Below are 57,671 nucleotides of genomic sequence, written 5' to 3' on the forward strand. Positions count from 1 at the left end.
CAGCGCGACCTGTTGATATCAGCATCAGAGGCTAGTGGGCCCGGGCTGCTGATCCATCCCACAATTGGCATTATCCGTGCCGCCTGCATGTCTTTTGAGTGGAGAGAGAGGGATGGCGTTACGGGAGTAGTTGATATCCAGCTTGAGTTGCTGGAGCAGCGCAACCTGCTTACGTCTCTGGTCAAGACTTCGCTGGATGCGGCGGTGGCTATTGCTTCCGTTGCCATGCAGACGGCTGCCTCTTCTGATTTTTCCAGTAAAGGGGTGCCTGCGTGGTCTGTAGGAGAGCCTGCTATCAATGCGGGTAAAACTGCTGCGGGTAATTGGGCCGCAACTGCGGCTTCTGTAATCCGCTCCCCTTCTGTAATGGGTGCCAGTGTCGCAACACTTCCCGGCAATAATGGGCGCTACGCAGCCCGCAACACTGGCACGATAGACCCGACAGCCACGGTTGATTCTGTCTGGTGCGCTCTCAGCGAGGCAGTATCGTCGCTGGATACCCACATCAGTAACCTCCAAACCACTACCACGGCTGCGGATCTGGCTACAGTCATCCTCACCATACCACAGAGCTTGCGGGAGGCTGTGGCTGATCCGGGCACACAGTTGTCCGTCCTGCTCCCACTTACATCCTACAATCCGATTAGCGGCCAGACGACAGCACCAATCGGGGCTGCCATAGCCATTCTGATTGATGCTGTTGCGGCTCTTTGCCGCCGTGCTGCTTTGGCGGCTATTGCTCAGGCATGTGCAGATTGGCAGCCCACATCTTCTCATGAGGCTGAGACATTGCGCCTCCGTGTTGCCAAACTGCTGGACGCCGAAGCACTAGTAGCAGCAGATGACGGGGACGATGCCTCATGGCAGGCCCTGCGCGCCTTACGCGTCCAGGTGACGCAGGATCTTTCAGAACGGGCCAGCCGCCTGCCGGATCAGATCACTATAACACGCAATGCTTGCCTTCCAGCCCTCGTGCTAAGCCAGCAGGTCTATGCAGACGCAACACGGGCACCAGATCTTATCCGGCGCGCTGATCCTATCCACCCGGCATTTATGCCAGCAAGTTTTGAGGCTCTGTCTGAATGAGTGCCTTGTCAGATGCCTCAGACTTTGTGGGTTGGAGTAGTGACGACCAAGACGAGGTTTCAATCCACGTCTCAGGAATGACCATAAGTGGATGGCAAGATGTATCCATTCGCCTTGGCCTAGAGGTCATGCCCGCAACTGCTCGTATCGCATTTACAGAATACCAGCCTGATGGAGGATACACCCTCAGCATAGATCCTGGGATGCGTTGTCAGGTGCTCATCGGTAAAGACCTGGTCATCACAGGTTATGTCAGTGTGGTGGAAACTGACACCGACAGGAGTGGTAATCTGATGTCGATGGAGATTGATTCCCTCTCAATCGATCTGATCGAATGTTCAGCTGAGTTCGCCACTTATCAGATGTCTAGTACCAATGCTTTGGCTATTTGCCAGCAGGTAAGTCGCCCACGCGGTGTTACGGTTACCAGCATCCAGGCAGCAGGAGCTACCGATATTCAGCAGTTTTCTGTTATCCTTTCAGAAACAGCTTATGAGGTTATGGAACGTGTCTGTCGCCTTGCAGGCTGCATATTTTATGATCAGCCAAACGGGACTGTCCTGCTCTCGCCCGTAGGCGCAACGCAGGCCTCTAGCGGGTTAATCGAAGGCGAAAACATAGAGCATATTTCGACTCGTCGTTCTCTGCGTGGTAGGTTTTCTGAAATACGTGCGATTATTCAGAACCCGGTTGTGCTGTTTACCCCTCCCGATGGTGAAGATTATGTCTCGCAAATGGATGCCGTCTCTGCCCCTGTCAATGCCGTAGCAACGGATCCTGGCGTCACTAGGGCGCGCCCACTCCTTATCCCGGTGGAACTTGGTGACGCAGATTATGCTGTTGCCAAACGGCGTGTGCAGTGGGAGGTAGCCCGTCGCTATGGCCGCTCTCAAGTGATCGACCTCATATGCGATAGCTGGCGGGACAAGAGTGGGAAACTCTGGGCCCCCAATACTTTGGTTCAAGTCAAACGGAAATCATGGCCTACCGCACAGATATGGTTGATTGCCGAAGTTGAGTTTGCGCGGGGAGAGGATGGAAGCCGTGCTCATATCACCCTTATGCCACCAGAAGCCTTTGCACCAGAACCTCTGCTGCTCCCCATGCAGTCCAATGAAGCTGTGGCAGCAGCAAATAGCAGTGTAGGAGACACTGGGGCAGATAGAACATCCGTAAAGCAGACGGATATCTGATGGTCAATCTGGTACAGCGCACAGCGCGCCGGGTAGCCATGGCTCTGGGGATCGGCAGACAAACAGCAGATACGAACGAGACAACATCTACCCCTACAGTGCAGGTTGCTCTAGCGGCCGGTGAAATGCGGAGCGATGTGCCGTTTATCCAGGAATATGGTTTTGCCAGCCGGCCATTGCCCGGTTCGGATATCGTCGTCCTGTTTCAGGCGGGCGACCGGGCACGTGGTGTTGGTATTGCCAGCGGAGATCAGCGGAATCGTCCTAAGGATCTAAAGCCCGGCGAGGTGTGCATATTCCATCCCCCAACCGGTTCGAGGATTACAATGCTGCAGGATGGCACGATCCTGATCAAACCCTCTGCTGGGAAAGGCACATGGGAGGGAGATATGAATGTATCTGGCAACATTACAGCGACCGAGACTATCTCTGGAAAAGAATGCAAAGCCGGAGATATTGCTCTGACCTCGCATGAGCATACCTTGGTTCAGCCAGGTAATGGCAAGAGTGGGCCGCCTGCTTCCTGATTATGCAAAATAGAAGAAATAGATGGACGTTGCAATTAATTGGAATGGTGCGCAGGCGCGTGGGGATTGGTCTGTCCAGAACAGTGATCTTGCACTGGGAAACCCCTTGCAATCAGCTATTATGGTCAGTCTGTTTAGTGATCGCGTTGCCCCTGATACCCTGAGTAATCTGGATAAGGCTGTTAATATTTCCGCCGCACCAGACGCGGCTGGGTCAAATCATAATGACCGGCGTGGCTGGTGGGGCGATACTTTTGCCCAAGAGCCTATTGGCTCCCGTCTTTGGCAGCTACAGCGGGTTATCAAAGCCGGACAGACCAGCGTGTTACGCGAGGCAGAGGCCATATGTCAGGAAGCGCTGCAGTGGCTGATAGATGATGGTGTGGTCGCATCGGTCAGTATTGATGCATCGTGGGCTAAAAATACAACGCCAACACTGCAATTTTCTGTCACGGTCACAGAGCCTGGAACAAACTCTACGCAACAGTTTTACTTTTCGTGGGCTTGGGAGGATCTGACTTAATGCCTTACGCGCGTCCAACACTTACACAGTTGCGGCAGCAGGCTTTGCAGGATGTGCTGGATGGTGGCATTCCCGGCGTTTCCGCTGTGCTACGTTTTTCTGTTTTATACGTGCTTTCAATGACCCTCGCCGGGCTTGCATGGTTGCATTATGGCTATCTAGACTGGATTGCCAAGCAGGCAGTACCGTGGACAGCGACAGATGAATGGTTGGCAGCCTGGGGGGCACTCAAGGGTATAATCCGCAAGGCGCCCAGTGCGGCATCATCCCCAGCAGTCGTATTTGGAGCAACTGGGTCCTCCATCATCCCATCAGGCACAAGCATCATTCTGACGGGTGGCCTGATCGCCACCACAACAGCAGATAGCATCACCTTAAATGGCCAGACTGTAGCGCCAGCTATCTGTACCACGACAGGGGCCTCAGGTAACGTTCCAACAGGAACCTCAGTTACACTCTCTAGCCCAGTTGCGGGAATCCAAACCATTGGTTCTGTTTCTAAGCCATTTACTGGCGGGGCTGACATTGAAACAGAGGATGATTACCGATCCCGCGTGCTGGATGCCTACCAGGATAGCGAGCGTATTGGAACGGAAGCCGATTACAAGCAGTGGGCTCTGGCTGTATCTGGTGTAACTCGTGCATGGGTAGTCAGGAATGGGTTCGGTACCGGAAGCGTTGTGGTCTATATCATGTTGGATTCCGCCAATGCGGCGCAGGGTGGGCTGCCTCAAGGTGCTAACGGATGCGCTGACAATGAGACACGCTACACAACAGCATCTGGAGACCAGCTGCGTGTCGCCAATACACTCTGGAATGAGCAGCCAGTAACCCCCTTGGTGCTCATCATGTCACCAGTTTTGCAGCCAATAAATTTCGTCATATCAAATTTGGGCGAAAACAATACATCAGGAAATCAGAAACTGATTACTGCTGCCCTGCAAGACATGTTTGAGCGCGTATCGGGTCCTGGCGCTACAATCTCTCCTAACCAGTGGCAGGAGGCTATCGCGGCAATCGGCTTGAGTACATACAATATTGTCTCTCCATCTACGCCCATTATGGCGGAAAATATCTCCTCCATGCCATCGCTTGGAACCCTGACACTGGAGACATAATATGCCTGCTCCAAATTTCTCTTTTTCAGATTTTGGTCAGGCTTTACTTAGGCTTTTGCCTCATGGTCCTATCTGGTCGCGTGCTCCAGGCGGACTGCCTAGCTATCTGGCCAATATCTGGGGAAAAACATTCGCTAGGAACAGTGATAGATCTGCCAATCTCCTCAAGGATGCGTTCCCTGCAACAACATCAGAACTCCTACCAGAATGGCAAAAAACGCTTGGGCTGCCAGATCCAGTAGTATCATCAGAGCAGTCTCTTGAGCAGCAACAGGCTCAGGTTGTCGCCCGGCTCACTGGGACAGGCGGATGCTCAATCCCATACTTGGAAGAGTATGCGAAAACCCTTGGATACACCGTAAAAATAACGCCTTACAGCGCATTTTATTTCGGTATGCCTTTCGGATCTGAGTTTGGCGGTGAGGGATGGAATTTTGACTATCTTGTCACAGTCGATGCCCCAATTACGGGCGATCACACAGTTCTTGAATATGAACTCAGGCGGCTGTCTCAGGCCGGGACAAGCGTGTTTTTTGCTTATACGGGATGAAAAATGGACCTCCTGATTGCTCCGAATACTGTTCCATTAGCAGATGCTGACACGGCCCCTGCAACAGGAACCCCAGGTTACGCCACAGATGGTGATCCATCCACAGGAACGGCGAGAACACCATTCCCAGCTTATGCATGGAACGCTGTACAGATAGAATTGACTACAGTCATGACTAAGGCTGGTTTAATTCTGGATAAAGGTGATAATACTCAACTCTATCAAGCAATTAAGATAATTTCAGAAGATGGTGCAAATAATAATTGTATTGGCAAAGCATCAGGCAATCAGGATTACTCACCTCTTCAGGGCGGCGTTAATATCTCGTCCGGCCAAATGTGGTTCTCGTACAAGGATTCAAACGGAAACCTGAAATACGTGTTTTCGCAAGTGGCGGGTGATTACGCGACAAATACGGCGCTCAATGCAGAAGTAACTCGCGCCACAACTATTGAGAATAACCTGCAAAGCGGCAAGGTAAATCGCAACGGTGACGACGGGATTAGTGGTTCTTTTAATGTTGGTGACACCTTTTCCGTTGGGACATCATTTTCGGCAGTTGCAGCTACAGGTTATGGATTTGCCTATCGGCGTACAACCACTCTGACAGGTGCCTATGACTGGTATTCGGACTATTCCGGTATTAAGGTTAATATCCTCAATCTCAGATCAGACGGCACTCTAAACGTTACCGGATCGGGCTGGTTACAGGTCCGGGGCGTTAATGTGGCTCTATCAACAGACGTTGCTAATCTGCAAAGTCAGGTCAACGGCAAGCAGGCGGCAGGCGATTACGCGACCAATACGGCGCTTAATAACGGGCTGGCGGGTAAGCTGGATATCTCGACGTATCAGGCTGATTTCAACAGCGGCGATAGTCGTGTCCATGACAGCCCATATGGCAAGCGCACCCAGCATTTCCGGGCTACGGCAAATGCCGGGGATTACATAACCTTCCCCGCCAAAATGGGCTCAGTTGATGCCTGCACGGTCAAGGAGGAGGCCAATACGGACTATAACTGTAAAGGCTACAATACCGACAACAACGGCACTTATCTGCACATTAATGGTGGGGGTACCAACGTGCAGGTGGCTGTCATCGTCTCAGGAACAAAACCATGACGGACACAACTCTCACCGGTGCGGGGCTGATCGCGTCCGCGTATCCGGCGCGGTATTATGCGCAATATGACCGCACCGCCGCCGGGATCACACCGGTGACGGCGCTGATTGATACGCTGGCAGATGCCACGGTTGTCAATGCACTGCCCGCAGCAGCCGATATGGTGGCGCTGACGACTGATCAGTGGGCCTTGGCACAGACGGCTCTCTCCCTGCACGTCCAGGATGGAGCGCTGCTGTATCCGGACCGGTATTATGCGGAGTATGATGCGTCCGCTTCCCAGCCGACCAAGGTCATATCTTGGACGGATATGTGGGAGTGGTCTGACCTAGCCGGAGCGCCCGATATCAGTAACCTGCTGGCTGTATCTGCCACGGATTGGGCGGACCAGTCTTACCGGCGTAATGGACGCGGTGTGCAGGACGGCAAGATCATTGATTATGTGCCGCCTGTGCCCATCGCCCTGCAGGCGCAGATGGTGTTGTCAGGCGTGCCTGGGCAGACATGGGCCAAATTTGGCAGCGTTGGCGCAGCGGTGCCTGAGGCGTGGGTGGCGTATCAGCAGGCGCTCAAGGCGATTGCTGATGGCAAGGATACCACCTCCACCACGCTGCCGGCTGCTCCATCTTGATGTCCCCAATACTATCTCTCGGATGGGAGCCCGCAGCAGAGCGCTTACTTTCGATCCCGGCCCCAGGGCGCGTACGGGGTATGGGGCCAATTCCATGCCCTCAGTTAACTCTGCGCCCAAAATACAGCCCAGATAATTTGGATTATATTTTGTGCCCCAAACAATGGCTCTTGGGCACAACAGACTATCTAACGAGAATTTCAGCCGATGTCCTTACTGCTACCGGATCTACCACAGACTTGAGGGTTTCGTGGTGCTCGATAGTTAGCGGGCAGGCCGTGCTGTTTATTGGTGGAGGGCAACCGGGAACCCTGCAAACACTCCAGGTCAGTGTCGAAACGCTATATGGGAGATCTTGGAGCGCTCCCATATACTTGGCTATTAGTAGCACGCTGTCTGCAGCTTCTGCGCAGCCCGTCCCGACCCTACCAGATGGCACCCCCGTGCCTCCCAACGCCATTCAATTGCCGGATGGCTCAATCCTGACCGACGATAACGGTCAGCCCTACCTCATCGCATAAATCGGAGCCCCCATGTCTGGGACAAACTCAACGGCGGTCACAGCTAGTGGCATGCCGCTATCTGCGTTGCCTACAGCCAGCGCAGTAACTCCAAACGATAAAGTTTGGGGGATTGTTGGCGGCAACGCCAAGCTGGTGCAGCCAAAAGACCTCGTCGCCGCAGGGCTACCAGACGACGTTGTCAAAACTGATGATCTGGATGCTGCCCTGTCTAGCTCTGCCCTCAGCCAATATACGGATCAGGCCGTACAGCATGCCGCAGACGCCAAGACCGGGGCAGCGCAGTCACAGACTGGAGCCGCTGCCGCAGCCGTAAGCGCCGGGCAGGCCGCGCAGACTGGCGTGCAGGTTGCCACGATTGCCGAGAGCGCCAAGACAAATAACGATGCAGCCCAGCAGGCCGTAGCAGGTGTGACGGCGGATGCCAATGCAGCCAAGGTCCTGCTGACAGCGGCTATGCAGGGTGATGCGCCTCTCAACTATCGTGGTTATTGGGATGCGGGCACTAATACGCCTGCTCTTGCGAGCGGCAATGGGGCTGAGGGAGACCTGTATATCGTCTCTGTTGCGGGCACTACTGCGCTGGACGGTAACACCGCGTGGTCTGTGGGCGATGGCGCATGGTTTACTGGCGGAAAATGGGTCTATTTTGCACGCGCCGGTTGGGCCGCTGTGGCACAGAGCCTCTATGCGCTTGGCACCCTGACTGTCGCTGGCGTGACGACGGGCGGGGCGGCATCAAATGTCTGGTTGACGGCGTGGCTCAATGCGTATGCTGAGGTGTTGGCAGGGATTGAGGCAGACGGCTCTCCAATTTTTCCGGGCGCGCGCGGGCGTGTGGGGCCGCATCAATATGACCCGTCCGCGTTGCCGGGGGCAGGCCTGATCCTGCTGGACGAGCTGGGCAGCGTTATTGACAATCGGTCCTCGCGCGCGTGGCCTGGTGCTACTCCCGTTGATGCGGTACCTGCTCCGATAGTGCGCCGTCTGTTAGGGCGTGGCCCTGGCGCTCAAGATTGCGGTGTGCGTGGATTTTCGCGGGGCTCTCTGTGGCTCTACGGCAATGCTCTCTATCAGAGCCTGTATGACACGGCAGACGCCGCATGTTGGGATGTGCTTGCCTCCAACGATGGAGCGCCTCTGGCCAGCGGATTTGGCGCATCTGTGGCGGCAGTTTACGGTCTGGATGCCATGGTCAGCGGCTATACGGGGCCTGCGATTGATATTTCAACGATCGTCGCCGGGGTGACGACATCAACCACAATTGCTGTACTGTCGTCTGGCTCCTTAGATACTGAGGCTCTCTCTGCCACGTTATCCAACGCTGATTCAGGCACGGTTGCAACGGTTACACAATGGTACGACCAGAGCGGTGGCGGCCATCATCTTACGGTCCCTTCCGGGGCGAGTGCGCCGCGTATTGGACAGACACAGGTTAATGGCCGTCCGTGCATCAGTTTTGACACGTCCGGAGCATCTGCGGCACAGCGCCTGAGCAATACCGCTCTCACGTTTGCTGGCGGCACATTTTCCGTGTTCGGGGTGGGCCGAGCGGCGGGCACAAACTGCTCTGGTGACGACCGTATCTCTGCTCTGTCCGTTGGGTCGGGGACTGCGCGGATTGCAACAGTGTCTGGCATCAATGAGGACGGCTATCTGGGGGTGTGGGACGGAGCTGTGCTCCAACCGGGCCATAAAATGCAGACGTGCAACCCCGGCGTTTTTGGCATCTCGGCTTCTGGTGGCGATACTGTGTCTGTTTGGCACGGATCAACGCCAGACCCCATAACTGTTACTGCGGCGGCGCTGGCAGGGGTTATGACTGGCCTGAGCATTGGCAGCGGAGACGATCTGTCCAACGCCTCCAATTTTGAATTTACCGGGCTCGTAGCGCTTAGGATGTCTGCCACACAGGCGCAGGTTGACCTGATCGCGCGCCGGGCATCTCTACGTTATGGCTTTGCCCCTCAAACGGCACTCAGGATCATCTGCATCGGAGACAGCCGCACAGCCGGTTACATTAATCAGGACGGTGCCAACTGGCCCACAATGTTGCCAGATTATCTGATTGAGCCAGCAGATATCTACAATGTTGCGGTATCCGGATCGACCACGCGCGATGCCGTCAATTACACGCTGGCGTCAATACAGGCCGCCATCTCTGGATCTGCGGTCCCAACAATCTGCACTCTCTGGCTGGGGGTTAACGATTTTGCCCGCATTGGTGGGTCAGACTACTCTGTCCTGGCGCGCATCAAGACGTTGATTGATGGCGTTACATCCTCAGGCGCTTTGCATGTTTTCCTCATTTCCGAAGCGTATATCTACAACCAGCTAACGTGGCAGGGTGCGACAGCCAGCGGATATTTTGGGGCCAATGTCACGCTGATTAATCCGTTTCAGGCGGGCATCCCATTTACGGACCACAGCAACGCAGAGTTGTGGCACCCGGACAACATCCACCCAACGCGCGCCGGTGACAGGTTTCTGGCGTCGCTCGTATCCGCAAAAATCAACACATATATTGAGGCAAACTCATGAGCCTTGTGCAGACACACACTATTGTCGGGCAGACTGCCTCCGGCGTCCTGGGCGGCATCCTGCTGCCAATTTCAGCGCAGCCTGCCTACTATAATCGGTACGCCTCGGATGTGCTGGCAAACATGGCTGAGAGCGGCAGGCGCGCCTCTGTTGCTGTAGGGCAGCCGGGCATTACGGCAGGCCCTCCTGCCTATTTTGCGGCGCAAGGTGGAGCGGCAGGCATTACGTCTCCCGTGTCTGCGGATGGTGATTTAACAGTCCTTGTGGCTGCACGATACCCGTCTCAGATGACAGCAAATTATAAGATCGCTCCGTTGGTGAGTAATTATTTTACTGATGCCGACGGAAAATGGCAGGGGTTCCTTTTTGGTTTGAATTTTTACTCCGACACGCAAATCCTGCCGATTTTATGGGCTGTTGAGAGCGAAACCGGAAGTACAAACCAGCAAGCTGGCGATCTGATCACCACCGCTCAGGGGCAGGCATGGGGGCTGTATTCTATCCGCATCTCCAGCATCGGGAGCAAGGGATGGACGGCAACAATCAAAAATCACACCCTTGGCACCACAAAAACAATCACGAGTAGCAACACAATTCCTGTGCTCTCTGCTGCCCCAAATTTGGCAGTGGGGACATCGTATTTGCCGGAAAATTTTACCGACCGCTCAGATATCCTCTCTGTCGGGATCTGGCATGCCGCTCTCTCCGACACAGACCTTGACACAGCCGTTGATTTCGAGCGCCGCTGGCAGGCCGGTATCAATGGTGTGACCCTCTGAAATCTGGAAAACACAAGACAGAGACACAGAGCGGGGCTGAGGCAACGCTTGGTTGCTGTTTCTGCCGCCCTGTGAGGCGGTTTTTTTATGTCTGCCGAAAGGGCTCAGATGCCTGATACCAATTATCCGACCGGTGATCTGATCGGCCGGGGTGAGTTTGCCATGATGGATGGCCGCATGCGGAACCTTGAGAGCGACATGGCTCTGGTCAAGGCAAAACAAGATGAAGCAAAAACAGACGTTGCGAGCATCAAGAGTGGCATAGCTACCATCCAGGCAGAATTAAAAACCATGCGCGGCTGGCGGCAGTTTTTGATCACCGGCGGCATTGGTGTCGGCTGGGGGCTTGTCCAGGGCATCATGCATCTGCTCGGCTGGGGCAGTGCGCCATAACTTGCGAGTTTGCGCACGGTCGCAAATTGCCCTGATGACAACCAGCAATGGCCCATCTGTAAACCAGCCCCCCAAAACTCGCCCAGATACTATGCAATATAAAATGGCAGTTTTCTGCGGGTATTTTGCATTGTCGGACTAATCCTAGCCTTACCGCCTGTAAACTCGTCCACCCCAGCCGCCACTGAGCGGCCTTTTTTATACCCGGAAATCCCAATGGATGACTCTATCGCTCTCGCGGCTGCACTGGCGCGCGAATACGAGGGCCTGTCCCTGCGTCCGTACATCTGTCCGGCTGGTTACTGGACCATCGGCTACGGCAACCGCTGCCTGGCCGACGGGTCCGCCGTCACGGCGCGCACGCGGCCGATCACCAAACAGCATGCGGAGGATCTGCTGCTGTTTACCCTCGCAGGCCTGCGGACAAAATTACGCGCCCTGATCCATGTGCGGATCACGCCCAATCAGGAGGCAGCGCTCCTGGACTGGCAATACAATCTGGGCACCTCTGCCATTACTGGATCCACGCTGCTGCGGCTGCTCAACTCCGGGCAGACCATCGCAGCCGGAGAGCAGTTGCTACTGTGGGATCACATGCACCGCAACGGCCATCTGATCCGCGTGCCTGGTCTGACCAGGCGCAGGCTGGCTGAGTGGCATCTCTATGTCGGGGCAACTGGTGCCGGATCCTCAGCACCGTCCAGCCCTACTCCCTCCAATCCCACTGATGATCTCAACGCGGCCGAGCTTGGCCGCCTGAAAGCGAACACATGAAACTCTCAAAAATCGGCGCTTATCTGCGCCAGCCTACCACCCTCATTGCCATGGCTCTTGTCATTGGCACGGGTATCGCTGACTGGTTTGGCGAGCTGCCAGAGGGCACATCCATTGCCTTGCTGGGCGCTGCCCTGCCACTGCTGGCTATCTCTGACACCAGTGGCATCCTGGCTAAACTCTCAGCCGATCGGGACGGTCTGGCTGCCATTGTGCATGCCCTGACCACCCATAAGGATATCGGCCCGGCCGCCATCAAGGTAGCATCCGATACCGTGCCAGGTGGTGCGCTCCTTGCTGCGGCCGCTGCCGCCGTGGTCCAGCAGCAGGCGCCCACCAGTGCACCAACCAAAAAAGCCAGCGGAATCGGCGGTGGTGCGGCTGGTCTGCTCCTGCTTGTTGGTCTGTCCGGCAGCCTGGTGGCATGCAGCGGTGATCAGCTCGTCCAGCGTAAGCAGGCCGTTTACAGTCTGAGCCTGTCTTACTCAGCCGCAGCCCAGATGGCGGCCGACTATGAGCACAACGTGGCGGCTGATCCTGCCGTGGTCGCCAAGATCAAGCCTGCCTTTCAGCGGGCGCATGACCTGATCGCCCCGCTGGATGATGCGGCCGCCAAAGGTGATCCGCTGCCGCAGGCTGCCGTTGAGGCGGCTCAGGCCGCGCTCGATGCGGCCCGCAAGCTGCTGCCGTCCACCACTAACTGACCATTTTCCCGGCGTCGGGAAAATGCTTGCCAAGGGTCGTGATAATAGCACGGCCCTTTTCACAAGCCGCGAAAACCGGCAGAAAACCAAGGAAAACAGAAAATGAACTATACTCAGATCGCCATCTCGGCCGTGGAAGCTCTGGTCCAAAACGGCCCCACGATTGTAGAGGATATCTCCGCTCTACTTCGCCCCTTAAAAGATGGCCGTGAACCAACGGCTGATGAATGGGCGTTTGCCCGGCAGCAGTTGGATGAGGCCAATGCAGCCGTGCAGGCTGGGTAAATCTACCGCAGGGAGTTATTAGCTCCCTGCCCAATCATGCATGAGGGCGCTGCGTAAGCGCCTGACAGATGATGGGGCGATCCCCAAGGCGGATGCGATCTCAACACTAGGTCTGCCGCTAAGGAGGGTATCGGCTGCATCTTTTTCGCGCCACCATCCAGGTGGCCTGTTGGCGTGTCCAAAATAGCGGATCATCGCCAGGCAGGCGGTTGCTACATTTATCTCATGCTTGCGGGCAAAATCAGTGGCGCTCATTGTTGCCATCTCAGGTAGGCGCTCCTCCCACCATTTGGCTCTATCCTCATACCACATCATCCCTACTGATGAACGCAGGCGCTTGATGGTTGTGCTGCCCAGAGGCAGGTCAAGATCAATCGGGCGCATACGGTATTCGTCAAGCGTTTTGAGGAGGTCTGCCGTGAGGATTGCTTGCGGTCCACCCCGCCAGCCTTTGGGTCTGGGGTAAGGGCGGCCAAGAAAAACGGAGTATCCGTACGCTGTTGGCCGCTCCTCAGCTACAGCCCATTGGTTGCCCCATACGTCAGTAATCGTCTCGGGCGCACTCATTATCAGTCCGCCTTGCTAGGCTGGATATCCTCTGCCAAGTGGCCAAGCACCTCAATGCGATCCTCAATTATCCCTGACAGATCAGACATTACTCCGGCGGGTGGTGGCGTTGTCCCGGCGGCATAGCGCTGGATGGTACGGAGATTGATATTAAGATCCCGCGCCATATCAGATTGCCACTCAGTGCCGTACAGGGCGCGACCAACTCGGTGTATGAGAGGATCATCCTCCCGCCTGTTGGTCCAGCGGTCGTCCTCGATTAGACGCCGCGCTACCCAGTCCCCATCCTCTCCAGTGATGATGATCTCATGCTCCAGGTATCCATCGCCAAACCGCTCTGTAGCTGTCCTCTTGGCCTGACGGAGTGTGCCCTCAATTTTTATAACTGGCGCTTGGCCGATGGAGTGATGCTTGATCGTTGCGTAGTATATTGTCATTTTAATCACCAAACATCCCGGCCAGTGGAAATATCGTAAAAATCACAATCATTACGGTTTACCGCAAGAAAATCATCAATATTTCCCGCGTTCAGAAGGCAGATTGTGTCGTTGTCTGTGCCATCTTGCTCAATAATTACGGGCTCAACGCCCGCCTCTTTGGCGGCAGCGAAAGAGTGGTGTCCGTCCAGCATGAGGCGGTATTCCTCACCATCAATTTCGAAGGACGGGGAGACGAACACAGTGAAGTCTTCAGCGGCAATCTTTTCCGCCACGATTTCTTCGTCAAGAAATTTCTGAGAAGAGATTGTAATCACGTTTGTCATGCTTCCGGTCCTTACCGTTTCGGAGCGGCCCGTGCCGTCTCCATGTCGTATATTTACGACACAATATGATTGACCGCAAGAGGAAAAATGCGCCAAGAGAGCAATTAAATCATCTCGGAGAGAATGCTTGCCGCAATAGCCTGCTCCATACTGGCCATCTCCTTGAGGCTCTGCATGTCAAGCAGATTGGCTGCTGGCATCAGGAGGGTGACGAGTCCTGGCGCATCAGGCAGGCTGGGGATTGCTGCGGTATGGCCCATAATCCGAAAGAGATGGCCTATCATGCCGCTGATAGATCTATCGTAGGCCTGCCGGTCAGCGTGCGGCCCGTACACCCAGTTGAGAGATGCTGGGATATCAGATTTTCCTTTGTCCTGAGAGAGTTGAAAAAAGCACATATTGGGATCACCCTGAAAAACCCATAAATATAAATCAAAATCAAGTGGTAGTTTCCCACAATCTCTATTGATTACATCTTTATGATTTATGATTGTTTTTAATTTCTTTTCATCAAATTTAATTAGATGCTTTGTATTTATAGTTAAATGGTTGATCATTTTTGCCCTGCAATGTCATATCGTCTTAACATAATGATATGGACATTGTCAGGGTCTAGTCCAGTGACGGGCTCCCACCGTCTGCGGAGGCTCCACGACGGCCTACCTTTGCCGGGGGCGACCCGGTCTATGCGGCCAGCTATCAAGGATTACTTGACGGCTAGATTCTGTAAGCGGCAGGGGGAACTCCCACCCCCTCGTAACGACACGCTCGCCTCTCAACCAGTATCCTTGTCAGTCAACCAGTCTTGCGCTCTTTCGCTCGTCTTTTCTGCGGGCCGGGCTTGATACCGGCTTTCTCTTCGAAGGGAGAGCTTTCCTTGACTGTCTCATGCAAGACTGAGCCGGTAAGTTCCCGCGTGTCCATCCACGCCGCCGCAGCCCCGTGAGTATAGTACGGGTTGGGGCAGGGTACAAGGGGAGCGCTAGTCCTGCTGGACAGGATTGAACTGTCGACCTCTCCCCTACCAAAAGATGGCCCTTGTATAGAGAGCCCATATTTGGTCATAGAGTTGGTATTCCATGCGCAAGCATATGTGTGGTTTGCGATTCGCATTGTGGGGAGTTTTGTGGGTGTGTGTTCTGGATTTAAACGTTTTTTCAGCATTTCCTGCGCATATTAACACTGAGAAATCAAAGTGTTAGTATGTTATGGGGGAAGCCCCAACGGTTTGCTAAACCGTTATACGGGTTAAACTGTATCGAGGGTTCGAATCCCTTCCCCTCCGCCAATCCTCCTTTTCAAGCATAAGAAACGTAAGACTGTATTTGCGGCTCTCTGGGCGGGTGGCGTGCCCCTTTTTTCAGCACGTTAGAGTGTTGTTTCGCCTCTTGGGCAGGCTGTCCTCATGGCGTGCGGACGGCATCCGCTCCCTCTCACTTTCTCTTGGTGGCTGATGCGTAACCCTCTCAGGGGTTTATTGCTCTTAGCTGGGGAGGAAGAGTTTTCCGTAGAGATTTTGCTTTTGCTGGCAACCAGATGTTTTTTTGACATGCCGTTTGGTCAGTCTCACTTTTGCATGAGGAGGTCGTGGCAATAAGCAGTCGGCTTCAAGCCGGTTGGGTGTGCACATTCCCCCTGCTTTGGAATGGGCTGTGGAGTATCAGATTGGTTCTTGTGGTGCGCCCTTAGTGGGGAAACGGTGCCGGTGGTGGGGCTGCCATGGGGGAGCAGGCGTTTTGCCAAGCTTTTGTCACATGTGCAGATTGAAAGAGAAACAGTCTCGCCTTTTATCGTCTGATTTCTAACAGGTCGTGACTAAGTGTCTTCAGGCTTGGAAAAGATGATAGTGAAGGCAGCATCTTTCATGCCATGCCACAGTGTGAATGTGAGGAGGAGCGCTGTTTCCCCGATTCTCTTTCTCTTCCATCAGAAAAACGGCATCTGAAGAGAGTGGAAAGTTAAGAAAGTGGTCCAGTGAGAGGCTCTTTTTCCAAGAAAAGCCGTTTTTACAAGATGTTATGCGGTTTGCGGCTTTAGTTTTTCTATAATCTGAGCCAAAATGAATATTGAATTTACCCGATCCTGTTGCAGCCTGTGAGATAACGTCTTTTTGCGTTTCCGTTGTGCCGCACTGCGGGTTCCAAGACTGAAGGGATGCATCAAGGTGAAGATCCGGTATATCGTCAGCGTTGTCGCGCTTGTGGTAAGCCCGGCGCAAGCGGAAACGGTTTATCGGTTAACGGCCCCTACAGTTGCCTGTGCTGCTCCTGCTGCCACGCGTGATGCCAATGAGGCGATGCAGCATGGCCGTGATCTCACAAAATTTGAGAAACTCTATGATTGCCACGTTATAAATGATGCCGGACAGTGGGATGAAATAGCTGAAAATGGGGACATGCTGCTTCTGCGCAAAACACCCCCAACACCCGGCTTGCCTCCGTTGTATTTTGTCCGGCGTGCTGTCACGCTTGGTGGTGATATATCATCTTCCGAGAAGGATCTTATTCAGACTGTTGAGTCCTTCCGGGTAGACCACCATGACAGTAATCAGAAATTATCTGCGTCCCGTGCAGCTCATAAGGAACAGAGTGATGCGTCTGTTCCCAGCTTAGTGAGTGCTTTGCCAGAAAAAGATATTTTTAAAAATACCGTTCAGGCTTTTCGGGAAAAAATGCACACTCTGTCTGAACGGATGGGATGGCAGAATGGGCTTGTAAAATTTGTTGAATGGGGTGTGGGGCTATATGTTCTTCTTAAAATTGGCGGAGCATATCGTCGGCGGAGAGCGTTCCGAAAGGCGCTGCAAACTGGCAAGCGGCTGATTGATAGTTTGGCTGATCGTCTTCAAATCCGGCGGAAGCAATTAGTCTTTCAGAATGCCTATGGCACCACTATTTATGATAAATGGAACAAGGAAAAATCCGACTTCGTGAAGCGGGAGGTGTATGCCTGCTTCGCAAAGGCTGGGTATGAAAAATATTTTGAAAAAGCCACGCCTCTATTGCTGACATATCTGGATCAGGTTGCTTTTACAGAACCCCGCGCTGTTCCGGTTAAAAGCAGTAATCCTGATATTTATTCCCCTGACATGGATCCGTTTGATTATGAACGGTACTGTGCAAAGCTTCTTAGAAAATCAGGGTGGGAGGCAATTGTTACCTCAGAATGTGGGGATCAGGGGGCGGATATTGTCGCATCAAAAAAAGGCCTGCGCCTGGTCTTGCAGTGCAAACTTTATTCCAAAGCCGTGGGGAATGATGCTGTGCAACAGGTGGCGGCAGCCAAGCATCATTATGCAGGCCGTTTTGCAGCCGTTGTTTCAAATGCGCCTTACACCATTCCCGCGCAGCAACTGGCGAAAACAAACAAGATATTTCTGCTGCACCATGATGAATTACAGAGCTTTGTCCGGCGTTTGGAGAATTTTGCGTCAGCCCGTGTGAGGGGGTAGCTCCCGCGCGTCTTTCCTTTTCATGCAGTGCGGTTTTTGTGGGAAGGCGCACTCTCTGATCCAGCCGCACATTAGCCTATGGCGCTTTATGTGCTCCTGTTCATTATTGCAGGAGGCTTTTCGCTGGAGTTGTATGACCCGATTTCTTTCTCAAGCCTCGTGTGTGTCAGATGGGCACAATGACGAAGGCGTGTTCTGAAGGGGGTAGGGAAATCCTCCGAGGGCAAGGGTGGAGAGACGCTTTACCGCGCAAGAGTGGATGGCGGTGATATATCCATTCCGGTCTTGGGTGGCTTTGAGGATTAAAAGAAAAATTATCTTCCCTTCTTTCCGCTCCCTTTGCTGTGTGGGTAAAGCACGAGGGATGCGGAAATTCCTCTTTTAATACAGTGAATTATAAAGATAACACGCAAAAAAAACCGCAAAACGGAGTGGCGCGGCGAAGCTCAATGATACAACATGCACACTAGGTAAAAATCAACGAAATTTAGGGATAGGATGGTATTGGTTGGAAATATCAATTTATAATGATAAAAAGCAAGAAAATGTATATTTTTTAATCCGAAAGGGAGGGCAAGAATGGAAAAAATAATATCTCTTTTTGCGGATTTTGGTGTTTTTGTTCTCTTTCCGTGGGTTTTATGGCGTGTAACACGCAGAGTATTACCAATAGTTGTTCTGCCAATACTTTTGGGTATTCTGATGGCGGTCTGGCATGTGCCGGTAGAAAGCTGGGGCATTCCCTCTGTCTATGGGGATGATATCGGCTGGGTTGCCGTGCTTGTGCTCGCATTTACTGCCGGGTTGGAAATGTGGCTGAACCCCAATCATGGAGAGGGAGAGGATGCTATTCCCGCTCCTTCGCTTGGCCGGCTGCTGGGTGGCGCCGCTGTGGCGCTCGGTGGACCGTTTCTGATTGGATCTGTGGTGATCTATCAGTTTTTTCTGCCTCTTCACGGTTGGGCAGCTCCGCAAGTTTCGCCGCTGCTGGGCGCTATTTCCCTCGGGTTGTGTATTGCCGTCAGCGCGTTGCCGGTGCTGATTGGTATTGTGCGTGAGCTTGAACCCACGCATCGTGCCGTAGGCCAACTGGCCCTGAAACTGGCTGTGGTTGATGACGCCGCATTGTGGATCGGGCTGGCTATTCTCCAGTTTGTAGCCAAAGGGCCATCCGCGTTGCATAGCTGGTCGTGGCTGGAATTTCTGGCGGTACTCATGCTGGTTGCCTTGGCATCAGCAGGAGGGTGGGCTGCGCGCCACTTCCGGCATCCGCCCCTTATTGTGATCTGGGCGGCTGTGCCCATCTACTTGGCTGCCGGATCATGGGCCAGCATGCAGCTTGGTTTGCATGAACTGATCGGGGCTTACTTTGCCGGAGCTATCATGCCGCCAAGCTGGGTACGTCGCCTGCCGGTGGAAGAAGTGGGAACCTTTGCACTGATCTGGCTTGCTCCCATGTTCTTTGGCCATAGTGGCCTGAAAATTGATGGCGATGCCCTGACATGGCCCTCTCTGGTTGCGTCTTTGGCGCTGGTCGCAGTTTCCATTGTGACCAAGATGGGCGCGGTCTATCTTTTCCCTCCGGCGGCGGGGCTGACATCGCGCCAGAGGCTGAGTGTAGGGGCGTTGTTGCAATGTAAAGGGCTAATGGAAATTGTGGCGGCGACCATTCTCCATGCTCAGGGCATGATTTCGGAATTCGCCTTTGCAGCCCTGATGGTGCTGGCTGTTATTTCCACGTCTCTCACAGGTCCGTTGTTCCGGCTGTTTTCTGGCAAGTCAGCAGAGCAGGCGTAAAAGCAGAAGGGGCGATGTAGCCTCTTCATCAGACAAGGCAGAAAGATCGGGCAGGAAGGTTTCTACCCTCTTATAATGGGGCTGCCCTCGTTATCGCTGGTTTGATTGCTGGCTTGCGGACCGTCCTGCTTGAGCGGATCTGTCTGACGCAGAGAGTTCAAAAGCAAAAAAGAGAGCCCCACGGGAGGCTCTCTTTTTTTGTCTCAAAGGAGAATGTGTCGGTCAGGCCAGTTCAACCAGAACCTGTTCAATCACATCCAGCCCTTCGTCCACCAGCGCATCGGAAGCGGTGAGCGGGGTGAGAATACGAATGGTTGCGCCCTTTACACCACAGGAGAGCAGGATCAGCCCTTTTTCACAGGCTTTGGCACAGACTTTGCTGGCAAAGCCTGTGCGCTGTTCTTCTCCAGCATGGTTTTCAAGAATATCAAACGCAATCATGGCACCTAGCCCGCGTGCGGTGCTGACGGGGAGAATATCCTTGCGTTTGTGCCAGCCATTGATCCGTGCCTTCAGGCGTTCGCCCATGGTGTTTGCACGGTCAATCAGCTTTTCTTCTTCAATAACATCCAGCACGGCCAGCGCTGCGGCACAGGCCAGCGGTGCCCCGGCATAGGTGCCGCCCAGGCCCCCCGGCGGCACGGAATCCATCAGGTCTGCCCGTCCAATCACACCGGAAATGGGAAAGCCGCCGCCCAGAGACTTGGCGACAGATACCAGATCAGGCTCAACGCCGGAGTGCTCAATGCCAAACATTTTGCCGGTGCGGGCAAAACCGGTCTGCACTTCATCCGCAATCAGCTTGATGCCGTGTTCATCGCAGAGGCTGCGGAGATGCTTCAGCAGGGCGGGTGGCGCGATGCGGAAGCCACCTTCACCCTGCACGGGTTCAATAATAATGGCGGCAACCTGCTCCGGCCCAATGTCTGACGCAAACAGGAAGTGCAGCATTTTCAGGCTGTCTTCTACTGTTACGTCTCCATCAGGGAAGGGGAGGTGATAAACCTGTCCCGGCAAGGTGCCAAACGGTGCTTTGTAGGGAAGAACCTTGCCTGTCATGGCAGAGGCCAGCAGCGTGCGGCCATGGAACCCGCCACAGAAAGCAATCACCCCGTTGCGGCCGGTGGCGGCGCGGGCAATTTTAACGGCATTTTCCGTCGCTTCCCCGCCGGTGGAGAAGAAAATGGTCTTGGCCGGGCCAGAAAAAGGCGCAAGGGCGTTCAGTTTTTCGGCCAGTTCGATGTAGGATTCGTAGGCAGAAACCTGAAACGCTGTGTGAGTAAAACGGTCAAGCTGGTCTTTGACAGCCGCCAGCACCTTGGGGTGACGATGGCCCACATTCAGCACCGCAATTCCGCCTGCGAAATCAATGTAGCGGCGGCCTTCCACATCCCACAGTTCAGCGTTTGCAGCGCGATCTGCAAACACAGGTGTAGCTGTGGCAACACCACGCGGCACGGCATTGGCGCGGCGGGTGAGAAGGTCCTTGTTGGTGGTGCTCATGCCGTAAAGGCTCCTTATGGTGTAAAAAACAAAGGCCAGCATGCGGGGCCAATGTGGTCATGCTTGGTTCGTAATGGATTCATAGATGCAAGAGGAGGCGATTTTTTCTTGCCTTTCTGGTGATAAAAAAACACCAGTACGTGCCGTGCCGTGCCGGAGTGCGTGATGGCGTTAAAGGGGAAGCGTGTTTGAATAAGCTGCGTCAAGCAGGTGCATTGACTGTCTGTATTGCCACCTGTTCCAGTAACCATGCGCGGAAAATAGAAAGGGATTGTTTCTCCCATGCGCGTTCCGTGGCGCGCAGGACATAAGATCCCAAAGGCGTTTCCCGGAGCGGTTCCCTAGTAGGGAGGATGCGCACCAAACGGCCTGTTTCCAGATCGTCCCCCAGCAGAAAGGCATTACCCAAGGCTATACCTTCCCCTGCCCGGGCGGCAGCGAGCGTGATATGAGCCTGCCATAACCGGCCAGCACTGGGAACATGAGAGATGTCCACGTTCTGCGCGTTGAACCATAACCGCCATTCCGCATCATCTTCTTCCTGCAAGAGGGGGGCCTGCAGCAGGTCTATCAGTCTGGTGGGCTGACCGCCCATAGCGGCTACGCATGCCGGAGACGCCACGGGAAAAACCGGAGGGCGGGCAATAGCGACACTTCTCAAGGTGCGGAGTGCTGCGGGCGGGGCATCATCGCGTGCATAGAAAATATCCGCATGGCTATCTGTTTCTATACCGGTGCCGTGAAACGCCGTGTTGGCATCAACCGGGCGCAGCAACAGGTCAATATGCGGGTGGTTTCGCCGGAAGGCCGCAAGCCGGGGCACCAGCCAGTGATAGGCGAACCCATGCACGCACGTTACGGTCAGATGAGGTGTCTGTTGACGGATATCGGCTGTGGCACGGGCCAACCCCTCCAGGAGGGGGGCGATCTGGTTGTAATAGGTGTGCCCTGCCAGAGTCAGTTTTCCTGTCGCGCGATCGCGTAAGGTAATGCCCAGTGTCTGTTCCAGATCGCGCAGATGGCGGCTGACAGCCGCGTGATCCACCCGCAGTTCTGCCGCTGCACGGCGTATCCCTCCTGTGCGGGCAAAGGCGGCAAAGGCATTCAGGGCTGCCAAAGGGGGAATGCGGTATCGCTGATCCATTACGCACTTACATGACATAGAAGAGCATGGTTCTTGGGATGAAATGTGGTGGGAAGCAAGCGGTGGGGGAGCCGTGGGTCTGGGGCCATCCGCAGGGGCTTGTCAGACTCGAATCGGGAGGTTTCTCGGAAAAAGCAGTGTGAGTGGTCTGCCTGAACCTGGCAGAATGGGTGGGCTGAAGGTTCAAAAAGAGCAAAAAACCTGATTTTTTCATCAAACAAATGTGATGATCCCTAAATAAGCAAATGCTCAAAAAATAATCAAAAAAGATGACTGAGGGTAGACTCTTTCTACTCCTTGCATCTTTTTTAAACTACGGGTTTTTATGGTGTATAGGATATTGATACGCAATAAATGCCATCTGATTACTTTAAAAACAGCAAAAAAATTAAGTATTCATCATGCGTTTTTTCGATGGCAGGCAGCGTCTACTTTTCTGTTGTCGAGCCCGGTGGAAGTGTGGTTGTAGCCCTTCACCGAGTAAATCTAAGGAAATAGAATAATGTCTATGCAAATTGTAAATGAAATAGTTGCCGCCGTTGTGAACTTTGCCGCGGTTGCTCCTATGCTTGCTTTCCTGCCGGTTGTTGCCACGCTGATGGTTGCCACCGCTGTGTCAGACCGCGTTGCCTGAGCAGGTGGGGTTTCCTATCTGACCAGATGCACTGTCCCGGCTGCCCTATGGCAGTGCAGGGAGTGCCCGGACCGTCATTCCTGTGAGAATGACGCCAGTCCGGCATCGGTTTTGCCGCCCGTGAGGCGGTTTTTTTATGCCTGCTTGCCTACACCCAGCCTTTAAGTGGCTTTTATCAGTCTGCATTCCGGGTAAAACGGGGGCCAGCGCGCTGTGACGCTGTGTGATGACCAACCGGAAAAGCTATGACGGACCTTTTTGACGCCCATCATGTGGGGGAATCCCGCCCACTCACCTTGTCTGATGATGTTGTCAGCACTGCTACGTATGGTGGCTCGGAGCGCTGTTACCGTTATCAGCTCAAACGGGTGTGGGATGCCAGTCGTCCCTCCGTCATGTGGCTCATGATGAATCCGTCCGTTGCAACAGAGTATGGGGATGATCGTACTGTGGCCAAGTGTCAGCGTTATGCGCGGGCATGGGGGTATGGCAGTATTCTGGTGGGCAATACCTTTGCCTATCGTTGCACGGATCAGAAACGCCTGCTCGAAACGCCTGATCCGGTCGGGCCGGAGAATGATGCTGCTCTGCTGGCCATGGCGCGAGAGGCGGATATGGTGATTGCTGCGTATGGCTCGCCTCATCTCAAGGCGTTATGGGAGCGGGGGCCGGAGGTGGTGCGCATGCTTCAGCAGCACGGTATTCCGGTTTATGCCATGCGGGTGGGAGCCAATGGGCGTCCGTGTCACCCTCTTTATTTGCCTGCTGCCCTTAAGCCGGTGCTGTTGCCCGAAGCCTGAAGAGGGCTTCCTAAAGCTCGTGAAAGGTTTTTACACGCCTTTCTCCTCCGTCTTTGCGAAAGGGGGGCAAGGACTATCCGTTTTGGGTGCGGATCACGGCTCGGAAGGCAGACGTGTGCTCTCCGGGAGTTGACGGATGACCTGCTTCAGTATCCGATCAGGGAAGAAAGGTGGCTCCCTTCACCCCTGCGGTGTGGGTGCCATAATAGGTAAAGGGAGGAGTTCCTCCCGCAGCAGGAAGGATCGGCATGTCAGACGCTGCACATAAGCAGAAAACAGGAAGCGCTGAGGTCTACGCCCCCGGCAGTGCACAACTGGAGACTATGCTGGACCGTCTGGGGGAAGTCGCTGTGCGCACAGGCCTGAATGTCGCGCCAGGTCAGCAGGTGATTATCACCGCCCCCCTTGACGCTGTTCCTTTGGTCCGCCGGGTAACAGAGCACGCCTACAAAGCGGGAGCCTCGCTGGTGACCACCTTTTATTCCGATGCGGAGACCACACTGGCCCGCTACCGTTACGCGCAGGATGAAACCTTTGATACGGCGGCGGACTGGCTGGCCAAAGGCATGACGGAAGGGTTCCGCGCAGGGGCCGCACGTATGGCAATTACCGGTTCAGATCCTGCCTTGCTGGCGGGGCAGGACCCAGAGCGGATTTCCCGCGCCAGCCGTGCGGCCTCCCGCGCTAACAAGCCAGCCATGGAAATTATCACCAATTTCGATGTGAACTGGAACATTGTGGCGACTGCCACCCCCGCATGGGCCACTCTTGTTTTTCCCGATCTGCCAGAAGAGCAGGCTGTTGCGCGATTGTGGCAGGCCATTTTTGAGGCGTCCCGCCTGACGGGGGCTGACCCGGTGGCAGACTGGGCGGAGCATAACGCCACGCTGCATCGGCGTGCAGCTTTCCTGAACAATGCCCGTTATGATGCCCTGCATTTTACCGGGCCGGGAACGGATCTTACCGTCGGTCTGGCAGAGGGGCATGAGTGGGCCGGGGGGGCTGAAAAAGCTGGAAACGGCGTGATCTGCAATCCCAATATTCCAACGGAAGAAGTGTTCACTACTCCTCATCGGTTGAAGGTGGATGGGTACGTGGCCAGCACCAAACCGCTTTCTCATCAGGGGTCTCTGATTGATCAGATCAGGGTGCGGTTTGAAGGCGGCAAGATTGTGGAAATGCACGCCGCCAAAGGTGAAGACGTTCTGGCACGTGTGCTGGATACGGATGAGGGTGCACGCAGGCTTGGTGAGGTTGCGCTGGTGCCGCATTCTTCCCCTATCTCTAGCAGTGGCATTCTGTTCCAGAACACATTGTTTGATGAAAATGCTGCCAGCCACATTGCTCTTGGGCAGGCTTACACCAAATGCATGCAGGATACCGCAGGGCAGGATGAAGCGGCTCTTGCAGCACGTGGGGCCAACAGCAGCATGATCCATATCGACTGGATGATTGGTTCAGGTGACATTGATGTGGATGGACTTGATGCGCAAGGCGGGCGTGTGGCCTTGATGCGTAAGGGTGAATGGGTTATTTCTGCATAAGTACGGATTTGAAAAACATGCTTAATAAAACAAAAACTGTTCTGGCTTCTGGTAAAAGGATGGCTCTGGCTGCCGTTGCTTTTGTTGCAGTAGGGCAGGTTGCCGTAGCGCAGACCGCCCCGGCAGAAAATGGTCAGCAGCAGCCTGCTTTGACTGCTGAGCAAATGGCCACCATGCGGCACGATATGGATACCGCGTTGCATTACAAACTGGCTCCGGGTGTTCTGCCGCGTCTGACAAATACATTGAAAGCTATTCACGCAGCCAATCTTCAGCCGCCCGGCCATCTTGGTATGTCGCTGGATGATCAGATTGCCATGGTCAGCAAAGTGCAGGGCTTACCGCCCATTCTGAAAGCCAATGGCTTTACGCCGCGTGATTTTGTTATGAGCCTGACGTGCGTGGGGCTGACAGGCAGCTTGATGAATGTGCCGCCCGGTCAGGCCAGCAGCAAGATGCCCACGCCGGAGCCCGAGAATGTTGCGCTCCTGAAGGCCAATCAGGCAGATTTACAGGCTCTGATTGGTGTTTTGCGCACGGAGCAGCCCAAGCGTTAAGTGGTAACGTTCTTTAAGACCACACTGAACGGGCTGCCGCAAGGCGGCCCGTTTTGCTATTGAACGTTCTGTTCGTGTCTCGATTAAAATGGTGCGCCGCAAGGTTCAGTAAGGCGATTCTGGGTTCGTATCATCGTTTTCAGGCGCTATAACTAATCTTACGCTGACCGTATGAATGTTTCACGTCGTCTTTGAGGGCTGAATCGGTTGTTGGGGTAGGGGTCAGCAATGATGAGGCTTGGGGGGAATGGTCAGGCTACGAAGAGTGCCCGCCATTCTGAAATCGCCAAAGTCCATATCAAGTTTGTCTGAAACGCCATTGGCAAAATAACGCATGCCAATTTCATAATCGGGGAGAATGGCATCCTGCGCATGGCCAAAGAAGGCAACATGGACCCGGCCAGCCTCCATGTTTTGTAAGGCCGGAAAGGATGGTGTGCTTTCAGGTTTTCCCCAGTGAAATGCCGTAATGTAGGTGTATTGGGCACCGTCCTCTCCCGTACCGTCAAACAGGAGGGGAGAAAAGCTTGAGGTACCATGCTCTGCGGCAGAGATAATGGCGGCAGTGTGCGCCATGGGGAACAGAGTGCCCGGGGGCAGCTTGAGTGTCTTACGGATGGGTTTTTCATAATGCACGACACCGCCTGCATTTTTAGGCTCCAGAGTGGCCTCTCCGCTTATGGTTTGTAAAATGGCATTGTTGGATTTCTGCACCGTCCGAAAAATCAGATGCCGTCCATCCTTGCTTTCCAGCGTTGTGTAATCTGATTCCATAGCCACAGCCCCGCCGCTGCGTGTTGCACTTTGAATGTCCAGATGCTGCTGGGTGGACCACGCGGTGCAGGCGTCATGCACGTTGTAAGTCATGGACCCAGTGGCAGAGAGAGTGTTGCCTCCTGACGATTCTGCAAGTGTCAGATCATAGGTGGCGCGTTGGGCAGTCAGAGGTATTGAGGGGGATGTGGCCTGCGGGGCAGGCTGGGGCATCTGGGCCGCGCTGGCTGTTTCAGAAGCTGTTAGAGCGGCTGTCAGAAGGCCGATTGCCAGACCGTTTTTCAGAGAAAAGCCCCTCAAGCGCAGAAAAAAATATCTGGCAGGTAAAATGGAGGCAGGAACAGGCAGAGAAACGCAGAATCTGGTCATGCCTCATACAAAAGAGCATCCGGCGGGCAGACGCAACCACGCCGGATGGGGAATCTCCAGTCTCAGACTTTTTTGATGGTGGGTTTCGGTTTTGGCAGGTCCAGCGCCAGGGAGAGTTCTTTCAGCCGTTCGGGCGGCACCGTGGCGGGCGCGCCCATCATCAGGTCTTCGCCCTGCTGGTTCAGCGGGAAGAGAATAACCTCACGAATGTTGGGTTCATCTGCCAGCAGCATGACAATACGGTCCACACCCGGCGCAGATCCACCATGCGGCGGTGCGCCATAACGGAACGCATTCAGCATACCACCAAACCGGGCTTCCACTTCACTTTCCGGGTAACCGGCAATTTCAAAGGCGCGGATCATCACTTCCGGCAGATGGTTCCGGATTGCGCCAGAGGAAAGCTCAATACCATTACACACAATGTCGTACTGGTAGGCGGTGATATCCAGCGGGTCTTTGGTGTTCAGGGCTTCAAGGCCGCCCTGCGGCATGGAGAACGGGTTGTGCGAGAAATCAATCCGGCCGGTTTCCTCATTCAGTTCATACATCGGGAAATCGGTGATCCAGCAGAAGCGGAAGGCGTTCTTTTCAATCAGGTCCAGCTCTTCCGCAATGCGGGTGCGCACCTGACCAGAGAACTTGGCAACCTCATCCCCTTTGCCTGCAGCAAAGAACACGGCATCTCCAGCCTTCAGGTCCAGCTTGGTGCGGATGGCGTCCACACGGTCAGCTTCAAGATTCTTGGCAATCGGGCCTTTGCCGCCTTCTTCCGCAAACACAATATAACCCAGGCCGCCAGCACCGGCTTCACGCGCCCAGTTGTTCAGTTTGTCAAAGAAGGCGCGGGGTTTGTCGCCAGCGCTGGGGGCCGGAATGGCGCGTACTTCGCCACCATCTGCTGCAATACGGGCAAACAGACCAAAGCCGGAATTGGCAAAGTCTTCCGTTACATCGGAAATCAGCAGCGGGTTGCGCAGGTCTGGCTTGTCAGACCCATAGACTTTCATGGCGCGGGCGTAGGGAATGCGTTCAAACGGTGCCTGGCTGACCGTGCGGCCTTTGCCAAATTCCGTGAACAGGCCGGACATCACATCTTCCAGCGTGGCGAACACTTCGTCCTGTGTGGCGAAGGCCATTTCAAAATCAAGCTGGTAGAATTCACCCGGAGAGCGATCAGCGCGGGAGGCTTCATCACGGAAGCAGGGGGCAATCTGGAAGTAGCGGTCAAACCCGGCCACCATGGCAAGCTGCTTGAACTGCTGCGGCGCCTGCGGCAGGGCGTAGAACTTGCCGGGGTGCATACGGGCAGGCACCAGAAAGTCACGCGCGCCCTCGGGTGAGGATGCGGTCAGGATCGGGGTCTGAAGTTCAATAAAGCCCAGATCCGTCATGCGGCGGCGCATGCTCTGGATAACGCGGGCACGCAGCAGCATGTTGCTGTGCACGCTCTCACGGCGCAGATCAATGTAGCGGTACCGCAGGCGCAGATCTTCAGGATAGTTTTCATGACCGGCTACCTGAAAAGGCAGCACGGCAGCGGCGGACTGCACCACAAATTCACGGGCGCGGACTTCAATATCCCCGGTGGCCAGATCCGGGTTGCGGGTGCCTTCCTCGCGCTCCACCACATCGCCGGTGACCGTGATCACGCTTTCAACACGGGTGTTTTCAGCCAGCGCCAGTGCGGGTGCGCCTGCCGGAATAACAATCTGGGTGATGCCTGTTTCATCACGCAGGTCAATAAACAGCAGCCCGCCGTGGTCCCGTTTGCTGTGGACCCAGCCAGACAGGCGGGCTGTTGTGCCGGCATCCTTGGCGCGAAGGGCCGAGCAGCTATGGGTACGGTAAGGGTGCATGGTCTGGTCCTGAACTGTGGCCCGGCCTGCCTATCACACAGGCCCGGCGCTTTGTCTGTTATCTATATGGGCGGGAGGAAGCCGGGGAGCCGCCCAGATGTCAAGGGAAAGAGGTGGGTTACGCCTGCATACTGGCCCGGATATCGGCTGCCAGTGCCTTTACGGCCTCAGGCTTTGCATCCCATCCAAACAGGAAACGGGCCACGCCGCCAAACATGGTATAGAATCGCCAGCCCTTTGCCCGCAGTGTGTTCATGCTCTGCTCGGGTAGCAGTAGAAACACACCGTTGCTTTGCACTGGCCATGCAAGCTCAAGGCCGCTCACTCCGGCCAGTTCCGTGGCAAAAAGGCGGGCGCAGGCATTGCCGTGTCTGGCGTTTTCCAGCCATGCGCCGCTCTGGATCATGCTGAGCCATGGGGCGGTAATGAACCGCATCTTGGAGGCAATCTGGCCACCCTGCTTGGCGCGCTCCGCAAAACCGCGAGACAGCTTGCGATTGAAAAAGACCACCGCGTCTCCCACAGCCATGCCGTTCTTGGTGCCGCCAAAGCTCAGGGCGTCCACCCCGGCCTGCCACGTTATGGCAGCGGGGGGGCATCCCAGCGCGGCAATGGCGTTGGCCAGACGCGCGCCATCCATATGGAGGCTCAGCCCATGCTCGTGACAGGTGTCCGCCAGCGCACGGATTTCTTCTGGTGTGTACAAAAGCCCGTTTTCCGTGGGCTGGGTGATGGTGACCACCGCCGGGCCGGAAGCCTGTGGGCTTTGCGCCTTGCGGCAGCACAGCTTGATGGCGGCGGATGTCAGTTTGCCATCCGGGCACGGGGGCGTCATGAGTTTGCTGCCGCCCGTAAAAAATTCCGGCGCGCCCCGTTCGGATGTATCGGCATGGGCAATGTCGGTTGCGATGATGCTGCAATAAGGCGGGCACAGGGTTGCCAGCGCCAAGGCATTGGCCGCTGTGCCGTTGAAGACAAAGAAAACAGCGGCATCCGTGTCAAACAGGGTGCGGATGGCATCTTCAGCCAGCCGAGTCCATGGATCGTCACCATAAGCCGGGGCCGAGCCTGCGGCAGAGGCACGAACAATGGCGTCAAGTGCTTGCGGGCAGATGCCGGAATAATTGTCACTGGCGAACTGCTGGGGAGGAGTCTCAGGCATGGGCGGCATTCCTGCGCTGGCGGGGCGTATGACACAAGGCTGCATGGCGGCAGCCTGTGTTCTGGCTTGCATGGGGCAGGGGGTGGCGTCAATCTGGCTTGGCGCAAGGGAAGCATTGCTTTCAGGGCAGATTTCCGCTAAGGGCACCGCACCGTGCAGGCACCCCTGGAGGCCTGCACGTTCTGGTTTCTAGGAGAGTACACCGTGTCAAAGATTACATCCATCGAAGCTTCTGCGCGCGCGAAGGCTGGTAAGGGGGCAGCGCGTGCGACGAGGCGTGCCGGTCTGGTGCCTGGCGTGATTTATGGTGGCAAGAAAGAGCCCGCTCTGATTGCCCTCGACCCCCGCATCGTGATCAAGGGTATTCAGGCTTCTGGCTGGCGTTCCCGCGTTTACGAAATCAAGATTGAAGGCGGTGCGACCGAACGCGCCCTGATTCGTGACATTCAGCTGCACCCGGTAAAAGATACGCCGGAACATGTTGACTTCATGCGTCTGGCTGCTGGTCAGCGCGTGACGGTTGAAGTGTCCGTTCACTTCTCTGGCGAAGAAAAATCTCCGGGCATCAAGCGCGGCGGTGTGCTGAACATTGTGCGTCACACGGTTGAAGTTGAAGCCGATGCAGAACACATCCCTGAATTCTTCAGTGTTGATCTGTCCACGCTCGACATCAACGACAACGTGCGTTGGGAAGACCTGAAGGGCACGGAAAACGTGACCCCGCTGGTACACGTGCCCAACTTTGTGATCGCCACTGTTGCGGCACCGAGTGTTGATGCAGCGGATGACGCTGAAGAAAGCACGGAAGAAGCCGCTTCCTGATAGCAGTCATTCTGTTATGGAGTGATGGCGCGGGGGTACGTGCACAGCGCATGTGCCCCCGTTTTACTTGCAAGATACAGGACCAGTGATGTTGCTCTGGGCCGGGCTCGGCAATCCTGAGCCTTCCATGCGCCGACACAGGCATAATGTCGGGTTTATGGCGGTTGACGCCATTGCAGAGCGCTACGGCTTTTCCCCCTGGCGCAATCGGTTTAAAGGTGAGGTGGCGGAAGGCCGCGTTGGTAATCAGCGTGTGCTGTTGCTGCGCCCCATGACGTACATGAACCTTTCCGGCACCAGCGTGCAGGAAGCCGCCGCTTTCTATAAAATTGCGCCCGATCAGATTACCGCCTTCCATGATGAACTGGACCTTGCCGCAGGCAAGGTGCGGGTAAAACGGGGTGGCGGGGCCGCAGGGCATAATGGTTTGCGCTCCATGGACAAAATGCTCGGCACGCCGGATTACTGGCGGGTGCGCATTGGCATCGGGCATCCGGGGGCCAAGGAGCGTGTGCATGGATGGGTGCTGGGTAATTTCACGGAGTCTGACCGGCAGGACTGGCTTGAGCCGCTGCTGGATAAAATGGCGGCCGCCGCGCCGCTGCTGGCGGATGGCCAGCCGGAAAAATTCATGACGCAAGTTGCGTTGCCAGAAGGGAGTAAGGGCTGATGGGGTTTAACTGCGGTATTGTCGGTCTGCCCAATGTGGGTAAGTCCACCCTGTTCAATGCGTTGACTGCAACGGCATCGGCTCAGGCAGCCAATTACCCCTTCTGCACCATTGAGCCCAACGTGGGCCGTGTGGCCGTGCCTGACCCCCGGCTGGACAAGCTGGCGGAAATTGGCAAATCGCAGAAGACCGTGCCCACCAGCCTTGAGTTTGTGGATATTGCCGGTCTGGTGCGTGGTGCCTCCCGCGGGGAAGGGCTGGGCAACCAGTTTCTGGCCAACATTCGCGAAGTGGATGCCATCATCCACGTACTGCGGTGCTTTGAAGATGATGACATCACGCATGTTGAGGGTGGGGTGGACCCCGTGCGTGATGCGGAAATCATCGAAACGGAACTGATGCTGGCGGATCTGGAATCGCTTGAAAAGCGGCTGCCTGCTCTTCAGAAACGCGCCAAGAACCGTGATGCTGAAGCCACAGCCCAGATTGCCGTAGCCGAACCGTTGATCGAGGCACTGAAGGAAGGTCGCCCCGCCCGCACAGCCATTCCGGAAGGGCAGGAAGAAGCCGTTCGTCGCCTGCAGCTCATGACCTCCAAGCCCGTGCTGTACGTGTGCAATGTGGATGAAGACTCGGCATCTACGGGCAACGCGTTCTCACAGGCGGTCAAGGCTAAAGCCGAAGCGGAAGGCGCTGCGGTTGTGGTGGTGTCTGCTGCTATTGAAGCCGAAGTTAGCCAGCTTGCAGATGATGAACGCCGTGAATTTCTGGAAGGCCTCGGCCTGAAGGATAGCGGGCTGGATCGCGTGATTGCTGCCGGGTACGGTCTTCTGGGGCTGCGCACCTACTTTACGGTTGGCCCCAAGGAAACACGGGCCTGGACCATTACCGCAGGCACAAAAGCACCGCAGGCAGCCGCCGTCATTCACAATGATTTTGAACGCGGCTTCATTGCCTGTGAAACAGTCGCGTACAATGATTACGTTCAGTATGGTGGGGAAGCTGGCGCTAAAGAAGCTGGCCGCCTGCGTATTGAAGGGCGTGATTACGTTGTGCAGGACGGTGATGTTCTGCTGTTCCGCTTCAACGTGTGATCCGGTAACGTTAAGCGGCTGAGACTAACACTGGAATGGGGATGAAGGACGCCATGAAGGCGCATGAAGACGGAGAACAGAGTGTGATAACGCAGACCGTGGCCGCGTCTGCGCCGGGACCAATGACGGTTCTGGCCAAGCGGGCCCGGCTGGCAGCACGCACTCTGGCCACCACCCCGTCTTCCGCGCGGGACCGGGCGTTGTGGGCCGCCGCTGCGGCCCTGCGTGAGGCATCAGCCACCATTCTGGAAGCTAATGCCCGCGATCTGGAAGCATCAACGGCCAATGATGCCTTTCGGGATCGGCTGACACTGACGCCGGAGCGCGTGGAAGCCATGGCGCGCGGGTTGGAGGATATGGCTGATCTGCCTGATCCGGTTGGTCGTGTTCTGGAAGAATGGACACGCCCCAATGGCCTGCGCATTCGTCGCGTGGCCACACCTGTTGGTGTGATTGGCGTGATCTATGAAAGCCGCCCCAACGTAGGGGCAGATGCGGCTGGTCTGTGCATCAAATCCGGTAATGCGGTGTTGTTGCGTGGTGGTTCGGAAAGTCTGCACAGTGCGCGGGCTATTCATGCCGCCATGCAGGCTGGCCTGCGGGCAGCCGATCTTCCCGAAGATGCCGTGCAGATTGCCCCCGATGCAGACCGTGCCCATGTGGCTGAGATGCTGGGTGCAGCCGGGCTGGTTGATCTGCTGATTCCGCGTGGTGGTCGGTCTCTGGTGGAACGTGTGCAGAAAGATGCCCGCGTGCCCGTGCTGGCCCACGCAGAAGGCCTCTGCCACACCTACATTCATTCCGCAGCAGACCCCAGCATGGCGCGGCGGATTATCCTGAATGCAAAAATGCGGCGGGTTGGTATTTGTGGGGCGACGGAAACCCTGCTGATTGATGCGGCCATTGCCCCCGGCCTGCTACCGCTGATTGTGGCTGATCTGGCTGAATTTGGCTGTGGCTTCAAGGCCGACGCTGCTGCGCGTGAGATTGTGCCGGATCTGCCTGCCGCGACCGAGAAGGATTTCGGGACCGAATGGCTGGACGCCATGTTGAATATTGCCGTGGTGGACGGCGTGGATGAAGCGCTGGACCATATTGCCCGCTATGGCTCCTCTCATACAGAAGCCATTGTCACGTCTGATGAAGCAGTAGCGAACCGCTTCATGAATGGTACGGACAGCGCGGTTGTGATGTGGAATGCCTCCACCCAGTTCTGTGATGGCGGGGAATTTGGGTTTGGCGCTGAAATCGGCATTGCCACAGGTCGCTTCCATGCACGTGGTCCGGTGGGTGTGGAGCAACTGACCACCTTCCGGTACGAAGTGCTCGGCACAGGGCAGGTTCGGACCTGATCTGGGTGGGCGGCCAGGACGCTATTCCAACTGCGGGGGACTTACGGCGCGCGCGTATCGGGTTGCTGGGGGGCTCCTTCAATCCGGCACATGAAGGGCATCTGGCCATTGCCCGTCGGGCGTTGCGGGCGCTGCGGCTGGATCAGGTGTGGTTTATGGTCTCGCCCGGCAATCCTTTGAAGGCAACGTCCGGTATGGCACCGTTTGTTCAGCGGCTTCAGTCGGTCGCGCGGCTGGTGGATGGCCATAAGCTGGTGGCAACGGACATAGAAGCCCGACTCGGCACGCGCTATACGGTTGATACCATCCGCAAATTGCAGATGCGTTTCCCTCATGCGCGGTTTGTGTGGCTGACCGGGGCAGATGGTCTGGCCTCCCTGCCGCGTTGGAAAGGCTGGCGGCAACTGGTGCGGTGTGTGCCTCTGGCCGTTATGCCCCGGCCGGGGCAGAATAATCGCGCCTTGCATGGGGCCGCGGGGCATTATATGGCGCACTGGCGCATACCGGCCCGCCGCGCAGCATTGCTTGCTGATCTCCCCCCTCCAGTATGGACTTTTCTTCCGGGGCGACAAAACGGTATATCTGCAACATCAATTCGTCAGAATGGTGGATTTGGGAGCTCTGTCGACTCTCTCGTCCCGTCTGGCAGGTCACACTCAGGAGAACGATCATAACCACCAATCCCCCCGCCGAGAAACCGAAACGCACACGGTCTTCCACGGCAACCGCCAAAGCCGCTGCCGCCAAGGCGCCGTCCGCCAGCCCGGTTGTGGCTGGTGCTGCTACCAGCACGGGCTCTGTCCGCAAGAAAGCCGCGGCATCCGGCCCCAAGGGCAAGGTCAAGCGCGAGCCCGTCTCTCCCGACGTTCTGGCGCAATCCCTCACCATCATCACCACCAGTCTGGATGATGATAAGGCCGAAAACATTGTGGTCATTGACCTTGCCGGTCGGGCCTCATTTGCGGACAAGATGGTGATTGCTACCGGTCTGGCTGATCGTCAGATTGCCGCCATGGCGCAGCATATCGAACGCAAGCTCAAGGAAATCGGCATCAAGCGTGTGCTGATCGAAGGGGCTAACGGATCAGACTGGGTGTTGCTGGATACGGGCGACATCATTGTGCATCTGTTCAAGCCAGAAGCACGCGAACTCTACGGTCTGGAAAAAATGTGGGGCGCGGAGCTGGATGACGGCAACGCAGAGGCTGTCCCCACAGCCTGAGTCTGTTTTCTGTGACGTGTGACCAGATGTTTCCGGCTTTGTTTCTTCATGCGCCTGACGCCCAACCAACCTTGGGGAGCACTCCATGAGGCTTGTTGCGGTTGGGCGCATGAAGGACAAGGCCGAACTGGCGCTTGTGGAGCGTTACCTCAAGCGCTTGCGCCCCCGGCTGGATATTGTGGAACTGGCTGACGGGCGCGGCAGCCCTGATGAAATCAAACGCCGGGAAGCACAGGCCATTCTTGCGGCGTGTCCTCCTCAGGCATTTCTCATCGTTCTTGATGAAGCCGGACGCTCCTTCAGTAGTCCGGGTTTTTCAGAAGCAATGGCGGAGTGGTCTGCTCTTGGCCGCTCGTTATGCTTCGTCATTGGCGGTGCTGAGGGGCTGGATGCCGCTGTTATTGAACGTTCTGATGCAAAACTGTCTTTTGGCACACTGACATGGCCGCACATGCTGGTACGGATCATGCTGGTGGAGCAGGTCTACCGTGCGCAGGCCATTGCCGCAGGGCATCCCTATCATCGTTCCGGACGCCCCTGATCCTGCCTTCCGTTTTCATGATGAAACTGTGCGGCCGGGTGCGGGCATAGCGGCTTTGTGATCGCCCCCCTGCCGGGCGAAGAAGACATCTTATAGGGATAAAGCCTCCTTTCACATGAAGATGGAAAAGCGCGATGCCAGCAGAGGTTCTTTATTCTCCTGAGCATGTTCGCGCTCTGATCAGCCAGAATGATGCGTTGCTGATTGACGTGCGGGCAGAAGAAGATTTTGCCAGGGAGCATATTCCGGGTGCAGTCAATATGCCGGATATTTTCACCTATCTGGCAGAAACATCTGAGGAAGGACTCAGCAAGCTTCAGCAGACATTTTCCACTCTGTTTGCAGATTACGGGCTGGATGGCAGCAAAAAGGCCATAGTGTATGAAGATGCGCTTCATACCCGCTACGGCGCATCATGCCGTGGATACTGGATTCTCAGTTATCTGGGTTATCCGCAGGTTGGTATTCTGGACGGCGGGTTGCAGGCGTGGCGTGCGCAGGGAGGATCTCTGACGGCGGAGCGTACGGTTATTACGCCCACCCAATTCCCCCTGAAGGTCAACACGGCATTGATGGCAACACGGAAAGACGTATTTGCCGCTCTGGAAAACCCCGGCATCAAACTGCTGGATAACCGTGACAAAGTGGAATGGCTGGGCGAAAGTTCCTCCCCTTACGGCGTGGATTTTGCCCCGCGCAAAGGCCGTATTCCCGGTGCGGTCTGGATAGAATGGTACGATTTCATGCGTGTTGACGCAGAGCAGTCGGCTTTCAGGTCTGCCGAGGATATTCGTGCACTGGCGGCATCGCGTAATCTATTCCCTGAAGATGATATTATCATCTATTGTTTCAAAGGAGCACGCGCAGCCAATACTTATGTGGCGCTGGCGTCTGCGGGTTTCCAGAAACTGCGCATTTACATGGGGTCCTGGAATGAATGGTCCCGCGATGAAAGCATGCCGATAGAGGACGGTCTGCCGCGCGCTTCCGTGCCGTATCACCGTCAATAAGAGGCTGCTTGTTGAAAAGTCTGCCAAGTCGGTCTGCCGAGGCTTTGGGGGCTGAATGATCTGGGTGTCGGCCGGATGGCACCGCATTGTGCTGCTAGGCCAATCCGCCTTTTGTCTCAAAAATCCTTCGCCGTCCCGCAACGGCTGACTTTTAACGCGTAATCGGAAAAACAGTGAGAACCTGTCAGATCACTCTGGCAGGTTGAAAATTGTTTTGAGGCAGCACGTCCTGATCTGCTGAAGCAGGTCGTTTAAGCCCCGATTTCGGTAACAGGCGGAATGGGTGATGCTCCGTGTTTTAGAAACCGGAAGCGGGAAACTGTGCTTCCGGGCTCATTTTTTCCCATTCTCGGCAAGTTGTGCGCAGAATTTTTACAAAACGGCTGACAATAGGCATGTTCTGGCCAGACCGAATGGCGACGGCAAGGGTGGCCCGTGGTGCGGGTTCGCTGATGGTATGGAACGTGACCCCGCCCGCATGAATCTGGCACAGGGAACGCGGCACAACTGAAACGCCCATCCCTGCGGCAACCAGCGGAACCGTGCCGGCAATCTGCGGTGCCTGCTGCCCAAGGATGGGTGTTACCCCGGCCAACTGATAGGCCGAAAGAATGGCGTCATGAAAACCGGGGCCTAGTTCACGGGGAAAGATGATCAAAGGATCATCCGCAACCATATCCAGACTGATAATAGGCTCTTCTGTCAGCCGATGACCACGGGGCAGGGCGATAACGGTCGGTTCATCCAGCAGATGCGAAACGGAAAGGCGCGCGGGATCAGGCACGGGTGGGCGAACAATGGCAATATCCGTACTGGACTCGTGCAGGGCGGCACACAGGGCCGGTGTATTGCTTTCTTCCAGAGAGAGGGTGACATCCGGGGCAATATCCCGAAAAGACCTGATGGCAAGAGGGATAACCGGAAGAAGCGGTACTGCTCCCGCTAGCCCGAGCCGGATGTGCCCGACTTCCCCGCGGGCGAGTCCTTCGGCTGTGACCTGAAACTGGTGTTGCAATTCCAGAATGGCGCGTGCGCGCGGAATCAGGGTTGCGCCAATTTCCGTCAGTTTTACACCGCGTGTCTGCCGTTCAAACAGTTTTACGCCCAATTTCTGTTCAAACTGGCGGATTTGCTGACTTAATGGGGGTTGTTCCATACCCAGTTCTTCAGCAGCACGGGTAATACTGCCAAGATCAGCTACTGTTACAAAGTAACGCAAGTGTCGGATGTTCATGTTGCATATATAATATGTATGGATAATGGGTTCAATATATATTGGAACACTTGATTGGCTTGTTATAACTTTTTCTCACAAATCTTAATCAGCAAGAGTGTGAGACGGTGCGAAGCATGAAAAACAGCCCGGTGACCGACATGGATGTCCGGTCTTCCGCCTTGGGAAATGGTGTCAGCAAAAAGCCCGTGGCAAACCGCCTGTATCAGACCTCCACCATGGCAGCGTTGCTGGATGCTGTTTATGATGGCGAAACCACTCTGGATGAACTGCTTCAGTACGGTAATTTCGGGCTGGGGACGTTCAACGCGCTTGATGGCGAAATGATTGTCACGGAAGGGGTGGTGCGCCAGTTCCGGGCTGAAGGGCTGGCAGCGGAAGTGCCTGGTTCTTTGAAAACACCGTTTGCCTGTGTCACCTATTTCGAACCGGAAAAAACGTTCAACATTGATCGTCCGCAGACCAAGGAAAGTTTTGAAGGCCTGGTGGACAGTCTGGTCGGGAACCCCAACCTGTTTGCCGCCGTGCGTTTTACCGGTGAGTTTGAACGGGTAGATACCCGGACGGTCTTCTGCCAGTGCAAGCCATATCCGCATATGCTTGAAGTGGTGAAGAAACAGCCGACCCTCACCATGGAATCTGTAACCGGCACCATGATCGGTTTCCGCACGCCTGTTTACATGCAGGGTGTGAACGTTGCTGGTTATCACCTGCATTTTCTGACGGAAGATCAGAAACGTGGCGGGCATGTTACCGAATATCGGCTGGTGCGTGGGCAACTGGAAGTTGCCACGATCTCCGACCTTGAAATCAAGCTGCCTCGCACCGAGCAGTTTGCTCAGGCCAATCTGAATCCTGAGCACCTGAGCGAAGCCATTCGGATTGCTGAAGGCGGCTAACTTCCTTTTCTAACCACCAGACTCTGCAAAACAGCAAGTTCTGGTGGTTATTCTTTCAGGATCTTACAGTCATGACGAAAAAATCTGATCACGCTGCACAATGCGGCGCGGAGCTTATTGTCCAAAATCTGGTGGCCCACGGCATCACGCATGTCTTTGGTATTCCAGGGGCCAAGGTTGACCGCCTGTTTGATGCGCTGGTCGATTCCCCCATTACCACGGTGGTCACCCGGCATGAACAGAACGCTGCTTTTATTGCGGGTGGTCTGGGGCGTTTGACGGGAAAGGCTGGTGTAGCAATTGCAACATCCGGTCCGGGTGCTTCAAATTTTGTAACTGGTCTTGCAACTGCCAATTCAGAAGGGGACCCGGTTCTGGCTATTGGCGGTGCCGTCAAACTGGCGGATCGCCTGAAGCTGACCCACCAGACCATGGATACGGTCAGCCTGTTCAAGCCCATTACCAAATACAGTGCGGAAATTACGACGCCGACGGCTATTTCAGAAGTCATTGCCAATGCCTTCCGTTTTGCAGAAAGTGGTCGGCCGGGCGCATCGTTTGTCAGCACACCTATGGATGTTCTGTCCATGCCCGCTGATGCACCCGTTCTGGCAGATCGGGCCGTGCCCAAAACGGGTCCGGCCTCGGCAGATGTTGTGGCTGAGGCAGCTAAAATTCTGAAAAATGCAGCCCGCCCGGTCGTGTTGCTGGGCATGCTGGCCAGCCGTCCGGATGTTGCAGAGGCCGTAAGAACTTTTGTGAAGGAAACCGGCGTTCCTGTTGTGGGCACCTATCAGGCGGCGGGTGCGGTTTCTCATGAACTGGTGGACCGGTTCGGCGGGCGCGTTGGTCTGTTCCGCAACCAGCATGGTGATCAGCTTCTGCATGAAGCCGATGTTGTGGTGACAATTGGCTACAACCCGGTGGAATATGATCCGTGGCTGTGGAACGTGAATGATGCCCGCAAGATCATCAATATTGATATTGTCGCGGCAGAACTGGACAACGCCTTTGTGCCTGTTGTTGAACTGGTGGGGGATATTGCCCCGACAGTGAAAGCTCTGGCCAAGGAAACCGGGAAGCTGGATCGTGCACCGGAACTTGAAACCATTCTGGAAGGCTACAAGACTGCTCGTAGTTCTGCGCTGCTGAACGCCCGCAGCACCAGCAACAATGCTGTACATCCGCTCCAGATTGTGCGTGAACTTGAACAGTTCGTCACATCGGACATGACGCTCTGTCTGGATATGGGCACGTTCCATATCTGGCTGGCCCGTTATCTGCTGTCCTTCCGGGCGCGGCAGGTGTTGATCAGCAACGGCCAGCAGACCATGGGGGTCGGCCTGCCGTGGGGGATTGCGGCTTCTCTGGTTAATCCTGCGGAAAAAGTGATCTCCATTTCCGGTGATGGCGGGTTCATGATGTCCAGCATGGAGCTGGAAACCGCTGTGCGGCTGAAGTGCAATCTCATCCATATGGTCTGGATTGATCAGGCCTATAACATGGTTGAAATGCAGGAAAAGAAAAAATACGGTCGTGGTTCTGGCGTGGATTTCGGGCCGATTGATTTTGCAAAATTTGCAGAAGCATGCGGTGCCAAAGGCATTACCGTCAATTCTGCGGATGGCGTCGGCAAAGCCCTGCGTGACGCCATGGATGTTCAGGGTCCGGTGGTGATTGCCGTGCCGGTTGATTACTCCCACAACCATCTGCTCATGCAGCCGCTGGCCCAGTTGGGGGAAACCTCTGCGGCAGCGTAAAGCCTGTTCTGGCCCAAACGCATATTGTTTTACTGTTTCTCCGCAGCGCTTCCTGTTATAACACACGGCGCTGCGGTGTTTTAAAATGCATTGAGGGAGAGAATGCCTCTCCCTGATGTCTTTCCTGCGCCCGGCTGCGTAGTATGAAAGACCTTGATCCGTGCAGATGTCGCCCCCCGACTTCACACAGCATTTTCCTGCTTCTCCTTGCAGGCCAGCAAACCCGTGGGTTGTTGGCGTGTCCTTGGCTATCCGGCTTGACGGACGCGCCAGAGCACCGGAACGTCTACAGATAAAAGGGCGTTCACCGCATGCGGGCCGCCCGTGGATGTTTTGGTGAAGGAAAGAGGAATGCAGGTCTCATCTGTGGATGCAGCAGGCAACGGCGGCACACGCCGGGGTGCCGCGGTCTTGCTGGAAATTCTGCGTAGCGAAGGCGTAGAGTATATTTTCGGTAACCCAGGTACCACGGAACTCCCGTTAATGGACGCCCTGCTGGAAGTGCAGGATGTGCGGTATATCCTTGGCCTGCAGGAAGCCAGCGTGGTGGCCATGGCCGATGGTTACGCACAGGCAGCGCGCAAGCCGGGTTTCCTGAATCTGCACACAGCGGGCGGTCTGGGGCACGGCATGGGCAATCTGCTGAATGCCAGCGTGTCTCAAACGCCATTGGTGGTTACGGCCGGGCAGCAGGATTCCCGCCACACCATCTCAGACCCTCTTTTGTTTGGTGATCTGGTTCAGATTGCACGCCCGGCAGTCAAATGGGCGCAGGAAGTGGCGCATGCCGACCAACTTCCCGTGCTGATGCGCCGCGCGTTCCATGATTCCATGGCCGCCCCAACAGGTCCGGTTTTCCTCTCTCTTCCCATGGATGTCATGGAAGAAATGAGCAGCGTGGATATTGGCACTCCCTCAGTCATCAATCGGAATGCTGTGGCTGGCGGGCTGGACCAACTGGCGGAAACATTAGCCGCCATTTCTCCAGGCCGATTGGCCATTATTGCGGGCGATGAAGTCTATGCATCGGATGCTGCGGCTGAAGTGGCAGCAGCAGCGGAATGCCTGGGTGCACCCGTGTATGGTTCATCCTGGCCCTCTCGCGTGCCTTTTCCCACGGCACATCCATTGTGGTGCGGCAACCTGCCTACCCAGGCCACAGCGATTGCCGAACGGCTGAGTGATTATGACGCCATTTTTGCATTGGGTGGGAAATCCCTGATTACCATTCTCTATACGGAAGGTCCGGCTGTGCCGCCGGGATGCGCCGTATATCAGATGTCTTCCGATGTGAAGGATTTGGGGCGCACATTCTATACGCCGCTTTCCGTGGTGGGGGATATCAAGGCTTCTCTCTCGGCGTTGCTTCCGCTGTTGCAGGCAGCAACGGCTGGGCGGCAGGATGCTTATGCAGCCAATGCTGCCACGGTGGCGCAACAGCGCCGGACGTTGCGGGCCGAGGCTATTCAGGAAGCCCAGAGCCGCCAGAACGAAGCGGTTATTCCGCCACGGGTGGCAGCGTGGGAAGCTGTGCGGGCCATCGGTCCCGATGTTGCGATTGTGGATGAAGCTATTGCAACGTCTTCCGATGTGCGGCTGTTTCTGGAAAGTTCATGGTCTGGCCAATACTCTTTCCTGCGGGGTGGGGCGCTGGGCTGGGGCATGCCTGCTGCGGTGGGCGCTTCTCTTGGTTTGGGGCGTGACCGGGTTGTCTCTCTGGTGGGGGATGGTGCGGCGCTTTATTCGCCTCAGGCCTTGTGGACGGCAGCGCATGAAAAGCTGCCTGTCACATTCGTGGTCATGAACAACCGCGAATATAATGTTCTCAAAAATTTCATGCGGCAGCAGAAAGATTACATTTCTGCACGTGATGGAACATATCCAGCTATGGATATTGTTGATCCGACCATAGATTATCAGGCTATGGCGCGGTCTATGGGTGTACCTTCGTGTCAGGTTACACGGGCTGCGGATATCGCACCTGCCATTGAAGCATCTCTGGCTTCCGGTGGTCCATCGCTTGTCGAAATCATGATTGCGGCAGGGTAAGCCTGTTTTATACCGGAGGGTTTGATGAAGATCGGTCTGTTTATTCCCTGTTATATTGATGCGTTTTATCCTAACGCCGGGATAGCGACGTTGGAACTGCTTGAAAAACTTGGCCAGGATGTTGAGTATCCAATGGATCAGACCTGCTGCGGTCAGCCCATGGCGAATTCCGGCTGCAACTCTGATGCCGCCGCGGCCGAGGCGTTGTTTGTGCGCAATTTTGCCAAATATGATGCCATCGTCATGCCTTCCGGTAGCTGCACCCATCATGTGCGCGACAATTTTGACGCCATTCCGCAGACGGAAGACGTTAAGCATGTGCGCAAGAACACCTACGAATTGGTGGAATTTCTGCACGACATTCTGAAAGTTGATGCTTTCCCCTGGGCAGAGTTTCCGCACAAGGTAGGCCTGCACAACAGTTGCGGCACCCTGCGCGCCCTGCGCACTGCCAGCATGTCCGAACTGGGAGAGCCGTTCTTCTCCAAACCCATGGATCTGTTGTCAAAAGTAAAGGGCATTACCTTTGCAACCCCCAAGCGGCCTGATGAATGCTGCGGGTTTGGTGGCACGTTCTCCGTAACGGAAGAAGCCATTTCCGCCCGTATGGGGCTGGACAAGGTGCGTGACCATCACAATGCCGGGGCGGAATATATTGTTTCGGCCGATACGTCCTGCATGATGCATCAGCAGGGCTGTGCTGAGCGGAATGGCGTGCCCATTCGCTTCATTCATATTGCTGAAATCCTGAACGGAGCACGGGCATGAAGGTCAAACCAGTCAATCACGCCAAGGCGGCGGAAGAGTTTCTGGAAGACGCCCCGCATCTGACCTTTCATGATGAAAGGCTGTGGGACATGCGTCAGAAGCGCGACCAGCAGATGCACCTGCTGCCGGAATGGCAGGATCTGCGCACGCGTGCTTCTGAAATCAAGGAGCACACGCTGGCCAACCTGCCTGAATATCTGGAGCAGTTTGAAGCCAATGCCAAAAAGAATGGCATTCATGTGCACTGGGCGGCTGATGGTGCGGAACATAACCGCATTGTTGGCGAGATTCTGGAAAAGCACGGTGCAAAGTCGCTCATCAAGAGCAAGTCCATGGTCACGGAAGAATGTGACATGCGCGCTTATCTGGAGCCGCGCGGTGTAACCGTGACGGAAACGGATCTGGGCGAGCGCATCCAGCAGCTTGATGATCAGCTTCCCAGCCATATTGTTGTGCCCGCCGTGCACAAACTTGTGCCGGATGTGGCAAAGATTTTTGCCAAAAACTACCATACGGACCCGAACGATAACGATCCGCAGTCCCTGGCGGAAGCACAGCGTATGGCGGCGCGCCCCGTTATTCTGACGGCGGATGCAGGCATGACGGGCGGCAACTTTCTGGTGGCGGAAACCGGAACCTTTGTTGTCTGCACAAACGAAGGCAATGCAGATCTAAGCTCTACAGTGCCAAACCTGCATATTGCTACGCTGGGGATTGAACGCCTTGTGCCGCGTATGGCTGACCTTGGCGTGTTTGTGCGGCTGCTGTCACGCAGCGCGCTTGGTTCGCCCATCACGCAGTACACCACCCATTTCCGTGGCCCGCAAAAGGGCGGGGAAATGCACATTATTCTGGTGGATAACGGACGCTCCACCCGGCTGGGCATGGAAGAGTTCTGGACGTCTCTTAAATGTATCCGCTGCGGTGCCTGCATGAACACCTGCCCGGTCTATCGCCGTTCCGGTGGTCTGTCCTACGGTGCCGTGTATTCTGGCCCGATTGGCGCAATCATTGATCCCACCTTCAATGAACGGAAATACAGCACCCTGCCGTTTGCCTCCACCATGAACGGAAGCTGCACCAACGTCTGTCCCGTGAAGATCAATATTCATGAGCAGCTTTACAAATGGCGGCGTGTGCTGGCCGAACATCATGAACTGCCGTTTGTGAAGCGGGAGATCATGCATATGGCTGGCAAATTGATGGGTCAGCCCAAATTGTACCGCACAGCCATTAACGGGACCGAGGTCGCGCTCAGCACCATGCCGCGCTTTGTGCTGTATAACTGGCTCAACCCGTGGGGCAAACACAGGGAACTGCCGCACCCGGTGAAGCAGACTTTCCATAGCTGGTACAAGCAGAACCGTCTGAAGAAGGACAAGGCACAATGAGCTCGCGCGATACCATTCTGGCGACCCTGCGCGCCAACCGTCCAGACCCTGCTGCCCATCCACTGCCACCCGTGGCTATGTTGGGGGATATGGATAAGGGGCGTGACCGGTTTGAAAATTCCCTTCAGATTCTGGGTGGTCAGATTTTGATGCCTCAGGAAGGTGACACACTGGCCACGGCCATTGCCCGCCGTTTTCCAGACGCCAAGGTGATCTGCTCCGCTGTGCCTGATTTTGAAGGCACCATTCGCATTGAAGAGATTGAATCTCCGCAGCAGGCAGCGGCCACTGATGTGCTGGTTGTACGCAGCCCCTTCGGTATTGCGGAAATGGGGTCCATCTATCTAAGCGAAGCGCAACTGAATAACCTTAATTCAGCCGCGCATCTGACCCAGCATATTGTGGTGATCCTGTCTGAGGAAAATCTGACCGCCAATATGCACACGGCCTATCTGGAGCGTCCGGAATTTCACACCGCCAACTATGGCGTGCTGATGAGCGGCCCTTCCGCGACAGCGGATATTCAGGGGGTTCTGATCCGCGGGGCACAGGGCGTTCGCTCCCTGTCGATCTGGTGGGAATAAACACGGCTTGAGAGCCACGAAAAAGCCGGAGGGGACATATCCCGCTCCGGCTTTTTTATGGGGAAAGCCTGCGTCGGAAGAATCCTGTTTCGTCCAGATGTTCACTGTAAGTCTGATTTTAAAGTCGGCTTGAAAATTCAGCCATCGAAGGCTGCCGCATTCTAGAAAGTGAAAAGAGAGATTGTCAGCCCGGATGCGGCACGATCAGGGCGTAAATCCAAACGGTTCAGCTACAAAAAACGCCCGTAGACCGCCCACACAGATTGCTCAAACAGCCTGTGAATATCTTGTCGCGTAAGGTTGCGTCTTACAGGGGGGCGTGATCGAAAACGAGCCCCACAATCCGCTTTGTGATGGCTGGAAAATGTGCGGAGGACGCAGGAATGGTGAGAACGCATTGTCTGTATCCGCGCTGTCAGGCATGAAAGGGCGGAACTCCAAACTCTTCTTTCCGTTTGTCAGCAGGTTTTTAGATGTCAGAACATACTCCCATTGGTCTTGAACAAGAGCGTCGATCCATCAGAGCGTTGACCCATTCAGGGAATTTCCATCTTGATGAGACAATGGGGTATGTCATTCTTCATTACGCTCTTGCCCCCAAAGGAGATCTGCGCGCGCGCGTGATTGACCGTGCAGCATCCGACGGGCTGGAACTGGTCCGCACGCGTGCCCCAGACCAGATTGCCCAGGCTGATATTGTTTTTGACGTAGGCGGCCGTCATGATCCTGCCCAGGGGCGGTATGACCACCACATGAAGGAAAAGCCCCTGCGTGAAGATGGGGTGCCATACAGCGCGGCAGGTTTGTTGTGGAAAGATTATGGCCGCGCTGCCCTGCGTAATATTCTGACCAGCCCGGTGGATGATGACACACTGGAGGCAATGTGGCGGACAATCGACAAATCCCTGATTCTGCCCATTGATCAGGATGACAATGGCGTTGCCAAAATGGGCAAACTTTCTCTGGCGGATATTGTCTCCGCCTGTGGCCCTGCATGGGACACAACGGAACTGTATGGTCGGCAGGAAGCGCTGGCGCGGGAAGCTCTGGGTTTTGCCAATGCGGCGACAGCGGCGGGGGCTCATCTGGTCAACACGGTTGACCGTGTGCGCGCAAGCCTGAAGGCAACAGACCGCGTTCTGCAAGCCTATGAAAAAGCCGAAGACAAACGGATTCTGCTCATGGAAACCGGCATGCCGACCGAGAAGGTGATCTTCGAGCATGATCTTCCGGTTGTGTATGTTGTGTCTCCGGCTGGTCCGGATCAGTGGAACGTAAAGGCAATCCCGCCCGTGCGCGGGGATTTCGGCCAACGGGTTTCCCTGCCGGAAGCATGGGGTGGACTGGAAAAAGAGACGCTGGCGCAGGTCTCTGGCGTGGAAGACGCCGTTTTTGCGCATCCGGCCCGTTTCATTTGCGGTGCTAAAAGCCGGGAAGGGGCGCTGAAAATGGCGCAGCTTGCTTTGGAAATTGATGCAGCAAACCAGCCGCAATAAGGCGTAATCCTCCTGCCCCGTGAAAATTTTCCGGGGCAGAAGGAAAATGTTAGGCTTGAGTAAAAAAGGGAGAAGGGCAGATCTCTGCCAGTACTCTGTAACGATGCTTGAGTGGTCGGAAAAACAGACAGCCGCTTTGCTTGTTTACTGTATTTCTCAAATTTTTTGCCAAGGTTTGATGAGTGTTGGCACACGACACGTCATCAGGCACGCAAAGCGCCCATAGGGGCCAACCTGTATCAGGAAAATGCAGCCAGTTTTGCAAAAAATCTGAAGGCTGAGTGGTTTTTACGTGTCTGTTTTTTATGCAGGCATGCTGAACAGGGGCCGGGCTATAAAAAGCCCGGCCTTGAAAATGTCAGTTGCTGACACGTTCAATCTGGGCGCCACAGGCGGCCAGTTTGCGTTCTACCGCTTCATAACCACGGTCCAGATGATAGACCCGGCTCAGAATGGTTTCTCCATGGGCCGCCAGCCCCGCCAGAATCAGCGAGAAAGATGCCCGGAGGTCTGTTGCCATGACAGGTGCGCCAGAAAGGCTATGCACGCCCCGGATAATGGCGGAAGAGCCATGCACATTGATGCGTGCGCCCATACGGTTGAGTTCCGGCACATGCATGAAGCGGTTTTCAAAAATGGTTTCCGTAATCATGGATGCACCTTCCGCAACAGAAAGCAACGCCATGAACTGGGCCTGCATGTCTGTCGGGAAGCCAGGGTAGGGTTCTGTCATGATATCAATGCCACGCAGCGCACCGGTGCGGCGCACGCGCATGGCATTTCCTTCCTGCGTTACTTCCACGCCCGCTTCTTCAAATGCGCGCACCACAGCGCCCAGATGTTCAACCTGACCACCAATCAGGCGAAGGTCACCCCCGGTAATGGCTGCAGCGCAGGCGTATGTGCCACATTCAATGCGGTCAGACATAATGCGGTGCGTGGTTCCGTGCAGGGCTTCCACACCATCAATAATAATGAGGCCCGTGCCCGCACCGGTAATCTTGGCACCCATGGCGTTCAGGCAGCTTGCCAGATCAGCCATTTCCGGCTCACGCGCCGCGTTGACAATTTCCGTGCGCCCTTTGGCGAGGGTGGCGGCCATCATCAGGTTTTCCGTTGCCCCGACCGAGGCGAACGGCAGCACGATGCGGTCGCCCTTCAGGCCCTCTGGGGCGCGGGCATGGATGTAGCCGTTTTCAAGCGTGATGACAGCGCCGAGTGTTTCCAGCCCCTTGAGGTGCATATCCACAGGGCGGGTGCCAATGGCGCAGCCGCCGGGGAGGGAAACACGGGCTTCCCGACAGCGGGCGAGAAGTGGGCCCAGCACAAGGATGGAGGCCCGCATCTTGGAAACAATATCGTAAGGCGCTTCCGTGCTGGTGATTTCGCCCCCTACGGAAAGGGTGGTCTTGTCACCGTTTACAGCCTCAACCGTCAGGCCGTGCTGGGTCAGCAGGGCGCACATGGTGGCAATGTCCGCAATGTGCGGCACATTGGTCAGCACCAGACGTTCAGAAGTCAGCAGGCCTGCTACAAGCAGTTTCAGGCCAGCATTCTTGGCCCCGCCAATCGTGATTTCGCCGTGAAGGGGGCGGCCACCCCGGATGATGAATCTGTCCATGGGTTCTGCTTACATGCGGGGCGTGGCAACGCCACGCTGGCCCATATATTTGCCTGCGCGGTCTGCGTAGCTGGTCTCACACGGGGTTTCTCCCTTGAAGAACAGAAACTGGCAGATGCCTTCATTGGCATAAATGCGCGCAGGCAACGGGGTGGTGTTGCTGATCTCGATTGTTACCTGGCCTTCCCATTCGGGTTCCAGCGGTGTGACGTTCACAATAATACCGCAGCGGGCATAGGTGGATTTGCCAAGGCACACCACCAGCACATCCCGCGGGATGCGGAAATATTCAATGGTGTGGGCCAGCACAAAGCTGTTGGGCGGAATGATGCATTCATCTGCCTTGCGGGACACAAATCCTTCAGGGCTGAAGTTCTTGGGGTCCACAATGGCGTTGTTCACATCCGTGAAAATACGGAAATCATCCGCCACGCGCGCATCATACCCGTAGGAGGACAGACCGTAGGAGATCACGCCTTCCCGTTTCTGGCTTTCTACAAACGGTTCGATCATGCCGTGATCCTGTGCCATCTGGCGGATCCAAGTATCGGGCATCACGGGCATGTCGGGGTTTCTCCATTGGCGGGGTCTGTTGGGGATGTGGCGGGCTGAGTATCCGCTTCCTGTTCCTGCCTGCTGCGGGCCTGCTGTTTGCGGCGGCGCAGGTTGGCGCGCAACGCAGCGGCCTGCCGTGCTGCACGGTCAGCTTTTGCGTCTGCTGCCTTGGACGTTACAGAAGGGCCGGAAGAGGGAGAAGAAGGCGTGTCAGTCATGCCAGCGTCAGAATGTTAAAGTATCCTCTGCTGCCTAGCAGAGAGGCGCTGCCATGCCTAGGTGCCGTGCGCGTCAAAGCGCGCGCGATGCCTGTATGGAACGGCTTCAGATGCATTCCATACAGGGGAATAATGGTCAGAGATTGGCGATCAGTTTCAGCCCCATGATGGAGGCATCAGGAATGTGGTGTGTCTCACCCGGATGGATCATGTACTGGAACGTGGGCTGGATCAGCACGCCGGGAAAGGCATCTATGGCGTAATAGGCCTCAATGATGTGCGCGTTATTCTGCACGCCATGCAGGGTGGGGCCCAGAGAGAGACCTGCATTCTGCGCCAGAATCTGGCTTTCCCTCCTGCGGCGGCTGACATGATACCAGGAATACAGAACCCCCAGACGGTCTGTCAGACGGGAGGGGATGACCCCCACCAGAGAGAACCCCGCATAGGCCTGATCAGACAGATTGACCACGCGTGGGGTGACATGCACGTAACCTGCCATCAGATAGCCGCCGGCCATCATGTTACGTCCGCCACGCCGATAGATCATCTGGTCTGCTTCCACCCAGAACATGTCTGACGGGGCAGACCGTTTTCCGGGAATGGTTTCGGCAACCTTCTCAGGCAGTGCGGAGGAAATCTTGTCCGCATAGCGGGTGGTGTCATGCGCATAGCCGATCACATAGTGGCCCGGCAGACGGTTGCGGGTCAGAAAGGGCTGCCATGTGAATTCGATCGGCAGGGAGAGGCCAGTGGTATTTTCTGCTCCCCACGCCCAGCCGCTCGGGTTGTCGGTCAGGGCGCTGACGGAATACGCGCCCACCTGCAGCGCTGTATCGCGTGTTGGCCGCAGGCGCACCCGTGCGCCCCATGTGGCTTTGGGGTAAACGCTGAAACCCGGATTCTGCTTCAATGCAACAGGCGCGGAGCATGTGACCATGAAGGAGCACAGCAGCGGAGAGGTGGCGAACACATGGGTGAGGGACATGCGGCCGAAAATGACGTCCATGCGGTTCTGCATGAAGCGTTTTTCGGCATACAGATCCACCAGATGCGCCGCCACGTTGCCAGAAAGAGAATAGACTTCCTGCATGGCAACGTAATACTCGCCCAGCCGCCCGTTTTGCAGCGCCTTGCCTGCCCGTTCCATGACCAGTGCATGCACGGACCATCCTTTCAGATGTGCCATCCGTTCAAGGTCAAATACGCCCTGAAGGGTGAGTTCATGCACATAGCTGACCCCTTTCTCCAGCCCTCCTGTCATCACGCCCATGGCTTCTCCCTTGTAGGTAAAGGAGAACGTGAAGCCGCGGTCATGCAGCCAGTTTCTGGGGCCTGTCAGTTGTGGCACCAGATGGCCAGAGCCTGCCGTGGGTACGTAATAGGGGTCGTTCATGTCCATGCGGCGGAGGGCATCCAGCCGTGGTGGCAGCAGTCCTGATGGTCCTTCCCATGATGTCAGGGCATCCAGCTCCAGCGTGTGGGCCGCTCCCTGTTGATCCCCCGCCGGTGCGTAAGACTGCACACTCATGGTTGCGTAACCGGGGGTTGGCAGAACCGGTACGCCGCTTGGAGGAATAGGTGTGTTGGGCGGGCGCTTGATGGCAGCCGGATCAGGCCCAAGGCTGCCAGCATCCATCATGCCCGTATTCAGCGGGCGCGTGGTTGCCGTAACATTCGGGCGGACCTTGGCGCTCGGGCTGACAATGGCGTCCGTTACGGGGGCTACGGGTTTTTCCAATGTCTGGGGGGCAGCTGCCGCTTTGTGCGAGCTCGCTCCCCAAGACACTATAAGCGCCAGGGCCAGATAGCCTGTATCCATACGGGATCTGGTGTACGACAGCGGGCGTTGCGTTTTATCGCAACGGGCTTCTGACAGTCTCATGCCTGAATTCTCGTTTTGTAGGAAAAAATGGCGATGCCTGAGGCTGAGGCGCAGGGGGCCTCTAGCCGTTAACCGTGCAGGGTAAAGCCTACAGGGCTGTAACGTCCTGCACGGACGTGAACGGCTTTTCGCCATGCCGTTGTAAGGCCAAGGGCGTTCTGAGAAACGGGAGAAAACAGAAGAGTATCAGTCAAACAGCCAGCGTGATGAGAGTGCTGGCGGAACGTTGCTGGGGAAGAGGCGCTGTTTTTCATAATGCGTGGACCATTTCGTTTTTGTTTTTTGAGTGGTCAGGCAGAAGTTGAAACAGAAAGGAAAAACAGCGTCAACAATTGAGTAAGTTATAACAAGAAATATGAGCGAAAACGAAAGAAAATTACCAAAAATGTGATAATTATATCATAGCTTGCAAAGAAACCTGTCGGTTTATGAAGGGATCATATCCCGCCATCCAGACAACACAGCATGCGAATGCTCTAACCCTGCCCGAAAGCCCGAAGAACACAGCGCTTCAAATTCCGCCTTATGCTCATAGGTGGGCATCAGCTTTTGCAGTAGAGCGTTTTTATGGGTGGCGGGGTGAAAATAGATTTCAGACACACCTTCGGGCAGATGGGCTGCAAGGGCGGCCACCCTGTCGGCTGTCATATGTCCGCTCCATGCCAGGCCGAAGCACCAGTCATTGGTTACCAGCCCTGCGGAAAGGATCTGGTGGCGGAGCAGGTTGGTCCACCGGCGGAGGGCGGCGTCTCCCAGCGTATCCGTGTAGGTGCCAGCCGCGTAAAGCGGTTCTGGGGGTTCCAGCGGTGTGCGCACAGCCCGTAGGCCATATTGCTTGCCAATATCAATCAGCAGACGGCCAACCGTGGGATGGAGATGCATGTGCTTGTGGGCGTTTGCATGGTCCAGAACCAGCCCCGTACGCCGAAAAGCCTCAAACTGGGCCGTGATCTCGGCTGCCAGTTCCTTACGGCCTTCGGGGCGGAAAAAGTAATCAATCCCCAGGCCCAGTTGGGAGGAAGAGAACCAGCCATCGGGCTGGGTGACCAGTGGCAGACGGGTGTGGGGCAGAACAGAAGCCCCTTCAATCACCACCAGATGCAGCCCGACCCCAAGGTTTGGCAGGCGTTTTGCCCGTTCAACGGCATCTTCCGCAGCGGGGCCCGCCACCATCAGGCTGGCGGTAGAAAGCACACCTTCGCGGTGGGCGATCTCAATGGCCTCATTCACTTCAACCGACAGGCCGAAATCATCAGCGGAAATAATGGCGCGTTTCATGGGTAAACCCTGTCTTCCCGTCGCGGAGGGGAGAGTATGGCCAGACACAGGAGCCAGATCATACTCTCCAACCCAACAGGAAGTGGAGCGTTCTCAGGCCGCGTTACGGTCGCGCAGGAAGTGGAAGAATTCCACACCTTCACGCAGGCGGCGCTTCATCATCTGCGGAGAACGAACCATTTCACTGACAATGGACGCAATCTTCGGGGCGCGGAAATAGAATTTCTTGTAGAATTCTTCCACGCTGGTGAAAATTTCCGTGTGGGACAGATGCGGATAATGCAGCGGCGCCATCTGCACGCCGTTTTCGTCAATCAGTTCCGCATTGCTTTCATCCAGCCAGCCGTTCTCGGTTGCCTGCTTGTGCAGGGCTGTGCCCGGATACGGAGCGGCCAGAGACACCTGAAGGGTGTGCGGGTTGATTTCCTTGGCGAAATTGATGGTTTCCTGAATGGTTTCCTTGGTTTCGCCCGGCAGACCCAGAATGAAGGTGCCGTGAATCTTGATTCCAAGTTCATGGCAGTTCTTGGTGAACTCACGCGCCACTTCAACGCGCATGCCCTTCTTGATGTTGTGCAGGATCTGCTGATTGCCGCTTTCATATCCTACCAGCAGCAGGCGCAGGCCGTTGTCACGCAGAACTTTCAGGGTTTCACGCGGCACATTGGCTTTGGCGTTGCAGGACCAAGTGATGCCCATCTTGCCCAGTTCACGCGCAATGGCTTCCGCACGGGGCAGGTCATCAGTGAAGGTATCATCATCAAAGAAGAATTCCTTCACCTGCGGGAAATACTGGCGTGCCAGCCGGATTTCGGCTGCCACATGCTGCGGGCTGCGCGTGCGGTAGCGATGGCCACCCACCGTCTGCGGCCACAGGCAGAAGGTGCAGCGGGATTTACAGCCACGGCCTGTGTAGATGGAAATGTACGGGTGCATGAGATAGCCGATGAAGTAGTCTTCAATCCGCAGATCACGCTTGTACACTTCGGTCACGAAGGGCAGGCTGTCCATGTCTTCAATCATGGCGCGGTCACGGTTGGCGACAATCACGCCATCCTTGTTGCGCCATGTAATGCCGTCCACATCCTTGAAATCGCGGCCTTCAGCAATTTCCTTGATGGTGTAATCAAATTCGTTACGGGCCACGAAGTCGATCGGAGCACCTTTCAGCAGGCTTTCTTCCGGCTGAACGGCAACTTTTGCGCCCACCATCCCGATTTTCAGGTTGGGGTTGGTGTCCTTGAGCATCTGGGCCACCTGCACATCCTTCGCGAAGGATGGGGTGGAGGTGTGCAGAACCACCAGATCGCGGTTCTTCGCGTCTTCCAGAATGGGGTCCATACCCATGCCAGCAGGCGGTGCGTCAATCAGACGGCTGCCTTCAACCATGGCGGCCGGCTGGGCAAGCCAGGTTGGATACCAGAAGGATTTGATCTCACGTCGCGCCTGATAGCGGGAACCAGCACCGCCATCAAAACCATCAAAGGTCGGAGGCTGGAGAAAAAGGGTTCTCATCATGGGTCTTATCCTGACAAGGCTGAAAGGTGTTCTGAGAAACTCAGGAAATATGGGTAGGGACTTACCGCCGAGGGAGGGGCGAGACAAGCAGTATCAGCGCTCTGCTGACAAATGCCCCGGAGACGGCGGGGGAATGGGGTGTGGCGCGACATGCATGGTCTGCCCACGCCAGTCCACACGTGTGCCACTGGCGCTACCCACCATAATGGCCGCAGAAAGCCAGTCTCTCATGGGCAAAAGCAGCAGGGGCCACAAGGGTCGGGTGCCGACCGTCCGGTCTATGAGCAGGGCGGTCACGGCCCGTATGGCCCATACGCTGAAGAACAGCAGGCACGCCCACAGCGCATGAGGCTGGAACAGAAACACCAGAGTCGCCCAGAAAAGCGGAAGCTGGATGGACGAGGCCGCATACCCGGCGGGGGCGAGGGTGCAGACTGTGCGGCCCCATCTGAGCTCGTGTGAAAGCAGTTCAGATGTATTGCGTTCCGCAATGGTGGTCCATGTCAGGCAATCGGCAATGGTGATGTCATAACCCCGCTGCCGCACCAGCCGACCCAGAAGGGCATCATCCGCTACGTGGGGCAGCAGGGCTTCAAACCCTCCTACAGCGTCCAGCATCTCACGCTTCAGGGCCATGGTGGCGCCCAGACAGTCCTGCCGCCCCAGATAGCGGGACAGGATAACGCCCGGAAGGAAGTTGTGGTTGATCTGGCAGGCAGCCAGCATCTGCACCACGGTCGATTTGGCTGGCAGCCCGGCATACAGGGTGGTGACCAGCCCCGTGCCGGGTTTGCTCAGCGCGCTGACAATATGCCGCAGATAATCGGGGGTGACATGAATATCCGAGTCGGAAATGACCAGGATGTCATATTTCGCCTGAGGCAGAATGTTCATCAGATTGCTGATCTTGCGGTTCATCCCATGTACGGCGGGATTAATCACAATCTGCATATCCAGATGCGGGTGGCGTTGCTGGAGACGCCTGACAATGGCGATTGCGGGGTCATCATCGTCCCGCACACCAAAGAGAATTTGCACGGCCCCGCCAGGGTAATCCTGCGTGCAGAAACTCTCCAGCGCTTCTTCCAGTAACGGCTCGGACCCATAGAGGGGCTTGAGAACCGTTACTGGAGGGAGCGGCGTGAGCGTGACCGGCTTACGCTCCTGCGTGCGGAAACGCCGGAGCAATAGTGCGCCCGCCATGGACTGGACGCACCCGCAAACCGCCAGCACAGCGCTTGCGGCAGCCAGAAAAGGGAAAGCGGACATTACAGCTCAGCCGTTACGCGGCCCGGAGATGGGCTGTCGGTACATCCGCTTTGTTTCACGTCCCTCTTCCTGCTCAATCTTTAGAAAAGGTTTTAACTTTGCGTTCCAGAACGTTGATCAGGCCCGGTACGCCGCCAGACGTGAGCGTGGAGCTGAAATCGGAACGTTGGGCCGCAGCCTGACTGATGCGGGATTCGCCCAGCAATACATCAGTGATGCGCCAGCCGGATGCATCGTTATGCATGATGTAGCTTACAGGGGTGCCCGGCATGCTGTCGTCTGACCCGATATACGTGTTCACGATTTTATTATCACCCACAGGTGAATTTTCAATGGCCGGTTTTACGGTGAAGCGTGCACCAGAACCCGGCTTGAAGCTGGAAACATAACGGGCGATCGTGAAATCACGGAACGCGCTGAGCAGCTTCTGCTTGTCTTCCGCCGCCAAGGATTGATAGCGCAGGCCGATGGAGGCCTTCAGCACGGCGTCCAGATCATAGGCCTGATCAACGGCAGCCCCGACAATCTGGGAGCGTTCAGCAAAGCTGGCGCTTGAATTCTGAGCCTTGTCCAGTGCGGCATACAGGGTCTGCACTGGTGCGCTGACAGCACTGGCGGGAGCAGACTGAGCAACGGCTGCCGGAGCAAGAATGCTCGTTCCAGCAGCGGGAAGCAGTGCCATGCCCAGACCGAGCACAAGCCCTGCACGAAGAGAAATACGTTTCATGCTCATGATTTTGTTCCCGTTGAGCTGTTTGGCAAGTTCATTGGAAGCATGTCTCCGATGCCCAATGCGCTGAGAGCGGTTTTTGTGATGTGTGGCGCTGTAAGTCCAGCCTGCTCGTATTGAGCATCCTGCGAATTATGGTCGATGAAGATGTCGGGCAGGGTAAGGGGACGGAAGCGGACGTTATCAAGCAACCCGGTGCGGGCCAGATGATGGCCGACCTGCGTGCCGAATCCGCCAATCGAGCCTTCTTCCAGCGTGATCAGCACGGCATGGTTGCGGGCCAGATTTTCCACCAGTTCCACATCAATCGGCTTGGCAAAGCGCGCATCGGCCACCGTGGGCGGCAGGCCATGGGCGGCCAGCATGTCCGCAGCCTTCAGGGCTTCAGCCAGACGCGGGCCCAGCGAGAGAATGGCAATGCCGCCTTTCTCGCCGCCGGCCTGACGGCCCATCTCCCGGATGATCCGGCCCTTGCCGATCTCCAGAACCTGCCCTTCGGCCGGTAGATCAAGGCCCAGACCGCCGCCACGCGGGTAGCGCAGACCAATCGGGCCTTCATCGAATTCGGTGGCGGTGGCCGTCATGTGCAGCAGTTCCACCTCATCTGCGGGAGCCATCAGCGTCATGCCCGGCAGGCAGCCCAGATAGGCGAGGTCGAACGCGCCAGCATGGGTGGCGCCATCCGCGCCCACCAGACCGGCACGGTCAATGGCGAAGCGCACAGGCAGCTTCTGCAGCACCACGTCATGCATCACCTGATCATAGGCGCGCTGCAGGAAGGTGGAGTAGATGGCGCAGAACGGCCGCAGCCCTTCCGTGGCCATGCCGGCGGCAAAGGTCACGGCATGCTGTTCGGCAATGCCTACGTCAAAAAAGCGGTCAGGGTAGGATTTGGCGAATGCATCCAGCCCCGTGCCAGACGGCATGGCGGCGGTGACAGCGGTGATCCGGTCATCCGTGGCGGCGCGGCGCACCAGTTCACGGGCGAAGACGGAGGTGTAGGAGGGCGGGCCGGACGGGCCTTTTTTCTGCTCGCCGGTGACCACGTTGAACTTGGCCACGGCGTGATACTTGTCTCCCGCTTTTTCAGCCGGGCGGTAGCCGTGGCCTTTTTCGGTGATGACATGCAGCAGGATGGGGCCGTTATCCGTATCGCGCAGGTTGCGCAGGATGGCCACCAGTTGCGGCAGATCATGCCCGTCTACGGGGCCGACGTAATAGAAGCCCAGTTCCTCGAACAGGGTGCCGCCGGTGATCATGCCGCGGGCATATTCATCGGCCTTGCGGGCCGTGCGTTCCACCGGGGCGGGCAGCTTCTTCACCACTTTTCCGGCCAGTTCGCGCAGGCCCATGAACTTGCGCGAGGACATCAGGCGGGAGAGGTAGTTGGACATCGCGCCCACAGGCGGGGCGATGGACATCTCGTTATCGTTGAGGATGACGATCAGCCGTTCCGCACCGGGGCCCGCTACGGCGGCGTTGTTCATGGCCTCGTAGGCCATGCCGGCGGAGATGGAACCATCGCCGATCACGGCGATCACGCTGCGTTCACGGTAGGACGGGTCTTCCTCGGCGCGCAGGTGATGGGCCACGGCCATACCCAGCCCGGCGGAGATGGACGTGGAGGAGTGGGCCGCGCCAAACGGGTCGTAGGTGCTTTCAGACCGGCGGGTGAAGCCGGAGAGGCCACCGGGCTGGCGCAGGGTGCGGATGCGGTCACGCCGGCCGGTGAGGATCTTGTGCGGGTAGGCCTGATGGCCCACATCCCAGATCACCTTGTCCTCAGGCGTGTCGAACACGGCATGCAGGGCCACGGTCAGTTCCACAACTCCCAGAGACGCCCCCAGATGCCCGCCGGTGGTGGAGACGGCATCAATCGTCTCGGCCCGCAGTTCATCAGCAACCTGCTTGAGCTGCTCAACCGAGAAGTTCCGCATGTCAGACGGATACGTCACACGGTCCAGCGCAGGAAAACGGCCCAGCGTCGGGATGGTCGGGCCGTTGGCGCCAGATGTAGCGGAGGAATGCGATGT

Annotated in this window: 56 protein-coding genes and 1 pseudogene (1 of these 57 running past the window's edge); 38 read left to right on the top strand and 19 right to left on the bottom strand. The window is 56.1% G+C overall.

Going from position 1 to position 57,671, the window contains the following annotated elements:
* The 16 genes and pseudogenes from QWU00_RS09360 to QWU00_RS09430 form a co-directional block, all read left to right on the top strand.
* Positions 1–1,086: the 3' portion of a DNA circularization protein gene (locus QWU00_RS09360; RefSeq protein ID WP_035382146.1), read on the top strand. 216 nt of this gene lie to the left of the window's left edge; the window shows 1,086 of its 1,302 coding nt (coding positions 217–1,302); its start codon lies off the left edge, out of view; its stop codon occupies positions 1,084–1,086.
* The gene (locus QWU00_RS09365; protein WP_035382147.1) at positions 1,083–2,279 is read left to right on the top strand and encodes a phage baseplate assembly protein; all 1,197 of its coding nucleotides are present in this window, start codon (positions 1,083–1,085) and stop codon (positions 2,277–2,279) included. The genes QWU00_RS09360 and QWU00_RS09365 overlap by 4 nt, the downstream gene beginning before the upstream one ends.
* On the top strand, positions 2,279–2,806 hold the full coding sequence (locus QWU00_RS09370; RefSeq protein ID WP_035382148.1) for a phage baseplate assembly protein domain-containing protein: 528 nt from the start codon (positions 2,279–2,281) through the stop codon (positions 2,804–2,806). The genes QWU00_RS09365 and QWU00_RS09370 overlap by 1 nt, the downstream gene beginning before the upstream one ends.
* Positions 2,807–2,828: 22 nt before the next feature.
* Positions 2,829–3,329, top strand: coding sequence for a phage GP46 family protein (locus tag QWU00_RS09375; protein ID WP_035382150.1), 501 nt, complete (start codon positions 2,829–2,831; stop codon positions 3,327–3,329).
* On the top strand, positions 3,329–4,447 hold the full coding sequence (locus QWU00_RS09380; RefSeq protein ID WP_035382151.1) for a baseplate J/gp47 family protein: 1,119 nt from the start codon (positions 3,329–3,331) through the stop codon (positions 4,445–4,447). The genes QWU00_RS09375 and QWU00_RS09380 overlap by 1 nt, the downstream gene beginning before the upstream one ends.
* 1 nt (position 4,448) lies before the next feature.
* Positions 4,449–4,997 (top strand): YmfQ family protein, encoded by a 549-nt coding sequence (locus tag QWU00_RS09385; RefSeq protein WP_081939141.1) that lies wholly within the window; start codon positions 4,449–4,451, stop codon positions 4,995–4,997.
* Between the two features lie 3 nt (positions 4,998–5,000).
* Positions 5,001–6,119, top strand: a complete 1,119-nt coding sequence (locus QWU00_RS09390) for a hypothetical protein (protein ID WP_187668573.1) — start codon at positions 5,001–5,003, stop codon at positions 6,117–6,119.
* On the top strand, positions 6,116–6,751 hold the full coding sequence (locus QWU00_RS09395) for a hypothetical protein (RefSeq protein ID WP_187668574.1): 636 nt from the start codon (positions 6,116–6,118) through the stop codon (positions 6,749–6,751). The genes QWU00_RS09390 and QWU00_RS09395 overlap by 4 nt, the downstream gene beginning before the upstream one ends.
* Positions 6,752–6,831: 80 nt before the next feature.
* A pseudogene (locus tag QWU00_RS16945) lies at positions 6,832–7,110 on the top strand (phage fiber-tail adaptor protein); the annotation flags it as partial.
* A gap of 15 nt (positions 7,111–7,125) precedes the next feature.
* On the top strand, positions 7,126–7,272 hold the full coding sequence (locus QWU00_RS09400; RefSeq protein WP_156105404.1) for a hypothetical protein: 147 nt from the start codon (positions 7,126–7,128) through the stop codon (positions 7,270–7,272).
* Between the two features lie 12 nt (positions 7,273–7,284).
* Positions 7,285–9,813 (top strand): SGNH/GDSL hydrolase family protein, encoded by a 2,529-nt coding sequence (locus QWU00_RS09405; protein WP_081938987.1) that lies wholly within the window; start codon positions 7,285–7,287, stop codon positions 9,811–9,813.
* Positions 9,810–10,592, top strand: a complete 783-nt coding sequence (locus QWU00_RS09410) for a hypothetical protein (protein ID WP_035378793.1) — start codon at positions 9,810–9,812, stop codon at positions 10,590–10,592. The genes QWU00_RS09405 and QWU00_RS09410 overlap by 4 nt, the downstream gene beginning before the upstream one ends.
* Positions 10,593–10,700: 108 nt before the next feature.
* Positions 10,701–10,985 (top strand): hypothetical protein, encoded by a 285-nt coding sequence (locus tag QWU00_RS09415; RefSeq protein WP_150395642.1) that lies wholly within the window; start codon positions 10,701–10,703, stop codon positions 10,983–10,985.
* A 216-nt stretch (positions 10,986–11,201) separates the two neighbouring features.
* A complete protein-coding gene (locus QWU00_RS09420; RefSeq protein WP_187668575.1) occupies positions 11,202–11,759 on the top strand; it encodes a lysozyme in 558 nt (185 codons plus the stop codon).
* Complete coding sequence (locus QWU00_RS09425) at positions 11,756–12,463, top strand: hypothetical protein (protein WP_150395676.1); 708 nt, start codon at positions 11,756–11,758, stop codon at positions 12,461–12,463. The genes QWU00_RS09420 and QWU00_RS09425 overlap by 4 nt, the downstream gene beginning before the upstream one ends.
* 102 nt (positions 12,464–12,565) lie before the next feature.
* The gene (locus QWU00_RS09430; protein ID WP_035377460.1) at positions 12,566–12,748 is read left to right on the top strand and encodes a hypothetical protein; all 183 of its coding nucleotides are present in this window, start codon (positions 12,566–12,568) and stop codon (positions 12,746–12,748) included.
* Positions 12,749–12,766: 18 nt separating this feature from the next.
* On the opposite strand, the gene QWU00_RS09435 is transcribed toward QWU00_RS09430, so the two are convergent.
* The 4 genes from QWU00_RS09435 to QWU00_RS09450 form a co-directional block, all read right to left on the bottom strand.
* Positions 12,767–13,315 (bottom strand): hypothetical protein, encoded by a 549-nt coding sequence (locus tag QWU00_RS09435; protein WP_035377462.1) that lies wholly within the window; start codon positions 13,313–13,315, stop codon positions 12,767–12,769.
* Positions 13,316–13,317: 2 nt separating this feature from the next.
* Positions 13,318–13,752 carry a hypothetical protein gene (locus QWU00_RS09440; RefSeq protein ID WP_150395675.1) on the bottom strand — a complete coding sequence of 145 codons (435 nt, stop codon included), beginning with the start codon at positions 13,750–13,752 and terminating at the stop codon, positions 13,318–13,320.
* 5 nt (positions 13,753–13,757) lie between these two features.
* Positions 13,758–14,078, bottom strand: coding sequence for a ParB/RepB/Spo0J family partition protein (locus QWU00_RS09445; protein ID WP_035377466.1), 321 nt, complete (start codon positions 14,076–14,078; stop codon positions 13,758–13,760).
* Positions 14,079–14,182: 104 nt separating this feature from the next.
* Positions 14,183–14,635: a hypothetical protein gene (locus QWU00_RS09450; protein WP_035377468.1), complete on the bottom strand. Its 453-nt coding sequence runs from the start codon at positions 14,633–14,635 to the stop codon at positions 14,183–14,185.
* A 1,607-nt stretch (positions 14,636–16,242) separates the two neighbouring features.
* Between QWU00_RS09450 and QWU00_RS09455 the strand changes: the two genes are divergently transcribed.
* Positions 16,243–17,529, top strand: coding sequence for a restriction endonuclease (locus QWU00_RS09455; RefSeq protein ID WP_052051131.1), 1,287 nt, complete (start codon positions 16,243–16,245; stop codon positions 17,527–17,529).
* 579 nt (positions 17,530–18,108) lie between these two features.
* Positions 18,109–19,326, top strand: coding sequence for a cation:proton antiporter (locus tag QWU00_RS09460; protein WP_035377473.1), 1,218 nt, complete (start codon positions 18,109–18,111; stop codon positions 19,324–19,326).
* Between the two features lie 222 nt (positions 19,327–19,548).
* On the opposite strand, the gene gabT is transcribed toward QWU00_RS09460, so the two are convergent.
* Complete coding sequence (gene gabT, locus QWU00_RS09465) at positions 19,549–20,829, bottom strand: 4-aminobutyrate--2-oxoglutarate transaminase (protein WP_035377475.1); 1,281 nt, start codon at positions 20,827–20,829, stop codon at positions 19,549–19,551.
* A gap of 202 nt (positions 20,830–21,031) precedes the next feature.
* On the bottom strand, positions 21,032–21,973 hold the full coding sequence (locus QWU00_RS09470) for a LysR substrate-binding domain-containing protein (RefSeq protein WP_035377477.1): 942 nt from the start codon (positions 21,971–21,973) through the stop codon (positions 21,032–21,034).
* A gap of 502 nt (positions 21,974–22,475) precedes the next feature.
* Here QWU00_RS09470 and QWU00_RS09475 point away from each other — a divergent pair.
* From QWU00_RS09475 to QWU00_RS09490, 4 genes are all read left to right on the top strand, one after another.
* On the top strand, positions 22,476–22,607 hold the full coding sequence (locus tag QWU00_RS09475; protein ID WP_262411421.1) for a hypothetical protein: 132 nt from the start codon (positions 22,476–22,478) through the stop codon (positions 22,605–22,607).
* A gap of 245 nt (positions 22,608–22,852) precedes the next feature.
* Positions 22,853–23,407 carry a DUF1643 domain-containing protein gene (locus QWU00_RS09480; protein ID WP_035377480.1) on the top strand — a complete coding sequence of 185 codons (555 nt, stop codon included), beginning with the start codon at positions 22,853–22,855 and terminating at the stop codon, positions 23,405–23,407.
* 248 nt (positions 23,408–23,655) lie between these two features.
* On the top strand, positions 23,656–24,951 hold the full coding sequence (locus tag QWU00_RS09485) for an aminopeptidase (RefSeq protein ID WP_035377483.1): 1,296 nt from the start codon (positions 23,656–23,658) through the stop codon (positions 24,949–24,951).
* A gap of 17 nt (positions 24,952–24,968) precedes the next feature.
* Complete coding sequence (locus tag QWU00_RS09490) at positions 24,969–25,508, top strand: hypothetical protein (RefSeq protein ID WP_231551542.1); 540 nt, start codon at positions 24,969–24,971, stop codon at positions 25,506–25,508.
* A gap of 222 nt (positions 25,509–25,730) precedes the next feature.
* Here QWU00_RS09490 and QWU00_RS09495 read toward each other — a convergent pair whose 3' ends face one another.
* From QWU00_RS09495 to QWU00_RS09505, 3 genes are all read right to left on the bottom strand, one after another.
* Positions 25,731–26,582 (bottom strand): cell envelope integrity EipB family protein, encoded by an 852-nt coding sequence (locus tag QWU00_RS09495; RefSeq protein ID WP_231551543.1) that lies wholly within the window; start codon positions 26,580–26,582, stop codon positions 25,731–25,733.
* 131 nt (positions 26,583–26,713) lie between these two features.
* Complete coding sequence (gene aspS / locus QWU00_RS09500) at positions 26,714–28,510, bottom strand: aspartate--tRNA ligase (RefSeq protein ID WP_035377485.1); 1,797 nt, start codon at positions 28,508–28,510, stop codon at positions 26,714–26,716.
* A gap of 118 nt (positions 28,511–28,628) precedes the next feature.
* Entirely contained in the window at positions 28,629–29,681 is a 1,053-nt protein-coding gene (locus QWU00_RS09505) for a threonine aldolase family protein (protein ID WP_035377531.1), read from the bottom strand.
* Between QWU00_RS09505 and QWU00_RS09510 the strand changes: the two genes are divergently transcribed.
* The 9 genes from QWU00_RS09510 to QWU00_RS09550 all read left to right on the top strand — a co-directional run bounded on the left by QWU00_RS09510 (position 29,671) and on the right by QWU00_RS09550 (position 36,383).
* Positions 29,671–29,865, top strand: coding sequence for a hypothetical protein (locus QWU00_RS09510; RefSeq protein WP_166443802.1), 195 nt, complete (start codon positions 29,671–29,673; stop codon positions 29,863–29,865). The genes QWU00_RS09505 and QWU00_RS09510 overlap by 11 nt on opposite strands.
* Positions 29,866–29,876: 11 nt before the next feature.
* Positions 29,877–30,494, top strand: a complete 618-nt coding sequence (locus QWU00_RS09515; protein ID WP_006559490.1) for a 50S ribosomal protein L25/general stress protein Ctc — start codon at positions 29,877–29,879, stop codon at positions 30,492–30,494.
* An 88-nt stretch (positions 30,495–30,582) separates the two neighbouring features.
* A complete protein-coding gene (pth, locus tag QWU00_RS09520; RefSeq protein WP_006559491.1) occupies positions 30,583–31,164 on the top strand; it encodes an aminoacyl-tRNA hydrolase in 582 nt (193 codons plus the stop codon).
* Positions 31,164–32,258, top strand: a complete 1,095-nt coding sequence (ychF, locus tag QWU00_RS09525) for a redox-regulated ATPase YchF (protein WP_006559492.1) — start codon at positions 31,164–31,166, stop codon at positions 32,256–32,258. The genes pth and ychF overlap by 1 nt, the downstream gene beginning before the upstream one ends.
* A 53-nt stretch (positions 32,259–32,311) precedes the next feature.
* The gene (locus QWU00_RS09530; protein WP_166443804.1) at positions 32,312–33,610 is read left to right on the top strand and encodes a glutamate-5-semialdehyde dehydrogenase; all 1,299 of its coding nucleotides are present in this window, start codon (positions 32,312–32,314) and stop codon (positions 33,608–33,610) included.
* Between the two features lie 5 nt (positions 33,611–33,615).
* Complete coding sequence (locus tag QWU00_RS09535) at positions 33,616–34,284, top strand: nicotinate-nucleotide adenylyltransferase (protein ID WP_035377488.1); 669 nt, start codon at positions 33,616–33,618, stop codon at positions 34,282–34,284.
* 95 nt (positions 34,285–34,379) lie between these two features.
* Positions 34,380–34,832, top strand: a complete 453-nt coding sequence (gene rsfS / locus QWU00_RS09540; protein WP_006559496.1) for a ribosome silencing factor — start codon at positions 34,380–34,382, stop codon at positions 34,830–34,832.
* Between the two features lie 85 nt (positions 34,833–34,917).
* A complete protein-coding gene (locus QWU00_RS09545; protein ID WP_035377492.1) occupies positions 34,918–35,373 on the top strand; it encodes a 23S rRNA (pseudouridine(1915)-N(3))-methyltransferase RlmH in 456 nt (151 codons plus the stop codon).
* 134 nt (positions 35,374–35,507) lie between these two features.
* A complete protein-coding gene (locus tag QWU00_RS09550; protein WP_035377495.1) occupies positions 35,508–36,383 on the top strand; it encodes a sulfurtransferase in 876 nt (291 codons plus the stop codon).
* Positions 36,384–36,681: 298 nt separating this feature from the next.
* Here the strand turns inward: QWU00_RS09550 and QWU00_RS09555 are convergent, their stop codons facing one another.
* A complete protein-coding gene (locus QWU00_RS09555) occupies positions 36,682–37,617 on the bottom strand; it encodes a LysR family transcriptional regulator (RefSeq protein ID WP_035377497.1) in 936 nt (311 codons plus the stop codon).
* Between the two features lie 116 nt (positions 37,618–37,733).
* Here QWU00_RS09555 and budA point away from each other — a divergent pair, with 116 nt between their 5' ends.
* From budA to QWU00_RS09590, 7 genes are all read left to right on the top strand, one after another.
* Entirely contained in the window at positions 37,734–38,516 is a 783-nt protein-coding gene (gene budA / locus QWU00_RS09560) for an acetolactate decarboxylase (protein ID WP_006559500.1), read from the top strand.
* A 71-nt stretch (positions 38,517–38,587) separates the two neighbouring features.
* Positions 38,588–40,276, top strand: coding sequence for an acetolactate synthase AlsS (gene alsS, locus QWU00_RS09565; RefSeq protein WP_035377499.1), 1,689 nt, complete (start codon positions 38,588–38,590; stop codon positions 40,274–40,276).
* 351 nt (positions 40,277–40,627) lie between these two features.
* Positions 40,628–42,325, top strand: a complete 1,698-nt coding sequence (locus tag QWU00_RS09570; protein ID WP_035377501.1) for a thiamine pyrophosphate-binding protein — start codon at positions 40,628–40,630, stop codon at positions 42,323–42,325.
* 24 nt (positions 42,326–42,349) lie between these two features.
* A complete protein-coding gene (locus tag QWU00_RS09575) occupies positions 42,350–43,093 on the top strand; it encodes a (Fe-S)-binding protein (protein WP_006559350.1) in 744 nt (247 codons plus the stop codon).
* Complete coding sequence (locus QWU00_RS09580) at positions 43,090–44,484, top strand: lactate utilization protein B (protein WP_006559351.1); 1,395 nt, start codon at positions 43,090–43,092, stop codon at positions 44,482–44,484. The genes QWU00_RS09575 and QWU00_RS09580 overlap by 4 nt, the downstream gene beginning before the upstream one ends.
* On the top strand, positions 44,481–45,068 hold the full coding sequence (locus QWU00_RS09585) for a LutC/YkgG family protein (protein WP_035377503.1): 588 nt from the start codon (positions 44,481–44,483) through the stop codon (positions 45,066–45,068). Before QWU00_RS09580 ends, QWU00_RS09585 begins: the two co-directional genes overlap by 4 nt.
* A gap of 473 nt (positions 45,069–45,541) precedes the next feature.
* Positions 45,542–46,564: an MYG1 family protein gene (locus tag QWU00_RS09590; protein ID WP_035377504.1), complete on the top strand. Its 1,023-nt coding sequence runs from the start codon at positions 45,542–45,544 to the stop codon at positions 46,562–46,564.
* Positions 46,565–46,922: 358 nt separating this feature from the next.
* Here QWU00_RS09590 and murA read toward each other — a convergent pair whose 3' ends face one another.
* From murA to dxs, 9 genes are all read right to left on the bottom strand, one after another.
* Positions 46,923–48,185, bottom strand: a complete 1,263-nt coding sequence (murA, locus tag QWU00_RS09595; protein ID WP_035377508.1) for a UDP-N-acetylglucosamine 1-carboxyvinyltransferase — start codon at positions 48,183–48,185, stop codon at positions 46,923–46,925.
* 9 nt (positions 48,186–48,194) lie between these two features.
* Complete coding sequence (gene dcd, locus QWU00_RS09600) at positions 48,195–48,749, bottom strand: dCTP deaminase (protein WP_035377510.1); 555 nt, start codon at positions 48,747–48,749, stop codon at positions 48,195–48,197.
* Positions 48,740–48,958, bottom strand: a complete 219-nt coding sequence (locus tag QWU00_RS09605; protein WP_035377512.1) for a hypothetical protein — start codon at positions 48,956–48,958, stop codon at positions 48,740–48,742. The genes dcd and QWU00_RS09605 overlap by 10 nt, the downstream gene beginning before the upstream one ends.
* Before the next feature lie 136 nt (positions 48,959–49,094).
* Positions 49,095–50,780: a carbohydrate porin gene (locus QWU00_RS09610; protein ID WP_035377513.1), complete on the bottom strand. Its 1,686-nt coding sequence runs from the start codon at positions 50,778–50,780 to the stop codon at positions 49,095–49,097.
* Between the two features lie 489 nt (positions 50,781–51,269).
* Positions 51,270–52,121 (bottom strand): hopanoid biosynthesis-associated protein HpnK, encoded by an 852-nt coding sequence (hpnK, locus tag QWU00_RS09615; protein ID WP_035377517.1) that lies wholly within the window; start codon positions 52,119–52,121, stop codon positions 51,270–51,272.
* A gap of 93 nt (positions 52,122–52,214) precedes the next feature.
* Positions 52,215–53,639 carry a hopanoid biosynthesis associated radical SAM protein HpnJ gene (gene hpnJ / locus QWU00_RS09620; RefSeq protein WP_006559363.1) on the bottom strand — a complete coding sequence of 475 codons (1,425 nt, stop codon included), beginning with the start codon at positions 53,637–53,639 and terminating at the stop codon, positions 52,215–52,217.
* Between the two features lie 93 nt (positions 53,640–53,732).
* Positions 53,733–54,908, bottom strand: coding sequence for a bacteriohopanetetrol glucosamine biosynthesis glycosyltransferase HpnI (gene hpnI, locus QWU00_RS09625; protein ID WP_035377519.1), 1,176 nt, complete (start codon positions 54,906–54,908; stop codon positions 53,733–53,735).
* Positions 54,909–54,981: 73 nt separating this feature from the next.
* On the bottom strand, positions 54,982–55,635 hold the full coding sequence (locus QWU00_RS09630; protein ID WP_035377521.1) for an ABC transporter substrate-binding protein: 654 nt from the start codon (positions 55,633–55,635) through the stop codon (positions 54,982–54,984).
* Between the two features lie 2 nt (positions 55,636–55,637).
* Positions 55,638–57,629 (bottom strand): 1-deoxy-D-xylulose-5-phosphate synthase, encoded by a 1,992-nt coding sequence (gene dxs / locus QWU00_RS09635; protein ID WP_304651056.1) that lies wholly within the window; start codon positions 57,627–57,629, stop codon positions 55,638–55,640.
* Positions 57,630–57,671 lie beyond the last annotated feature (42 nt).

The organism is Acetobacter tropicalis (genome assembly GCF_030644465.1).
Lineage (GTDB): Bacteria > Pseudomonadota > Alphaproteobacteria > Acetobacterales > Acetobacteraceae > Acetobacter > Acetobacter tropicalis.

Coding starts and splice junctions, on each gene's coding strand:
- QWU00_RS09365 (WP_035382147.1), top strand. CDS start 1,083: ATGAGTGCCTTGTCAGATGCCTCAGACTTTGTGGGTTGGAGTAGTGAC.
- QWU00_RS09370 (WP_035382148.1), top strand. CDS start 2,279: ATGGTCAATCTGGTACAGCGCACAGCGCGCCGGGTAGCCATGGCTCTG.
- QWU00_RS09375 (WP_035382150.1), top strand. CDS start 2,829: ATGGACGTTGCAATTAATTGGAATGGTGCGCAGGCGCGTGGGGATTGG.
- QWU00_RS09380 (WP_035382151.1), top strand. CDS start 3,329: ATGCCTTACGCGCGTCCAACACTTACACAGTTGCGGCAGCAGGCTTTG.
- QWU00_RS09385 (WP_081939141.1), top strand. CDS start 4,449: ATGCCTGCTCCAAATTTCTCTTTTTCAGATTTTGGTCAGGCTTTACTT.
- QWU00_RS09390 (WP_187668573.1), top strand. CDS start 5,001: ATGGACCTCCTGATTGCTCCGAATACTGTTCCATTAGCAGATGCTGAC.
- QWU00_RS09395 (WP_187668574.1), top strand. CDS start 6,116: ATGACGGACACAACTCTCACCGGTGCGGGGCTGATCGCGTCCGCGTAT.
- QWU00_RS09405 (WP_081938987.1), top strand. CDS start 7,285: ATGTCTGGGACAAACTCAACGGCGGTCACAGCTAGTGGCATGCCGCTA.
- QWU00_RS09410 (WP_035378793.1), top strand. CDS start 9,810: ATGAGCCTTGTGCAGACACACACTATTGTCGGGCAGACTGCCTCCGGC.
- QWU00_RS09415 (WP_150395642.1), top strand. CDS start 10,701: ATGCCTGATACCAATTATCCGACCGGTGATCTGATCGGCCGGGGTGAG.
- QWU00_RS09420 (WP_187668575.1), top strand. CDS start 11,202: ATGGATGACTCTATCGCTCTCGCGGCTGCACTGGCGCGCGAATACGAG.
- QWU00_RS09425 (WP_150395676.1), top strand. CDS start 11,756: ATGAAACTCTCAAAAATCGGCGCTTATCTGCGCCAGCCTACCACCCTC.
- QWU00_RS09430 (WP_035377460.1), top strand. CDS start 12,566: ATGAACTATACTCAGATCGCCATCTCGGCCGTGGAAGCTCTGGTCCAA.
- QWU00_RS09435 (WP_035377462.1), bottom strand. CDS start 13,315: ATGAGTGCGCCCGAGACGATTACTGACGTATGGGGCAACCAATGGGCT.
- QWU00_RS09440 (WP_150395675.1), bottom strand. CDS start 13,752: ATGACAATATACTACGCAACGATCAAGCATCACTCCATCGGCCAAGCG.
- QWU00_RS09445 (WP_035377466.1), bottom strand. CDS start 14,078: ATGACAAACGTGATTACAATCTCTTCTCAGAAATTTCTTGACGAAGAA.
- QWU00_RS09450 (WP_035377468.1), bottom strand. CDS start 14,635: ATGATCAACCATTTAACTATAAATACAAAGCATCTAATTAAATTTGAT.
- QWU00_RS09460 (WP_035377473.1), top strand. CDS start 18,109: ATGGAAAAAATAATATCTCTTTTTGCGGATTTTGGTGTTTTTGTTCTC.
- gabT (WP_035377475.1), bottom strand. CDS start 20,829: ATGAGCACCACCAACAAGGACCTTCTCACCCGCCGCGCCAATGCCGTG.
- QWU00_RS09470 (WP_035377477.1), bottom strand. CDS start 21,973: ATGGATCAGCGATACCGCATTCCCCCTTTGGCAGCCCTGAATGCCTTT.
- QWU00_RS09475 (WP_262411421.1), top strand. CDS start 22,476: ATGTCTATGCAAATTGTAAATGAAATAGTTGCCGCCGTTGTGAACTTT.
- QWU00_RS09480 (WP_035377480.1), top strand. CDS start 22,853: ATGACGGACCTTTTTGACGCCCATCATGTGGGGGAATCCCGCCCACTC.
- QWU00_RS09485 (WP_035377483.1), top strand. CDS start 23,656: ATGTCAGACGCTGCACATAAGCAGAAAACAGGAAGCGCTGAGGTCTAC.
- QWU00_RS09490 (WP_231551542.1), top strand. CDS start 24,969: ATGCTTAATAAAACAAAAACTGTTCTGGCTTCTGGTAAAAGGATGGCT.
- aspS (WP_035377485.1), bottom strand. CDS start 28,510: ATGCACCCTTACCGTACCCATAGCTGCTCGGCCCTTCGCGCCAAGGAT.
- QWU00_RS09510 (WP_166443802.1), top strand. CDS start 29,671: ATGGGCGGCATTCCTGCGCTGGCGGGGCGTATGACACAAGGCTGCATG.
- QWU00_RS09505 (WP_035377531.1), bottom strand. CDS start 29,681: ATGCCGCCCATGCCTGAGACTCCTCCCCAGCAGTTCGCCAGTGACAAT.
- pth (WP_006559491.1), top strand. CDS start 30,583: ATGTTGCTCTGGGCCGGGCTCGGCAATCCTGAGCCTTCCATGCGCCGA.
- ychF (WP_006559492.1), top strand. CDS start 31,164: ATGGGGTTTAACTGCGGTATTGTCGGTCTGCCCAATGTGGGTAAGTCC.
- QWU00_RS09530 (WP_166443804.1), top strand. CDS start 32,312: ATGAAGGCGCATGAAGACGGAGAACAGAGTGTGATAACGCAGACCGTG.
- QWU00_RS09545 (WP_035377492.1), top strand. CDS start 34,918: ATGAGGCTTGTTGCGGTTGGGCGCATGAAGGACAAGGCCGAACTGGCG.
- QWU00_RS09550 (WP_035377495.1), top strand. CDS start 35,508: ATGCCAGCAGAGGTTCTTTATTCTCCTGAGCATGTTCGCGCTCTGATC.
- QWU00_RS09555 (WP_035377497.1), bottom strand. CDS start 37,617: ATGAACATCCGACACTTGCGTTACTTTGTAACAGTAGCTGATCTTGGC.
- budA (WP_006559500.1), top strand. CDS start 37,734: ATGAAAAACAGCCCGGTGACCGACATGGATGTCCGGTCTTCCGCCTTG.
- alsS (WP_035377499.1), top strand. CDS start 38,588: ATGACGAAAAAATCTGATCACGCTGCACAATGCGGCGCGGAGCTTATT.
- QWU00_RS09570 (WP_035377501.1), top strand. CDS start 40,628: ATGCAGGTCTCATCTGTGGATGCAGCAGGCAACGGCGGCACACGCCGG.
- QWU00_RS09575 (WP_006559350.1), top strand. CDS start 42,350: ATGAAGATCGGTCTGTTTATTCCCTGTTATATTGATGCGTTTTATCCT.
- QWU00_RS09580 (WP_006559351.1), top strand. CDS start 43,090: ATGAAGGTCAAACCAGTCAATCACGCCAAGGCGGCGGAAGAGTTTCTG.
- QWU00_RS09585 (WP_035377503.1), top strand. CDS start 44,481: ATGAGCTCGCGCGATACCATTCTGGCGACCCTGCGCGCCAACCGTCCA.
- QWU00_RS09590 (WP_035377504.1), top strand. CDS start 45,542: ATGTCAGAACATACTCCCATTGGTCTTGAACAAGAGCGTCGATCCATC.
- murA (WP_035377508.1), bottom strand. CDS start 48,185: ATGGACAGATTCATCATCCGGGGTGGCCGCCCCCTTCACGGCGAAATC.
- dcd (WP_035377510.1), bottom strand. CDS start 48,749: ATGCCCGTGATGCCCGATACTTGGATCCGCCAGATGGCACAGGATCAC.
- QWU00_RS09605 (WP_035377512.1), bottom strand. CDS start 48,958: ATGACTGACACGCCTTCTTCTCCCTCTTCCGGCCCTTCTGTAACGTCC.
- QWU00_RS09610 (WP_035377513.1), bottom strand. CDS start 50,780: ATGGATACAGGCTATCTGGCCCTGGCGCTTATAGTGTCTTGGGGAGCG.
- hpnK (WP_035377517.1), bottom strand. CDS start 52,121: ATGAAACGCGCCATTATTTCCGCTGATGATTTCGGCCTGTCGGTTGAA.
- hpnJ (WP_006559363.1), bottom strand. CDS start 53,639: ATGATGAGAACCCTTTTTCTCCAGCCTCCGACCTTTGATGGTTTTGAT.
- hpnI (WP_035377519.1), bottom strand. CDS start 54,908: ATGTCCGCTTTCCCTTTTCTGGCTGCCGCAAGCGCTGTGCTGGCGGTT.
- QWU00_RS09630 (WP_035377521.1), bottom strand. CDS start 55,635: ATGAAACGTATTTCTCTTCGTGCAGGGCTTGTGCTCGGTCTGGGCATG.